A 56,141-nucleotide genomic window follows, 5' to 3' on the forward strand; every position below is an offset into this window, starting at 1 on the left:
AGCAGTTTTTGAATGGATATGAACAAAGAATGGAATTAGATAAAGAAATTTTAAAGGAATTACCTTGGTTTTTAAGAATGCATAATCTTGTGACATTTGCTAAGCTCCTTAGAACCGTAGATTTGGAAGAATCACGGGATTATCCTGAATGGTTGAGCGGGTTACATAAGAAATTACTTGATAAACTAGATGATTATCGAGTTAGTTTTAAGAAATAAGGTATGGCTTGGAGCAATCCAAGCGTCCATGCCAATGAAAATCATCCATTGACATGATGACACATTGATCTAAAAGCAGACATCGAGTTCATTTTTAACTCTAAAATCATCACACTGGTTACGCTTGAAAAAGCAAAAACATTCCAGCTGAAAAATATCTCTTAAATATAGAATAAACACGCATTACCTATCATGCGTGTTTTCCTTCTCTATTTGCAAGGTTTCGTTTGACTCACTATCAAGGATAAATCCAGAATGGAATCCTGGGTAAGAAGAGCTCGAATCTTGCTTGGGACAGACGTTTTTTCTCGGGTTTGGCGATTAATAGTCGTTAGGATGACATCAGCCGAAACCACTAACTCCCCTAACTCATTAACCATAGTTTGTTTAAGGGTAAAACTTGTATTTCCAATTCGTTCAATCCATGTCTTTATAAACAATTTATTTCCTTGGAATACCTCTTGTTTGTAATCCACTCCAATATGTACAACCACGGCTTCAACGCCAGCTGCTTTTACACAAAACGTATACCAATCCTTACGTGCTTGATCTAGGTAATCAAAAAGCTTAACATTGCTAACATGACCTCGATCCGTTTGTGCAACAAACGTAAATTCTGAATAAGTCAATTCAGTCGCCCCCTCTAAAGCCATCTTTAGATGGTATTCGCTATTACCTTCTTAATTCCCTTTAACGGTCTGTCCCCAATCTGTTGTCAATAGTAGAGGGGTTATGCTTTAATAAAATTGAACTATGAAAAAAACTTCACATACTAATTCTAATTCAGCTTATGAAAAATAATCGATTAATAGAAGATTAAAATTCTCGGAGGTTAAAATGCCACCAATCGTATCAGAGGAGTATAAAGAAAAGAAAAAAGAACAGATTTTAAAAAGTGCTCTTTCTTGTTTTGCGGACAAGGGCTTTCAATCTTCCACAATAGATGATATTGTGTCCCATTCTGGTATTAGTAAAGGGGCTATCTACAACTATTTTAAGAGTAAAGACGAAATATATTTAGAAGTATTAAATAGGGCCACCGCAAAAAATATAGAGAATATTAGAGATAACTTCTCAAAACTAAGGTCTACCTTAAGTAAAATTAATTTTATCTTCGATGGTTACCTTAACACAAATCCTTTTGAACATGAGCGCTTCCGCTATATCGTTGTTTTTTATGAATTCACATTACACTGTACAAGAAATGAAAAACTACTAGAATTATTAACGAGAAGAAGAGATACTTTTATTAATTTACTGGTGGATGTTTTGAAAGAAGGCCAGGAAGCTAAAGAGATAAACAATGAAGTAGATCCAGAAATTTTTGCACATCAGTTTTGGACCATTATTGATGGGGTGAGTCTACAGGCTGTTTATAACGATTTCCCGTATTATGACGTGTTAAGAGAGATGAAAGAAGCATATATAGAAAAGTTAAAATTATAGTGATTAAACCTCATCTGCTACTATTTTAACCCCGGAGGTACGTATGCCAATTGTATCAGAAGAACATAAGAATCAGAGAAAAAAACAAATTCTTGATAGTGCCTTGGCTTGCTTTTCGCAAAAGGGATACGATGTAGCCACGATTGACGATATAGTGAAGCATTCCGGAATTAGCAAAGGCTCTATATACAATTACTTTAAAAGTAAGGAAGAAATATATATTGATCTTCTAGAGGTTAGTACGAAAAATATCTATGACGAATTAACCGTTCAAATCAATAAGCTCCATACAGCCATTGACCAAATGAAATTTCTATTTGATTACTTGATAGATCAAGACCCCAGCACAGAGCTACAAAAAGATTACTCATTGGTTAAATTTGAATTCCAATTATCTTCTTCGAGAAATGAAGAGCTTAAGGAAGTTCTTGAGAATAGTCTGAAAGATACTAAGATGAAGATTATTGAAGGGATTTTATCAAAGGGAGTCATTAGTGGCGAATTTAGGAAAGAGTTGAATATAGAGGTATATGCTGAAATGTTTTGGTCATTTGTTGACGGAGCAACATTACAAAATTTACTTTTTCCCAATTATCCTTACCATGAGCTTCTCAAGGAGCAAAAATCAATATTCTTAAAGAAAGTCATTAAACCTTAGCGCGCACTTGACATGTGCGTTTTTTTTTTTATTTCATCATAATCCAAATTAAAAGTCCAGAAGTTAATTGTCGCATAAAGAGTTGCAAATGTTATATAATGTAATAAACTAATCAGTCTATATATATCTGGGTGAGGTGTTATAATTGGAAGAGAATTTTATTAAGCTAAGAGGTTTAAATATATTTACTAGAACCATAGGTGATGGGGAACCCCTTGTTTTTTTACACGGTGGGCCAGGGGGAGAGCATAGATACTTCTTGCCTCACTTAGAGGAGCTATCAAAGGATTTTAAGCTAGTGTTTTATGACCAACGAGGATGCGGCCGTTCTGAAGAATCAACCGACAAAGCCTACTCTATTCAAGAGGAGATTGAAACATTAGAAGAGTTAAGAACTCATTTAGGGATTGAAAAACTAAACTTAGTTGGTGAATCATGGGGCTCAATGCTCGCACTATCCTATGCTTGTGCTTATCCTACACACGTTAATAAACTGTTCCTAACTGCTGCAGTAGGGGCTGTACTAGATGGGTATCTTGGATTTGAACAGGAATTACTTAGTAGATTAAGTGACAAAGATAAGAGTGATTTGGAAAAAGTAATGGAAAGGCTAAGAAACGAGGAAGCAACCGTAGAAGAAGTTTTTAGTATTATTGATCCTTATTATGTTTTCTCTGTTGAAAGTTTACATAAGAAATCAGTCACGAAAGCGAATAACGAGGTTAACATGATTGTTGGTGAAGATATTAAAAAACATTATGATTTATCTAATGAATCTAGGAAGTTAGAACATATACCAATAGTAGTTGCTCAAGGAGAAAACGACATTATTACTCCTGATAAATTACAAGAGGTCCTGATTAAGTATCTCCCTCATACAAAATTAGAGATTATTAAAGAATGTGGTCACTGGTCTGTCATTGAAAAACCAACCGTACTAATGGATTTAATAAAAAGATTCTTCTCAGAATATATTAGTTGAAGATGATTAAAGGAGGACACTGATATGGATCGAAAAAATATTTTGTTAGAACAATTATCAGCAAGTCATAACTCCAATGGTTGGTTTGTGTCTTTTCAATCAGCTATTGAAGGGTTATCTCCAAATAATGCGAACTGGAAGGAATGTGAGGGTACAAATAGTATTTTAGAAATTGTAAATCACTTAAATTTTTGGAATGCCAGATATCTAAATCGATTTTTAGGAATCGAAAATAAGGAAATGACAGTCGAGAATAGGGATACTTTCTTTGGAGAGCTAAGTTGGAAGGATGCAGTAGAAGAATTTAACACATTAATGTGTAAATGGAAGAAGGTGATTGCCGATTGTGAAGACGACAAGTTGGATTCCATCGTACCAGAGCAGTCAGGAACATGGGTATCTACCCTTACACATCTTTGCATTCATAACGCCTATCATATTGGTCAAATCGTTAGCATAAGAAAACAACAAGGATCCTGGGACGAAAAGTTTGGAGTGCATTAAGATTATTATGCTAGAGTCTTTTTCAAAATGAGTTATCCAATATAAACTGACTAGTCATCTTTTTTTTGGAAAGCTAAATAAATATAATAAGGGGAATTTCCAATGGTTGAGATTAAACGTTTAGCAGAATGTACACTAGAAGAGGCTGTAGAGGCGTGGAATTTAGGATTTGAGGGATATTTTTTCGATATGAAAATAACCGTGGATCAATTCGTAAATAGAATGGCATCGGAAGGGATATCTCCGACACTATCTATCGTTGCGTTTGACCATAAACAACCTATTGGGATTGTTAAAAGTGGAATTAGAACGTTGAATGGTAAGAAGGTAGCCTGGAATGGTGGAACGGGTGTTGCCCCTGCATATAGAAGTAAAGGTGTGGGTAAAAAGCTGATAGAAGCTGCCATCAATCTATATAAAAATGAAAAAGTTGATGTTGCGTACTTAGAGGCAATTAGTGAAAATGCGAATGCTATTAAACTTTACGAAAAATTAGGGTATAGCATTATAGATGACCTAGAGTATTTAGAGCTAAAGGGACCTGTTACAGGAAGACAAACTACACCTAAGGATTATCGGATAGAAAATCTTCCTACCCCTTTACTTGAACATATTCCTTTTTATAAACATTTCAACGCATGGCAAACCAATTGGAGAAGTGCTAAAGATAGCCAAGCAATTGTTGCGTATAATTCTGAAGGAACAGAAGTAGGCTATGCTAACTTTAGAAAAAGTTATAATGATCAAGGTGAGCATGTAGGAACCGTATTGTTTCAATGTGAAGCAGATCCGAGGCTAGAAGAAGCATCAAGAATTACACTTGAATTAATCCTGCATGTTTTTGGAGATTTTTCAGATGACATTAGAAGACTAATACCAAATCTTCCAGTCCAAAACAGTAGTATAACGTATGCCGTTTTAAAAGAACTAGGATTTTCTCCAACAGTTACTCAAGTTTTAATGAGAAGAGAAGTATAATAAGACCCTCCCTTAAAATTTAAGGGAGGGTTGCTTATTGATAACTTTTTCAACTTATGGAAGCATTGATAACAAAACTTTTTCCATTTCTTCCTTTGTTAAAATATCTGCAATGATAAATAGTTGATATGCTTCATTTTCAGCCGTTTCTGGTAACATCCATGGCTTAAGTTTTTCAATGGATTGATAGTCTTTTTGAAATATTTTCATAAAGATTTCATGACAGGTATCCTCAGCATCTTGTTTGTTCTGAAGCATATAGTAACAAGTTCTATAAATGTCTTGATGGTATGTAAAAAATAGCTCTTTCTCCGTCACGTTTTTTCCCTCCTTTTGTGCGGCTCTATATATGTAACAATTAAGAAGATGAAAAGGTTCACTTTTTTAGGTCCTTTTCATTTGAATCAGTCTAAAAAAATATTCAACAGCTTTATTTGTAGTACAAAATACTTAGAGTAATTAATTGTTTCTGGTAAAATGTATATGAAATATAAAACTATTCCTTCATTTCTAGCTAAAAGGACTTATAAAAGGGAGAGATAAATTATGGACAGAAAGCAAAATGACACATTATTAAAATCTCTGAACAGCAATGTTAACAGTGTTGTGAATACCTCAATGGTAACCAGAAGTATTCGAATTAAGATCTTATTAGCAGTAATAATTAGTTTACTTATCAGTTCACCGATATCCTCCTTCATCAATTCGTTTGTCAAACAGTATGTAGATGGAAGTTATGGTGTAATGATCAATACGGGAATTACCCTTATTGTGTCAACGTTAATCATTCAATTTTTCATCCGTTTCATCGTTATTAACCCTTTAAATAAAGTTGTTGAGGCAACGCAAAGAGCCGCAGCAGGAGACTTGACGGCTGTTGTAGAGTATCATGCTAAAGATGAAATCGGAAGACTAGCGAATTCGTATAACTCTATGATTGAGAACTTGAGAACACTCATACAAAAGACGAACGAAACCGTCATAAAGGTTGCATCTTCGTCGGAAGAATTAAAATTAGGAGCTGAACAGAATAATAAGGCAATTGAACAAATATCTATTTCTGTTCAAGAAGTAGTTACTGGAGCAGATAACCAGGCAAGTAGCGCATATGAATTAACTCAATCATCAAAAGCAATTTCGGATGAGATGGAACAAACATCTAAGTCTATTCAATCTGTAGCCAATGTTTCAGACAAAGCGAATCGGAAAGCAGATGAAGGAATTAAAATTGTAAATGGCACTGTTCAGCAAATGAGCCTTGTACAAGCTTCTGTCCAGGAGTCATCAAGTCTAATAAATTCACTCGGCGATAAATCAAGTGAAATTGGCCATATTGTTGATGTTATTACTCAGATTGCAGACCAAACGAATTTATTGGCTTTAAATGCAGCGATCGAAGCTGCTAGAGCTGGGGAGCATGGAAAAGGGTTTGCTGTTGTTGCGGACGAAGTTAGAAAACTCGCAGAACAGTCAGGAACCGCAGCAGGCAATATTCAGCAATTAGTTAAAGAAATTCAACTAGAAACAAAGAATGCAGTAGACTCAATGGTGACAGGAACTGAAACGGTTGAAAAAGGAATTGAAATGGTGAATGAAACAGGAGAGTCATTTAAGGATATCGTAAAGCAAATCCAAGAAGTGTCTAACCAAGCGAAAGAAGTAGCGACTACCATCGAAAGAGTAAATCAAAATTCTCATAATATGACGAAGATGATAGAAAATATCGCTGCCATTACGGAGCAGACAAGTGGAAGCACGCAGCATGTTGCTGCTTCTATTGAAGAACAGACAGCGACGATGGAGGAAATAACTTCATCTTCTATTATGCTAAATAAAATGGCTCATGATTTACAGGAAGATCTAAAACACTTTAAAGTGGAATAAATAACAAGCCTTTGGATCCTCATCCAAAGGCTTTTTCTATCCCCTTACCAATCAATCTTCCATAAACAAGCGGGCATAATATAAAGATTCATCATCTAAATCCTTTTCTTTTTGAACTTCTTTTAAAGAGTCTTGTCGTTGATTACCGACAATTTGGAAGGAACCAGAAACATTAGGGACGCTTTTCTCATTTTTATCACCCATAAAACCAACCCTCCCTAAACTTTCGCTTAATGTTGTTATTATTTTTAAATGAACGAGGGTTTATTCTCTTGTGAAATAAAAAAAGCATCAGGTCTATACACCCCAATGCTTTGCTGTTTATTCTTTGATCTTTTGAACTCTACCTACTTGTCCATCTTTTAGCCTTACTTTAATGCCGTGTGGATGAAAAGAGGAGTTCGTTAATATGTCTTGAACCACTCCACTTGTTAGCTTACCGGTTCTTTGGTCAGCTTTCAACACAATATCAACTTGAATTCCAGGTATAACATCTTTTCTATATTGACCGTTCATTAAACACCCATTTTTCTACGTTGGTTACTAACTTTCTTTGTCTGTTGGCTTTTCATTTTCTTCGTTGTTTGATCTAAGTTTGTATTCCCTTTACCACCAGCTGATTGATTTTTTTTATTTTGAAGTTGTTGTTTAATGGCATCTTGCAAACTAATTTTCTTCTTTTCAGAGTTGTTTTCAGTCATTTAAGGATCCTCCTAAATAATGAGTTTGTGTAGTACATATATTCTACCACGTGGAGAGTTATAAAGGTATTTATTATAAAATGGTTTTAAGATAACGATTTATTACAGGATTTTAGACTATAATTTACAGCAAATGTTGATTATTAGCAAATAAATCCGAATATATAATTCTTTTTACCCATTTAATAAAATGCCAAGAAATGGTTGGCTGTGGTACAATATTACTAGATATTTATCAAAAGGGACGGTTGCTAAATGTTTAGTGATTTAATCGTTAATATATCCATCTTAATGTCGTTTACTTTTGTATGGCATCAGCTTTTGAGCCATAATCGTCTTACCTTTTCTTCACCAATAAAGATAAAGTTTTTAGATGGTTTAATAGCAGGTATTCTAGGAATTATCTTAATGCATTACAGCATTCAAGTCAGTGAGATAACGATTCTAGATTTAAGACATATTCCAGTCATTTTAGTAGCTTTTTATGGTGGCTACATCCCCACCATCATTGCGGCTATTGTTATATCCATCGGGAGATTTATGATTGCTGTTAATTTTTCTTCTGTGGTATCCCTTTTTATGATGCTTACCATCGCATTGGGAGCAGGTTTTATTGCACATAGGGTGAAATTTACCTCTTGGAAAAAGTGGATATTACTATTGTTCTATAGTCAATCCATCTTCTCACTAGCCCTGTATATAGTTTCTGACGACTTTTTCCTAGTGTTAAATATTGCGTTCTTCCATATCTTTAGTACGTTTATTGGTGGAGTCTTAATCTTTTATTTTGTTCTATACATTAGAAGAAACAGTGAGCTATATAATAAGTACAAGGAAAGATCAAAACGAGATCCTCTTACAGGGTTATTTAATGTGAGATCCTTTGATTATTTCTATAACACAATGTTAGCAGATACGATTGCCGCAAAAGGGAATTGTGCCATTTGTTTAGTCGATGTTGATCATTTTAAACATATAAATGATACATATGGTCATCCAGCTGGTGACGAAGTGTTAAAGCAATTAGCCAATTTGCTTTCAACGCTTACGAGAGAAGAAGATATTGTCTCTAGGAATGGTGGAGAGGAGTTTTCCGTTCTACTACCAAATTGTCCAACCGATCGAGCTAATGAAATAGCAGAAAGAATTAGACAAGCGGTCGAACAACATACGTTTATACTTTCTGATAAAAGAACGATTCAACTAACGATATCTGTAGGTGTTGCTGCATATCATCAAGCAATTGAAGTACCAGATATGCTTTTTCAAGAAGCGGATGATGCCTTATACAAAGCTAAGCAAAACGGTCGCAATGTCGTTTGTACATTAACAGGCTGTCTAGATGAACATAAGGCTTTTAATTTATAATTTTAAAAAAACGCCTTCTCCCGTGTAATTTAAAGCGGGTTAAGGCGTTCTTTTATGTATGATCATGGTGGAACTCATTTCCTTTACGAAATGGTTATTTTTCCTCTAATGAATCGATAGAGACAAGTTGTTTTTCCTCATGAGAGCCTCTAGCATGGACAGTAGCCATACTGGATGTATCATCTACACTTTCAATCCATACAGGAACGCCATGAAAATGTACCGAAATCTCTTCATCAGACGTAAGTATCTCTTTTACGCGATTTAAGTCCATTAGGATCACCTCAACCGATAAGATTTCCAATTTGGATGAAAGTTATGTATAACTTAGTTAGTTTAGGACTCTACTTATAGTAATTGTGGGCGGAACCTATTAGCTAGTAGCCTGGTTGCTTCTGATGGGTCAATATTATAAACGATTAATTCTTCCTGCCCTTCAACGGCAGTACGTAAAACCTCTCCTTTAGGAGAAATAAGAGAAGTGGTGCTTCCTTGGTTTTCTAACGCGTAGTTTACGCTAGCAAAGTAGATGTTATTTTCTAGGCTTCTACAGACCATGGCACCGTTAAAAAATTCTGGGTTGCTGACATCACCAGTAAACTGTGGGTGAAACACGATTGTCGCTTCTCGCTGGGCTGCCCATCTAACGGTTTCAGGGTATCTCCACCCTTCATGGCATATAACAATTCCAAATTTCACATCTTTAATCTCGAATAGTTTACGGCCTTCACCAGGAACATACCCGAAAAAATCCTCAGTGGGATCAATTTGGTTCTTAATCTGATAATCTAACACCTCACCATGTTCTGAGATGACAAAGGCAACTAAGTGTAGCCCTAACTCGTCCTTCCATTCTATTGGTAATATGACAGCAGTGGCAGTTTCCTTAGCCAGCTTACAGATTTCTTCAATAGCAGTTCTTTGAAACTCATGATTATATTCTTCTACTTCATATCCCACCCCACGAAGACCTGGTACGATAGATTCAGGAAAACAAATAAGATCACAATTCTCTAGAGATGCTTTTACGATCATATCCTTTACGGATTGCAATCCTTCAGCAGCTGATGAAGGAAACTTTGTTTGTGCTAAGCCTATTTTCATTTAAATGACCTCTCTACTAGAAATAGTTACAAAGATAAATTCTTTAACCATTATATAAAGTCCTCTATTATACGTAAAATGGGGCTATAACAGGTCGTTTATTAAAAAAGTCCAAAAAAAATTAAAATTAGTAAAACAGTTTTAAGTAGAACTCAGTCTAATGAGTAGACAATTAGAAAAGCTTGCAGCTAGGGGGGATTAAATTGACGCAGAAAAAACTAGTGAAAGCTGCAAAGAGTGGGGATGATGATGCCTTTTACCAACTCATTCTTCTTAACAAGGAAAAGTTATACCGAATTGCTTACTCTTACTTGAAAAATGAGACGGATGCTCTTGAGGCTATTCAAGAGGTCACCTTTCGCGCATATACAAGGATTCAAAAGTTAAAAGAAGATCAGTTTTTTACTACGTGGTTAGTACGAATCATGATTAATTATTGTATTGATCAATGTAAGAAGAATTCAAGAATGGTTGGTCATGAAATGGATTTGGAAAATGTAAAAGAACTACAAACGGATCGCCCGGTCATTAACTTCAATAAACTTCATATTGAAAGAGCCTTAGAGATGATGGAACCAAAATATAGATCTATTATTGAACTTAAGTATTTTCAAGAATTTACGATTTCAGAAATTGCAGAGATTGTAGAACGTCCAGAAGGAACTATTAAAACATGGTTAAACAAAGGATTAAAAGGTTTGCGATCATTTATTCATGAAGAGGGTGAATAGGTTGAATGAAAAAGAAGAAAAGTTTCTAAACGAAAGGAAAAATCAATTGGATCAAATTGAGATTCCTAGTCGTATAGATGATTATATTTTGAGTGGATTGAGAAAAGGGAAAAAGAATAGAACCTCTAAAACGGGATATTGGAAAAAAGCGTCCCTTTTAGTAGCTTGTCTTTTACTGTTTCTCGTTGGATCGATACGGTTTTCTCCAACAGTTGCGGCTCAAATGGGGAAGGTGCCAATTTTTGAGGGACTCGTAAAATTAATCACAATGGATAAGGGACTAAAGCTTGCTTTAGAGAACGATTTTATTAGACCTATTGGTGTTTTCGATGAGCACGATGGAATAAAGTTCACCATAGATGCTTTAATGGCAGATGAATCAAGGATTCTATTGTTTTATACAATGGAGAACGATGGTAGTGTAAAAGAGGATGTATTTATAAATGGAATTGAATTTACTGATGAAAATGATCATCCTTTAAGAAATTATGGAGTTAGCTACGGCTCTTCTAATTTTGAAAGTACATGGGTTAGTGAAGAGGGAGTCATTGATATATCTATGCAAGAAGGAGCTTCATTCCCAGAAACTATTTATGCAAAGGTAAAGTTAGCACGAGCAGCGGGTGAAGAATCCACTTCAGATCAAAGGCACTCTGCTGAAGTCATTTCAACTTGGAATATGAAGGTACCCATCGATAAAAATCTTTTTACAGGGCTAAAAGAAGTACACGAACTGAATGAAACGGTTGAGATTGGTGGCCAGAAATTCACGTTTAAAGAGATGGTCATTCACCCAACTAGAATAGGTTTAGAAGTCGAGTATGACCCAGACAATACAAAGAAAATCTTTCAGTTTGATGACATTATGCTAGTCGACGAAAAAGGAGAGTCTTTTGGAACGATTAATAACGGTGTCAGTGCGAGTCACATAGACGAAAATCGAGTCATTCTTTATTTCCAAAGTAACTATTTTTCGAAACCTGAAAATATCTATATTAAGGGAACTAGCGTGAGGGCTTTAGAAAAGAAAAGCTTACATGTGGAAGTAGATCTTGAACAAGGGAAGCTACTAAATCTTCCGGACGAAAGGCTGACATTTAAAGGGGTGAGGAAAAGTACTGAAGGGCTGGTTCTAGATTTCAACCTTAAGATTACTGACCCTAGCGACAAAGATAGACACTTTGATCTATTTTCGTCTACTTATAAGGACGCTTCTCAAAAGGAGTATTTCTCTAATTCGAGCGGAAGCTCTTCCGATGGTGATACTCAATATCAGCAATATTACATTGAGGATAGACCTTATGAAAGTCCGCTAATACTTACGATTAATGACTATCCTTCTAGAATAACAGGGAGTTTTAACATCAAGGTGAAATAGACTAAAAGTTTCTTGTGAAATTCTAGCTTCAATTCTATGGAGCTAGAATTTTTTTGACTTTTTCTATTAGATAATTGACATTGATAATCAATATCAATTATATTTAACTTATTACAAAGTCCGTTAAATAGACAATTATATAGCCAGTCTTGAAAGGATGAGATAGATGTATCATCAAAATTTTATTATCCTTAAAAACTTTCACTATCAAGTGGAGTGCTATTGTCCTTGTTCTGAGCATGCCCAGTTTTTAGAATTTGAGAAAGGGGATACTTTAACCATAACGAGTGAGAAAAAGTATTTGGATGGGATGGGTTGGTTCTTTTTAGTTGAATGGAATCATAATCATCGTTATTTTATGTCGATTAAAGAAATTGAAGCTATATACAACGACTTAAAAATGTGTTCGTTTATGGACTTAGAATTAAGAACAAATTATTTCAATTTTAAAGTGAATCAATCACTCGATAAAGGAGACCGAGAGCAGTTTCTATTCTTTTCTGAGCAGCTAAGCGAGCTGAAAAATCTCAGAAAAGCATATGCCTTAACTCGTTAGTTCGTACAAGATAGGCCATGAAAAAAAGAAGTCCCGTCATAAGGACTTCTTCCGTCTCCATTATAAAGTGTATTATCTAAACCCCTTTAAATGCTTCGCGGTAGATATCAGCTAGCTCGCTCACAAGTGGTAACTTAGGGTTAGCCGTTGTACATTGATCTTCAAAAGCACGTTCAGCTAAGAAATCAACTTTGCTTTCAAAGCTTAGTTTATCAACTCCATTTGCTTCAATACTCATTGGAATCTCAAGCTCTTTGGCTAACTTAATAATTGCTTGGATGAGGCTTTCCACCCCTTCTTCCGTTGTTCTTGCTGGTAAGCCTAATGTTCTTGCAATCTCCGCATATCTTTCATCAGCAATGAATTTTTCATACTTAGGGAATGCAGTAAATTTCTTTGGCTTCGTCGCATTATAACGAATGACATGTGGCATTAAAATTGTATTAGATCGTCCATGAGCGATATGGAATTCGGCACCTAGTTTGTGGGCTAAGCTATGGTTAATTCCTAAGAATGCATTCGCAAATGCCATTCCAGCAATGGTTGATGCGTTATGCATTTTTTCACGAGCTAACTCATCGCTTCCATTACGGTATGCTCTCGGTAAATATTCAAACACGAGCTGTATTGCTTTCATGGCAAGTCCGTCTGTATAATCATTTGCCATAACCGATACATACGCTTCAAGGGCATGTGTTAAGACGTCCATACCGGTGTCAGCAGTGATGTGCTTAGGTACTGTCATGACAAATTGTGGATCAATAATTGCTACATCCGGTGTTAATTCGTAATCCGCTAATGGATATTTTATATTTGCCTTCTTATCTGTAATAACAGAGAATGACGTAACTTCAGAACCAGTACCAGAAGTAGTTGGGATGGCTACGAACTGTGCTCTGCCTCCAAGCTTAGGATACTTGACAATACGCTTACGAATATCTAAGAACTTCTGTTTTAATCCGTGGAATTCTGTTTCAGGGTGTTCATAGAACAACCACATTCCTTTTGCAGCATCCATAGCAGAACCACCACCAAGTGCTATGATGACATCTGGTTGGAAGTTCGCCATCATCTCTGCACCTTTCATCACTGTTTCAATAGATGGATCTGGCTCAACATCAGAAAAGATCTCACAGTGAACGTAATCTGGTCGTTTGCGCAAGTAGTATAACACCTTATCTACATAACCTAGCTTAACCATTCCAGGGTCTGTAACAATAAGTGCTTTTGAGATATTCGGCATTTTTGCTAGATATTGAGTAGAGTTTTTCTCGAAATAAATTTTAGGTGGAACCTTGAACCATTGCATATTTACATTCCTTTTCGCCATCTTTTTAATGTTTACTAAATGAATGGCACCAACATTCGTAGATACAGAGTTTCCACCGAATGTTCCACATCCTAAAGTTAATGAAGGCATATAAGCATTATAAATATCTCCAATAGCACCTTGAGAAGAAGGGGCATTTACAATAATACGGCCTGCTTTCATTCTTTTACCGAACTCATTCATCACTTCATCATTTGAGGTATGAATAACTGCAGAGTGACCTAATCCACCGAATTCAAGCATCTCCTCTGCTCTTTGTAAGCCCTCTTCGGTGCTATTCACTTTATAACAAGCAAGAACAGGACTTAACTTTTCCCTTGAAAGCGGATATTGTGGCCCAACTCCTTTTAGTTCAGCTATTAAAATCTTTGTATCAGCCGGTACTACTACCTCCGCCATCTCGGCAATTTTAAACGCAGGCATCCCAACAATATCAGCATTCACTGCACAGGATTTTTCGTTAATGACGAGCTTTTCGACTTTTTGTTTTTCTTCTTCATTTAGGAAGTAGCATCCATTTGAAATCAGCTCTTTTTTCACTTCTGCGTAAATTTCTTTATCAATAATGACAGCTTGCTCTGATGCACAGATCATTCCATTATCAAATGTTTTCGATAAAATTAAATCATTCACAGACCGCTTAATATTGGCTGTTTTTTCAATATAGCATGGGACATTGCCAGGTCCCACACCAAGGGCAGGTTTCCCAGAGCTGTAAGCAGATTTCACCATACCAGCTCCACCAGTAGCAAGGATGAGTGCAATATTAGGGTGATTCATTAATGCCTGTGTAGCTTCTAATGATGGTTTTTCAATCCATTGGATACAGTGTTCCGGTGCACCCGCTAGGATAGCTGCGTCCCGAAGGATTCTAGCGGCTTCACTGCTACTTTTTTGAGCAGAAGGATGAAAAGCAAAAATAATCGGGTTGCGTGTCTTTATGGAAATTAAAGCTTTAAACATCGTAGTTGAAGTTGGGTTCGTAACAGGAGTTACCCCCGCAATCACACCAACTGGCTCCGCAATCTCATATATTCCTTCATGTTCGTTTTCATGGATGATTCCAACCGTTTTATTGTATTTAATATTGTGGTAAACGTATTCTGTGGCAAACATGTTTTTAATAATTTTATCTTCATACACACCACGTTTTGTTTCTTCAACAGCAAGCTTGGCTAGCGGCATGTGTTGATCTAACCCTGCGAGTGCCATTTGTTTTACAACTGAATCAATCATTTCTTGAGTAAAGCCTTGAAATTCTTTTAGAGCCTTTTGTCCATTTTCAACTAACTGATCAATTGTTTTTTCAACTGTTTGAGTATTGGTTAATTTTGTTGCAACGGCCATTTGTAGCCCCTCCAATATTGTGAAATATTTCACAAGATAATTTAAAAAATTTTACTCGCAAACAGGGTTTCTAGGGATCTTTTCAAAGGATATATCTGTGTACATTTTTGAGCAACGTTTAACAATAATCACAAAATTAACTGTCCATATAAAGCTTGGAATGGTTTCATCATCTTTAAACATCATTGATTCAAACTCATCACCAATTAGGTCTTCAAAGGCTTCTTGTGTAAAGATTTCCGTATCGGTAGAAAAACTTCTCCATTCACAAAGCATCATCTTAATCACCCCTAAAGTTTCTATGTTGTCTTGATGATTTAAGAATACCATACATATAGAATAATAGTTTGTGAAATATTGAACAATATATGAACCTTCTTATTCTGTTATTATATATGGTGTTTTGTTGTTTTAATTTTCTAAAAAGTAAACGTTTTCATTCGTAATAATTATATTGCTATAATTATTTATGTGAAGGGTATAACAACAAGAGGTTAGTTATAATCATGAAATTTAACTTCTAATTATTTATACAGTAGATAGCTATTCTTAACTTTTATAAGGAAGATTTTGCGAATAAAACCCAGTAATTCATTACTTTTTAGCTTGATAGCTATATATTCTCATACACTTATAGATATGGTATATTAGAACCGTCACGTTATAGTTAGGAGGTAGTTTCTTTGGGAACACAAAATTAAAAACTAGAGAAAAAGTTAAGTTAGCTAACGTAACAAAACAATATGATTTTGTTGGTTTATGGCTAACAAATCTGCTTCAAACTACCACTACTATAAGAATGACGCGGTTAAACGAATCAATTTTTATCATTAAAATGTAGATGTCCTAATTATGGATGTACTTAATAAATATAACGATGACCACATAGATATATATGATAATAGGGAAGACTTATAGGTTAGACCAGGATGTAAGTTTTCATTCTTATTAGAGCCACGGCAAGAAAATATTCTGTTTTATTAATATAGGAGGTGTATGCCTTACTCTGTAAGGCTACTTATTGGACATATTAAACTTGGTACTTGTTGCAATTTTAATTGGATTAACAGCATTTTTCGTAGCAACTGAGTTTGCTATCGTAAAAGTTAGGAACTCGAGGATCGATCAACTGCTTGAAGAAGATAGAAGAGGAGCAAAAGCGGCTAAACATGTAACGACCCATTTGGATGAGTATTTATCCGCTTGCCAATTGGGGATTACGATTACAGCGTTAGGTCTAGGGTGGTTAGGTGAACCCACTGTTGAGAGACTTTTGCATCCAGTATTCGAGCACTTTGAATTAAGCGAATCTCTAACACATGTTTTTTCATTTGGAATTGCATTTGCAGCGATTACCTTTTTGCACGTTGTAGTAGGAGAACTTGCTCCTAAAACGGTTGCTATTCAAAAAGCAGAAGAAGTAACATTGCTATTTTCTAAGCCAATTATTTGGTTTTATCGATTGATGTATCCTTTTATTTGGTTACTTAATGGATCTGCACGTATATTAGTAGGTTTTTTTGGACTAAGACCAGCATCAGAGCATGAAAATTCCCATTCTGAAGAAGAGCTACGACTAATTCTTTCTGAGAGCTATGAGAGTGGAGAAATTAATCAGTCTGAGCTAACATATGTGAATAATATTTTTGAGTTTGACAACCGAATTGCGAAGGAAATTATGGTCCCTCGTACTGAAATTGTCAGCTTTTCAGTTGACAATTCAATAGATGAAATTTTTGAAATAATTAAAGAAGAGAAATACACTCGTTACCCAGTGGTTAACGGAGATAAAGATAATATAGAAGGTGTAGTTAATATTAAAGAAATATTAACAGCGTCCATTAACAATAAAAATATATTAAGTGCTGAGGATCCACTTGCACCTTTTATTAGACCGGTAATTAGGGTAATTGAAACAATTCCTATTCATGACTTACTGCTAAAAATGCAAAAGGAACGTTCTCACATGGCTATCCTAATAGATGAGTATGGCGGAACAGCAGGTCTTGTAACAGTTGAAGATATTCTTGAAGAAATTGTTGGAGAAATTAGAGACGAATTTGATACAGACGAAGTGAATGAAATTCGTAAACTATCTGAGGATCACTATATCATGAGTGGGAAAGTACTCATTGAAGATGTGAATGATCTTCTTGGAACGGAATTGTCTGAAGAGGATGTTGATACCTTTGCAGGGTGGTTCTTATCACAGAAATTTGATGTAAAGCCAGGGGATGAAATCCTCGAAGAAGGCTTTTCGTTCTTAGTTAAAGAAGTAGATGGACACCATATTTCATATATTGAAGTTAAGAAAGTAAGTTAAAAGCTAAATTCGCAAAATAAAAAGAACCATCTTTTCCTTCTCGGTTAAGGTGGTTCTTGTGTTTTGTTCGGTATAAATGATCCTTTTTTGTCTTCGTCTTTCTTGTACTCATATCTGCAAATGCGAATGGACTTCTGTTCTGGTCAGGATTTCTTTTCCCTTCACGTGCTAGCTTTTCACGTAGTTTCTTTGCCTTTGTTTTAGCCAAAGAGATCACTCCTTCATGTTTATTTCTAAATTAGTATACAGTATATGTGTATGAAATATAAATAGGTCTATTTAGGAGACCAACAAAAAAGCACTTGTTTAACAACAAGTACTCGATTAGAGTTATTTCTTTTCGTCGATCAACATGATCTTATATACAAAAGCTAATTCAGCTTCTTTAATTCCTTCAGGTAGTTCTCCATTCTCGGATCCAATGGTTCTTAGTGAGTTTTGAGTTGTTCCAGTCCATGCAGCTAGGTAGACTGGTTTATCTTTTTCTAATGTTATTTTATCATTGATTAGCTTTGATAGACCTGTAAGTGTCATCTCATGTTCTCTTGCAGTTGAAGCTATACCGCCAGGCATTCCAACAAGAAGTGTTGAAACTTTGTTTTCCGTACCACTATCTTGTATTCCGAAAGATATAATCTCATCATCAAAATGAGATTTCACCTCACCATGTGAACCTAACCCTTCCTCGAGAAGTTCCCCATTTTCATAAATTTCAAGTTCGTAAATAAGGTCATCATTTTCTTTTAAGGTTCCATCCATTACAAAGTATTCAATAAATTGAACATTTGTTTTGGAGATTAACACCTTTTCTTTTTCACTGAGCGTATAAGGTTTAATTGTAATCTCTGTCTCCGCAGGTTTTGCTTCTTCTTGCTCGGCCTGTGAACATGAGGTAAGTAATAGGATGAGCGAAACCACAAGAGCCGATGCTTTCAATAATTTCATTTTTTCACTCCCAATAAGCTTTTGTTCTAAGCTATTATCAAAATACTTGTAACATGTCAGTAATAGCCAATACAATTAATATTCTATAGTTATCCTTAATTTTCCTACCGTATATCTACTTTAATCATTTTATGATTCCTAATTAAAAAGAGAGCTTCTTTTAGCTCTCCCATAAAGTCTTATATAAGAAGTTTTAATTTTCCCCAATCATTTCAGTAATGTCCCCTGAAAGTTGGATATCCTTAGGAACGCGAATATACAGTATATCTCTACCTAGTACACGAGCTACATCATAAAAATTTTCCCCTGTAAATTGCTTAGTGGTAAATTCATTCGTAAACTTTCCTAGATTCAGTTCAACAAACTCTGGAGGAATGACTTGTAGAATATTTTCATGTAACTCCACTGTGGGAACCTTTGTTTTTTCAGTAAAATCAACATCCCCAATAATGGTTCGAGATTTATAATTAACCACTTCGATTTTCCCGTCATTCGTTTCTTTTCTTTCTGTTATAATCATCGAAACATTATGTGTATTAGGTGTATGAACCTTTAGTTGATCCCCGTTATAAGAAAAGCTCCATTCAGTTTCTAAATATAGCCCTTCTGCTAATTTATCTATATTACCTTCATAAGCGAAACTATATAAAGTATTAGCTGCCTTTTGAGCCTTTAGGATGTCTTTCTTTGTTTTATATTCTTCTTCTGAGTGTTCGTTTAAGGTCGGATTTACATATGCATAAAAGATAACAAAAGAAAAGAGAAGTACGGCTCCATAGCCAATTAAACCCCATACAAGTAATTTTCTTTCAAAGAACCATCTTGTTATCCCTTTATTCCTTAGTAAAGCAATGATACCAATTATTGAGAGAGCAAAAATTCCTAGTATTATTAAACTCATATTCTAACCTCCAATCGATTTGATAAAGAGGTAGCAGCTAAGAATAGGACAGTGACGGTTACAAAAATTTTCACCGAAAATAATAATAGTGAAGTCTCCCCTACAAAAAAGGTTGATATTTTTACGAAAAGGGATGGTTCATTTAAGTTCCGTAATCCTACAAAAAGCGATCCGAAGAATAAGGTGGGTAGAAAAATCATAAATAGTTTATTTATCTGTACAAGAACTCCCACAAAGTACCCAATCGAACTAAAAAGTAAAATATACAAGATGGCTGCCCATATCCCTATTAAGAGGTCTCCTGGTTTTTGGAAGCTTGACATCAAATAGTCTGTTCCATATATAAAAAACAGCATAACCTTTAACAGAATACTAGAAAGGAGTGCGGTCACACCACCTACAATACTTGTAGTCATTAGAAAGCCGATATTAGATAGATTGCTGCTTAGCCTATTTGTTACAAAAGCAAAATCATCATATCTATATGCCTTGGTTGTGATCAATAAGGATATAATAAATCCCCATATCATCGTAAAACCAATAATTAAGTCACCTGAGAACAGCTTTACTGTCAGAGATATACTTTCGTTTCCTGTTCCAGTCATTCCAACACCACCAAAAAAGGAAAAAAGGATGGCAATTACGTGGGCTAGAAATAAGGAACTGAAGACACCTATATATGCTTTAAGCTTATAGCTATACTGTTTTTTTACAATATCTAAGGTGTTAACCTCTACTAAAGACATCATCAATCCCTCCTTTCGTGCTGCTTGTTAAATAAATACATAGATCATTTGCTGATACAGGGTTCAGTTCAACACCATCATGCTCTATTTGATGAAGCGTGGATTCTGTATAATCGTTCTTCACAACTATATAAACATAATCAGGATCTATATTTTTGTAATGAATGATGTCTCTGTCCTTCGTCCATTGATGCACAAGATTGGATTTTCCGCTAAGTCCGATTGCGTATTCCTTCATGTCTTCAACAGATGAGTGGAGGCAAAGTTCGCCTTCTTTGATGAGTAAAATATCTTCTAACAAATCTTCCATTTCGTTCAGGTGATGGCTAGATAAAATAATTGTTCGTGGAAAATCAATATAATCTTTTAGTAATGCTCGGTAAAAATCTTTTCTTACAGCTGCATCCATGCCAGTTGTTGGTTCATCAAATATCGTTAAAGGACATCTCGCTGATAATCCGATAATCATATTAAAGGTGCTTTTCATTCCTTTGGATAGATCTGTATACCTTTGTGTTGATTGAAATGAGAAATATGAGAATAACCTCACAGCAAGCTCATCATCCCAATTTGGGTAGAAGCTGCTGGCTGTTTTTAATAGATCCATTAATGTTAACGAGGTGGGAAAGTTCATGTAATCATCTGTGTAGATTAAATTGCCTGAAACCTTAAGATTATTAAAAGGTTTTTCTGAGAATACCTTTATATCACCAGAAGTTTCACGTAGGAATCCAGCCATGATCTTCAAAAGTGTTGTTTTTCCAGCACCATTACGACCTATTAATCCCGTTATTTTATTTTCATGAATCGTAAAAGATAGCTGATTAAGCGCTTTTGTCCTTCCATATACCTTTGTTAAGTTATTACACGCTACTACACTCACTCGTCATCATCCCTTTCCTTAGCGGATTTAATCATGGATATTAACTCATCTTCACTTACATTCAAGTTCTTTGCTTCCAAAACCAGTTCACTTACTAGTTTTACTAATGTGTTATTTTTGCGCTTCGTCACAATGGTCGCCTGAGCATTCTCGGATACAAACATACCGAGTCCCCGTTTTTTATATAGAATATCTTCATCGGCTAAAATATTTAATCCTTTGGCTGCGGTAGCTGGATTAATGTTAAACATCTCTGCTAACTGGTACTGGGAGTACATTTTTTCATTAGATTTGATACTTTCGTTTAATATTTGCGTTTCAAGCCACTCTGCAATTTGTACGTATATGGGCTTTGAACTATCTGGATTAAGAATCAAATAGCATGCCTCCCCTTCTTCTGATATAGTGCATTACTGTTGTAATGTACTATATATGATTTTCCAACTTTATGCAATAGTAATTAACCAAATTAAGGTATTAGCCTAAAAGTAGGGTGTTTTGATTGAATTTTCAATCTTTATGTAATACCTTTTTAGAAAGGAGGTTTTTAACTTGCTATTAGAAACAATTCCAAATTTTAAATTTGAAGATATTGAAGGCAACGAAGTATCGTTAAAGGATTTTGTAGGAAAAAAAACGCTAATCTTTATGTGGGCTTCCTGGTGAAGATGTAGAAAACAGTTGCCAGTTTGGCACGAATTTTATCAAAAACATAAAGGTAATTCCTTTGAAATTTTATCGGTGGCTGTAGATTTAAGAGGGGCCGAAGTAGTTAAAGAGTATACAGAAGGCCAGGAGTTTACGACAGTTATCGATTCAGAAAATTTATTAGCGAACTACTTTGGATTTAAGATTGTTCCTAATGGAATTTTTATTGATGAGGAAGGAACAATCCGCTTGGTAAAAGAGGGCTTCCATGTGGATAAAGAGGAACACACATCGGCAATTGAGAGCCTTATTAAAGGTGAAGCTGAAACAGTGGAGCTTAAAGATACTTATTATAATCATCAAAATAAAAACAGCATGGAAATCCAGCTGTCGCAAACGAAGTTTAAATTGGCACAAGAATACACGAAGTCCAACCGTAAGGAAGAGGCATTAAAAGAATTAGATGAAGCATTAGCGTTAGATCCGGAGAATTTCCTAATTCGAAAACAACGATGGTATATTCGCCACCCAGAAAAATTCTCACCAACGATTGATGTTGAGTGGCAGCAAGAACAATTGAAAATGGAAAAAGAGCAAGAGGCAAAACAGAATATGGACGATTGTGGTCCCGATGGGTGCAAGATTCCAGGGACATAGGTAGAAAAAGCCTTCGTTACCTTTCTTTGTAGCAGTAACGAAGGCTTTTTTACTTAATTTTAATTATTGATATGAAGCTTTCGGTACTCGTCCTCGAGAATACTCATTAGGATTGAATCATGATATTGATGATTATAATATAGTGCCTCGCGCTGAACGCCTTCTTGTTTGAATCCCAATTTCTCATAGACACTTGCAGCTCGTTCGTTAAAAGCAAATACGTTCAATTCAACTCGGTGTAAGTTTAAAATACCAAACCCGTAGTCTAACATAAGCTTCATAGCTTCTTGCCCGTATCCTTTACCTTGATGCTGATCTTGGTTAATCGCAATACGAATATTCGCGCTTCTGTTCATCCCATCAATACTTTGAAGTGCTATATCCCCAATAACCTCGTCTGTTTCTCTTAAAGCAATTAAGAGAAGGACAGAAGTAGAATCAGAAGCTTTCCCTTCAATATAACGGTGTATTTGTTCTTTTGTGAATACTTTTTGAGTCCCCGTTAGCATGCGGGTTTGAGGATGATAGAGTGTCTCAAAATAAAGCTCTGTATCATCAAGACTTAAAGGTCTTAGATAGACTCTGTTTCCTTCTAAAAATCTAACAGGTTTTGATTCTAGCATAAAAAATAACCCTCCATTCCGTTATAATTAACTATATCAAACAAGCTAAAACTGTATAAGTAGGCAGATAGAAAAAATTTTACAGGACAGTTTAAGGAGTTCTGACAGGAGCGGGAGAAAAGGGATGGGTAGAGTCAGAAGAAGAGTCAAGTTCTGACAGGAGCGGGAGAAAAGGGATGGGTAGAGTCAGAAGAAGAGTCAAGTTCTGACAGGAGCGGAAGAAAAAGGTTGGATAGAGTCAGAAGAAGAGTCAAGTTCTGACAGGAGCGGGAGAAAATGGTCTTCTGTCAAGAAAGTGGACACTAAAAAATGACTATAAATAAATTCAGAATTACTACCGCACTTCGTTTGGTCGGGCCTTAAAAGAAATCAATCCAAGACCATGATTGATTTCTTTTAAGGCCAAATGAGATTTTATGAGGCCTGTAGCCGTAAAATGGATTGTCCCTTTTGCTCAAATTGACTAGGGGAACAATAACCTAATGTTGAATGCCTTCTTTTTACATTATAGAAACCATTAATATAATTGTTGATTGCCTTCACTGCTTCAGCTCTTGTTGTAAAACGTCTTCGATAAATAAGCTCTTTTTTAATGGTTGCGTGAAAGGATTCGATACAGGCATTATCGTATGGATCTCCTTTTTTACTCATACTTATCTGCATTTTGTACTCGTTTAATCTATCAATATAGTCAATTGAACAATACTGAGAACCCCGATCAGAATGGTGAATAACGCCTTCACCAGGCTGCCTTATGATAAGAGCCATATTTAATGCTTGTAGGCACAACTCTTTCTTCATATGCGGCTCAACACTCCAGCCTATAATTTTCCTGGAGTAAAGATCCATAACCGATGCTAAATACAACCAACCCTCAAGCGTCCAGATATAGGTAATATCGGTTACCCATACTTGGTTTGCTTCTTCCACACTAAATTGGCGATTGACGAGGTTAGGGTAGATATGTAAGTCATGTTCAGAGTCGGTAGTAACGACATATTTATCTTTTGGAGTAGCCATTAATCCCATTTCTTTCATGATCCGAGCGACTGTTTTTTGAGACACTGAATAACCCCACTCCACCAAATCTGCGTGCACTCTTGGACTTCCGTAGGTACCAAGGCTCTCATGAAATGATTTACTAATCTTTTGTTGAAGTTCAATACGATAGGCTTCTCTTTCCGATAGTGGTTGCGTTTGTAGCTTCATCCACTTATAGTACCCACTTGATGACACACCAAGTACTTTGCACATCTTCACAACAGCGTGTTCATCCGTGTGAGCCTCAATAAACGAATAGATTATGCTTGGTTTTTCGTGAAGATGTGCATGGCCTTTTTTAGGATTTCATTTTCTTCTCTCAACTGTTCCATTTCTTTTTCATATTGTTTTTTTAACTTTTCAAGCTCAGTAGGAGTCATGTAATTCTCATTGGTTTTCCCTGCATTTATTTTATTCCTATAGGCACTCACCCACCGACTGATAGATTTGGAAGAGATCTCAAGCTCGTAAGCAACTTCGCTAGCCTTTCTACCCTCTTCAACAACTAACTTTGCCACATACTCCTTATACTCCTGGGGATAATGTTTAGCCATATGAACACGTCCTTTTAAATGATGATTGTATTATAAACTAAATCTCATTTTTCTGTGTCCACTTTTAAGACTAACTTTAAAAAGGATTGGGCAGAGTCAGAAGAAGAGTAAAGTTCTGACAGGAGCGGGAGAAAAAGGTTGGGTAGAGTCAGAAGAAGAGTCAAGTTCTGACAGGAACGGGAGAAAAGGGATGGGTAGAGTCAGAAGAAGGGCTAAGTTCTGACAGGAGCGGGAGAAAAAGGTTGGGTAGAGTCAGAAGAAGAGCTAAGTTCTGACAGGAGCGGGAGAAAAAGGTTGGGTAGAGTCAGAAGAAGAGTAAAGTTCTGACAGGAGCGGGAGAAAAGGATTGGTCAGAGTCAGAAGAAGAGTCAAGTTCTGACAGGAGCGGGAGAAAAAGGTTGGATAGAGTCAGAAGAAGAGTCAAGTTCTGACAGGAGCGGGAGGAAAAGGTTGGGCAGAGTCAGAAGAAAAGTCAAGTTCTGACAGGAGCGGGAGAAAAAAGGTTCGGTCTGTCAGAAGTACATTCACCTTGACACAAATAACCTCTTAATAATCCATAATTGAATTATTAACGAAAAACAGCCTACCAAACACTTTGTAATTTGGTAGGCTATTTCAGTTCTGAATCAAACGCAACTTTACAATAGAGATGGCCTCTCCTGAAACATCAACATCACTAATACAACCTCTTCGTATAGCTCTCTTCAAGAAGTTCTACCATGCTTTCTTCATCTACGTCGGGTAGATTTACATGTTCTGCGAGCATTTTTGGCATGTTAGGGAGAGTTTCTTTTGATAGCCAAGAATCAGGTTGCCAAAGGTGAGATCTCTTAAATGCTTTAGCACAATGTACGAAACATTCCTCTACTTTTACAACGATCCCAAGGAGAGGATCCTTTCCAAATGCCTGCATTTTGTGCAAAATCTCTTCGTCACGAACAACCCATGCCTCACCGTTAATCCTTAACGTTTCTTCCAATCCTGGAATGAGAAAAAGGAGCCCGACTCTTTTGTTTGATAGGATATTCCTTAACGAATCCATTCTTCGATTTCCGGGGCGTTCAGGTATGACAAGATGTTTTTGATCGAGTACGTGGACAAACCCCGGAGCATCTCCACGTGGGGATGTATCGCAATTCCCTTCCGCATCTGCTGTAGACAGCATTAAAAAAGGAGATTTGCTTATAAACTCCATACAATTATGATCAAGGTAAGATATCGTTTTATTTTGTACGGTTTTACTTGGAAAACCAAGTAACGTGCGCAATTCCTCTTCAGTTTGAATGACATCAGTAAATGGTTGATTCATGTTACCCTCCCAAAAAATGTATTAATAATAGGTAACCACTCTAATCGTAAAATTCCACAGGTATGGATAAAACTCCTTTATATTTCTATAACTCAATCCTCACCTACTTTTAATTACTCTCGTTTTGGGTAATACATGAAGTAACGTTTTAAAAGCGTAAAAGGGGAGGATGAAGCGATGGATGTTCAAAAGGCAATGCTTATATATAACGGAAAAGCTGGCCAGAAAGATGTTTATGATTCTTTAAAAAAGTGTGTCCCAGTGCTAGCGTCCCATATTGATCAATTAATCATTATGAAAACAAAGAGATCTTTGCATGCTAAAGAAATCTGTGAGAAGTATGGGGATCAAGTAGAGTTAGTCATCATTCTTGGTGGAGATGGCACTGTGCACGAGTGTATAAATGGGTTAAGTAGATTGGAGAAACGGCCAGTTGTGGCAATCCTCCCAGGCGGTACCTGTAATGATTTTTCAAGAAGCTTGCAGATAAGCCAAGACATTCAGGAAGCCGTAGAACAACTAGTGAAAGGAGAAATGGTCTCCGTTGACGCAGTTAAAGTAAATGAGGACTATTTTATTAATTTCTGGGGTATTGGACTGGTTACAGAAACTTCAAACCATATTAGAGAATCCGAAAAAGCGATTCTGGGTAGAGTAAGTTATTTCCTTAGTGCTCTTAGGACAATGAAGGATTTAAAACCGTTCAAATACAGATTGCAACGAGATCATGAAATGGAAGAGGGCAAGGCAGTCATGATTTTAGTCACAAATGGAAGCTATATCGGCACCAACCCTCTACCTTTTATAGATATTTCTGTTAACGACGGTTACGCTGAGATAGTTGTTGTAAATGAAGCCAATGTAACATTACTGAAAGATATTTTTGAAATCGGTGTACTGGAGGAAAAGAATAAGGATCAACATATCCAACTATTTAGAGCGAAAGAGATTTACATTGAGACTGAAGATGAACTTGATGTGGATATGGATGGCGAGGTCTATTTGAATACACCTTGCAAGCTTGAAATACTACATCATCACTTTAGAATGTTGAAGCCGAGTCAAACATAAAGAGTCCGTGCGTTATATCACGGACTCTTTTATAAATATTCGATATGATAATTTTATTCTCCAAGGTAGGCAGTAAGCATCCAAACATGTGTATCAATTTTTTCAATTAGTCCTACTGCTAAATCGTTAGTGATCACATCATTTTGGCCTTCTGCTAGTTCAGCTAATTGGACGAGATCTTCTTTTATGTGCTTATAGTCATTTACAAGTGCAGCCACCATTTCGCTAGCAGTTGCTTCGTTATTCGTCTCAATTAATGTAGCAGTCTCTAAATATTCCTTCATGGTTGCAACGGGCTCTCCACCAATTGCAAGTAGACGCTCAGCGAGCCCGTCCACAACTAAACCAGCCTCATTATATAATTCCTCAAATTTCTCATGAAGTGTAAAGAATAAAGGTCCTTTTACATACCAGTGAAAACGATGTAGTTTTGTGTATAAAACGTTCCAATTCGCTATTTGTAAATTTAAAGAAGATTGTAAGTTCATCTTTATTCCTCCTCATTACTTGGTAATATAATTATAACAAATTTAATATTAAAATCAATATTAAATTATAATTATTATAAATAAAATATTTTTACTGTGCATATGTTAGAAAGGAAAGTGCTAGCACGAATTAATCATGTAAGAATAATTGATCAACCTCACTGCTAGTACTAAAATCATCCAATCGTGTTAAAATAAAATAGATGGTTGTCTAACCGTATAGAATAGAAAGTCTACTCATAGGTATGGTAGGAGTACGGTAAAGTAGCCTCTGGTCGGATTTTAATTTAAAAATTTGTAGGATTTGTCATGAGGTGTTTTATTTTGTTGTTGTTTCTTTATTTCCTTCTAGGTGGGGTTATTAGTGTTATGTCCGGTTTTTTTGGGGTCGGTGGTGGGTTTGTTCTTACACCGATTTTACTATTATTAGGCTACTCACCGATTGAAGCCATCACAACAAGTTTATTTTTCACCATTGGAACATCGGTTTCTGGGATGGTTGCGCATATTCGCTTGAAAAATATTCAGTGGAAAACAGGGATGATTCTTGGTTTAAGTGGGGTAGTAGCAACACAAGTTGCTCGACCTTTTGTGTTATATTTGGAACGAAATGGCTTTGATGAAGTGGTTATTCCTTTGTTCTATATCTTTTTACTTTCGTACTTCGCCATATCCATGTTTCTTCAAGGGAAAAAGCCTTCTTTAACAGGTGTTGGAAAAAGCAATTCAGTGAATGGTGTCATGTATAAGATGGTATTGATCGGCTTTCTCGGAGGGTTCATTTCAACCACTCTAGGAGTGGGTGGCGGTTTTATCATGGTTCCTCTTTGTATATCGGTTTTAGGGATTTTGCCTAAAAAAGCTGTAGGCACTAGTCTATTCGCTGTCCTAATGATTGTTACGGTTGGCTTTACATCGTATGCATTTACGATATCAATCGATTATAGTGTGGGCATTATTTTAATTCTCGGCGGTCTTATTGGTTCTCAGTTCGGTGCAAAGTTCACTACCTTTTTCAAAAATAAAGAAATTAGTCTACTCCTCAGCATGCTATATATAGCGACTTTGGGTAGCGTTATTTTAAAATTAGCGCATTTAAGCCTGATTGGATTAATTCTTTTAACCGTGTTTGTCATCTACTTTTTCACAAGATCTTTAATGAGGTTTAGGGTACAAAGAAAGAGTATGAATCCTGCTAGTTAATATAGAAAGAGCCTATCGAATGGAACGATAGGCTCTTTTGCCTTACATTTGTTCTGGAACCTTCATTCCTAGCATCTTCATTCCCTCGGTTAAAACTAATGTAACAGCTTTTAGTAAGGAAATTTTGGCTTGGAAATCATCCGTTTGTTCAAGAATTCTTACTTGACCATAATATTTATTAAACGTTTGAGCAAGGTCGATTAAATATTTTGCTAATATAGAGGGGGAAAGGGTCTCGAATGATTTTGAAATCTTCGCTTCAAATTCATTTACGAGCTTTACTACTTCCCAGCTATATAGATCACTCAAGCCATCCTTTAAATCATCAGCTACACTGCCTTCCGCTTTCCGTAAAATAGAATGAGCTCTTGCGTTTGTATATTGAAGATATGGACCTGTTTCACCTTCAAACGTAAGCATATCCTCTAATGAAAACTCGATATTATTTGTGCGATCATTCTTCAAATCATGAAAGATAATGGCTCCAACGCCAACTGCATGTGCAATGCTTTCCTTATTCTCCAAGTTTGGATTTTTTGCCTCAATATTCTTTTGAGCAAGCTCCATAGCTTCCTTTAGAACATCTTCAAGAAGGATAACTCTTCCTTTTCGTGTAGACATCTTTTTCCCATTTTTCATATACAAGCCAAAAGGGACGTGGATCATCTGATCTGACCAATCAGAGCCTAATTTTTTTAGAACGCCTTTTACTTGTTGAAAGTGAACGCCTTGTTCTTGACCGACGATGTATAGAGATTTATCAAATTGATAGTTCTCGTAGCGATAATAGGCAGCAGCAAGATCACGAGTGGCATAAAGAGACGCACCATCAGATTTCTTGATAAGACATGGAGGCAGGTTGTTTTCATCTAGACGCACCACATAGGCACCTTCTGATTCCTCTAATAGGTGATGAGCCTCCAACTTCTCAATTACTTTTTCCATTTTATCATTGTAAAAAGCCTCTCCATTGAAGGAATTAAATTCTATTCCAAGAAGGTCATAAATGCGCTGGAATTCTTTTAGGGACTCTTCTCTAAACCATTTCCAAAGTTCTGTCGCTTCTTCATTTCCTTCCTCAAGAGCTTTGAACCATTGACGTGCCTCTACTTCAAGTTGAGGGTCTGATTCTACTTCTTCATGAAAATGAACATATAATTTTAGTAATTCTTCAATGGGGCTTTGGGCCACCTTATCTGCGTCTCCCCACTTTTTATACGCTGTAATCAGCTTTCCGAATTGCGTTCCCCAGTCACCTAGGTGATTTACTCTAATCGTGTTGTACCCACATTTCTCTGCGATATTTGCTAAAGCATTCCCAATTACGGTCGAACGCAGATGGCCCATGGAGAAGGGCTTAGCGATATTAGGTGAAGAGAAGTCAAGGACAATGTTTTTCCCAGTGCCATTAGTAGAATTTCCATAAGAATCTTGGTTCTTAATTACGGCATTTAGAATATCCTTGCTTGCCTCTGCTTTTGAGAAAAAAACATTAACATATGGTCCTACAGCTTCGGCTTTCTCGATTAATCCACCTGTGATTTTCTCTGATAACTCTTGTGCAATTAGTGTGGGGGATTTACGCAGCTCCTTTGCAAGCGTAAAACAAGGAAATGCTAAGTCTCCATGAGTTTGATTTTTTGGTACCTCGATAATCGACATAATTTGTTCCCTGGTAAGGGTGTGTAAGTGCTCTGATAATATCTCTGAGAAAGTTGATTTAAAATTAATCATAATTGTTTCTCCTTTGTCCTTTTTTAGCGTGGTTTAGAGAATAAAAAAAGCCCGCCTCTATTATTAAATAGAGACGAGCTATTGCCCGCGGTACCACTCTGATTGTCCGTATGGACCTCCTTGAAAGCATAACGACGCTTAAATCTCGGCACGACCTAATAAGCTTCAGTCCTGCATCTCGGAAGTGCGCTTCATAAAAGGATTTCAACAGGCTTCCACCAAGTGAAAAATGATCATTTTCACATCCCTGTCTCGCTTCAGAAACTTGCCTTTTACTACTCTCTTCTTCATTGATTTTCCATATATGATTAATCGTTATTATACACAAGGTAACATTTTTTACAAGTCCTAATTATTATCTGAACCAAACATATAGGTCTTGTGGTGATAGCGTATGCTAAAGATGAGGCCCATCGCAAACATATTTCCCATTAACGAGCTCCCACCGTAGCTAATGAACGGAAGAGGGATTCCGGTGATGGGGAGAACTTGAATCGTCATCCCGACATTTTGGAATACATGGAATGTGATCATACAAATAACCCCAGCACAAATATATGTATTGAAAGGATCCTTTGTGTCCAAAGCTGTTTTTGTAAGATGGTAAATTAGGATGAAAAATAGACCTATTACGATACTTGCACCAGCAAAGCCGTATTCCTCGCCTATTACGCTAAAAATAAAATCGGTATGGCTCTCAGGGATATAAACCACTCTCTCTCCAAAGCCTTTTCCCGTCAATAGACCTGAACCGATAGCCTGAAGGGATTTGTGTAAGTGGTATCCCCAGTCACCTTGAAAGCTTTCCGGGTCAAGCCAGGAATAAATCCGATTAAACTGATAGGTATCAATGCCTAAATATTTTTCCAAAACCTCAGGAATCCAAAGAACCATATAAATAACGGTTGCAGCGAGTGCAGCCCCTGCTGTGAGGATAGGAATGATAATTTTCCACGATATTCCTGATACCAAAAGGAGCCCGAAAAATATTGCCATAATGACCAATGCTGTACCTAAATCTTGGACAATAATGAGTCCCAAAGGAGGAAGGGTTGTAATTCCTAGTTTTATAAATAAGACAAAGTCTGTTTTAAGTTCTTTCGTTATGTATTTTTCATGATGAGAAGCAATAATGCTGCTTAATGCTAAAATTAAGAAAATTTTCATGAATTCTGAGGGCTGGACAGATCCTAATCCTGGTAAAACAAACCAGCTTTTCGCACCATTTCGAATCGGTGCTATTGATTCAGGTGCAACAATCAGTGCCCCTAGAAGGAGTAGACCAAAACCATATAAATACCAGCTTAACTTACGATATTGGTAACTATCAAAGTACATGACAACAGCAACGATGACTGCACCGATAAAATAGTAAATGATTTGCCTAAGAAAATAATTTTCATTGTACTGCTCAGTTGTTTGGGCACTATAAATTGCTAGACAGCTAATGATACAGAACAAAAGCAAAATAAAGCTTAAGGTCCAATCAAATTTTTCAACTGGTCTTTTTTGTTTTTCCAAGTTCCACCACCTGCCCTTCAACTCTCAAACTGATTATCTAGCAAACTCATTAGGTCTCATGTTATTAAACCAAAATTTTCCTCACTATTAGTATATTAAAGTAAACTTGCTCACGAACATAGTAATTTATTTTTTTAAAAAAAAATGATGACTCAGTATTATGACGTATTGAAGGGTCATATGGTTTCTTAGTAGGTTAAATTTGTTATGGAAGTTCGGACAGAGGAATCAGTAAAAGGTGAAGTACAGTCCGAAGCTGAGCCAAGTTCGGACAAAGGATGATGTAAAAGGCGAAGTACAGTCCGAAGGCGAGCCAAGTTCGAACAGAGGAAGCAGTAACAAGTAAAGTACTGTCAGAATGGGAATCAAGTCATGTGCATAAGCAGAATAAACAAAAAAATCACGAAAGACCAAAGTCCTCCGTGATTACGTTACATCAATTTATTCAAAAACATCGTCGCGATCCCAAAATAGGTTACGAGTGAGAAAATATCATTCAAAGTTGTAATGAGTGGACCCGATGCGATTGCAGGGTCAACATTAAAACGGTATAGAATTAACGGAATGACGGTTCCAGCCAATGTACCAATAATAAGGGTTAATAATAGCGAACTACCTACAACGAGTCCTAACACAAAACTACCTTGCCATACTAGAGCAATGATAGAAATTAATATTCCACACGTTAAACCAATAATAATTCCTACACTTAATTCCCTTAAGACCAGTTTTGTAACAACCTTTTTATCGATATCATGGGACACAAGCCCTCTAACAACTACGGCAAGCGACTGTGTTCCGGTGTTTCCGGTCATACCAGCAATCATGGGCATGAAGAATGCCAGAGCAACGACTTTTTCTAGGGTTTCCTCATAGGTGCTAATAATACTCCCTGATACCAGCCCGATAAATAACAGCAATATGAGCCAGGGGAGACGTCTGTAGGCAGCGACAAAGGATTTCGTTTCAAAATCAATAGATTTCCCTGTTGCGGATAATTTTTCAATATCTTCATTTGCTTCTTGGATGACGACGTCAATAATATCATCGACGGTAATAATTCCAATCAGTGTGTGTTTTTCATCTACTACAGGGACAGCGAGAAAGTCATAACGCTCAATAATACGAGCGACCTCTTCTTGGTCTGTGTCTACTAACACGGATATTACCCGCTCGTACATAATATCCCGAATCACCTCATGAGCATCAGCCATAAGGATGTCCCGGTATGAAACAACACCGACAAGTTTTTGATGTTGGTCAACTACGTATAAGTAGTTAATGGTTTCTGCGAACTCAGCAAACGTTTTGAGCTTGTCTACAGCTTCTCGGACTGTGTAGTTGTCTCTTATCCAAACGAATCGGTTGGTCAATAGCCTACCGGCAGTCTCAGGAGGGTAGTTCATAATATCTTGGACGATTTTAGACTCTTCTTTTTTCATCCCAGATAATAAGCTCGCTATCTTCTCTGGGGAAAGGTCATCTAGCAATGATGCTAAATCATCATTATCCATAAGGTCTAGGACCTTCCCTGTTTTTTCAATCCCTAATCTATTTAATACATCTATTTGTTCTTCCTTCTGTAGCTCTTGAATGAGATCGGCAAGAAGATCGGTATTTAAAAACAGTAAAAAACGTTTTTTATGTTTTTCCGGTAATTCTTCGTAGATTTTAGCAATATCATATGGTTGTAGCTCATCCGTGATGATTTCAAATTCTTTTTTCCGATTTTCCTTTAGAGATTTTATGATATAAAGGGTGATTTGATCTTCCGTCATATTTTTGATCATTTCTTACCCTCCTTTGTTAAATAGGAATGTTCAGTACATAATAAACCATGATTATTATAAAGAATATTCGGGTGGATGGAAATGGTTAAAAATAGACATGTTTCGGAATGATTATTTCTTTATTACAAAGAAACAATTTTTAAGATATTTTTTGATGTTTTTGTTACAATAAGACATATGTTTTTGGGCGTTAGAACCACCTCGTTACCATGAGTTGAGTAAGTATGAAAGCTCTTTTCAGCGCTAAAAGTAGCATTAATCCTTATTTCCATTGGGATAGGACATGTACGAAACCCACATCATATGAAAATAGCCTTAAGGTAAGGTACTTTTCGTAAACTTTGTTGCTATTTAAGTACTCTTCACACTGCTTTTAAACGGATTATGGTGCTGTTTTCTTTATTTTTTGGAAGAAAGATTCCACGAGGCAGCATAGAATCCGTGTTGGAGACCATATACCAATAGCAACAATCTATGCGAAAACAGCCTAAGGTAAAAAGCTAAAAGTCTTATGTTCGGAGGTTTTTGCTCTTGAAAATGAATAATAATGGTGTTCGAGATCTTATTTATGTTTACTTCAATGAAAATGATCAATATGTTCTATCGTACGGAATTGAGTTTGCTGAGTTTGCTAGCGCGTTATCAGACCTGTTTAACAACATTCTTCTTTTGAAGCACCAGTTTGATGGTGGTGATTTTAACATACATACATTGTTAGAGTATGTACCAAATGATCGGTTAAACAAGCTTTTTGAGGAGCCTGTCTATAATTATGGTGACTTTTGCTGGGTGGATTTTGAGGAAATAGACGGAGTTGACGAATTGCCTCCACAAACGCTTGCAGAGTTGCTATATTTAGGGCATATTAAGGATCACTTAAAAACGCCCTTTTACAACCATCTACGAAATCGTTTTGTCTACTTAGCTCACGACGACGGATGGTGGAACAAGGTATATTATCGAAATACGATGGACTTCTATCGAATGTTAGGTGATGTACTGGCGGATAAGCTTAGTGATCTTAAGCCTGAGAAGAATCTTATTGGCTTAAGGAAAAAGAAAGCGTATCCTTCTGTAAACAAAGATGTGTTATTAAATTTAAAGACGCTGATGAAAGAAGGGATTTTACTCTCCTTAAAAGATGTCGAACAATCTCGGGCGAGAATTGAAATCCCCATCTGGGTGATTGGTGACTTTAACAATATGGATGACATGTACGAAGAATATGAAAGAATCGCAAAACAAAAATGCGATATCAAAATCGTTTTCGATAAGAAAACTAAAGAGTGGAAAGCATATTCATCTCTTTAAAAAAGTCTATGGGAAATGCTTAAAGAAAAAAGCCAAGAAACCTATTTTAATGGATTCTTGGCTTTTATAAATTCTTCAATTTTTTTACGGTTGCTACTAGTAAAGGTATCGTTAAAGCAATCATAAGCAATAGAGTGATCACGCATATGTAAAATAGCAAGTTAGGTGTATGTCCAAATTCATTAAACCAAAATAAAGAACCCGCTACCAATCCTATTAAAAATAATTCAAACATGAAAGCAACGCTAAAAAATAGAATGTAGGAGAATATAATCCCTGTATGTGAAATATGTTTTAACGTTAATCCTTCCCAACAGAAATCGGCGATTTTGTTCATTTCAACCACTCCATCAACTTCTAAAAGTTCATTTCTAATAGAAATGCTTTTATACATAGTATGTCCAATTGAGGAGGAAAATAACTTATCTTCTAAGGGTCTGGGAAGTAGCACTTGAAAAAATTGTAGAAATTTATCAAAAAATGGTTGCTATCTTCACGTATTGATAGTGTATAATCGGAACTGACGGAAAAATTCATACATATGAACAGAATAAGGTGTCTTTATTAAAGTTTGATTCATTTGAACTTTATGAGACTTAATAGGGAAGTTGGTGAAAAACCAACGCGGTCCCGCCACTGTAAATGGGAGCAAGCTGACGTATACCACTGTACAATCGTATGGGAAGGTGCCAACTTGCAATGACCATGAGCCAGGAGACCTGCCTTCATTCTAGTGCACCAGAAAAACCTACGAGGATAGGGAGGTGTGTGGCAGTCTTTAATTACTATGTTTTTAATAGTATTAATTCTTATCCATACACATCTCCATGCCTATTGGAGATGTTTTTTTATGGCTTTTTTCTAATAAAAAAGCCATTGGTTACACTCATCTGTATGAGCTTATCTACATAAAACAGGGGGCTTTATAAATGAAAAAGTTATACTCATTATTATTTTTAATGCTGCTTTCAGTTGGAATTCTAGCTGGTTGTGGGGAAGAAGAAACAGCGCCGGTTGAAGAAAAAGATGCTGGTGAACAGGTTGAAAAGGTAGAAGAACCTGCTTTTCCTGTAACCATTAAAGATGCAATTGACGAAGACGTAGTGATTGAAGCGAAGCCAGAAAAGATTGTTTCACTTATTCCTAGTAACACTGAAATTGCTTTTGAATTAGGGTTGGCAGAAGAAATAGTTGGAGTCTCTGACTATGATAATTACCCTGAAGAAACAGCAAATAAAGAAAAAATCGGCGGAATGGAAATGAACGTCGAAAAAATCATTTCTTTAGCACCTGATTTGGTGTTAGCACATGCTTCAAGTGCACACAACTCAACAGAAGGTCTTCAGCAATTAAGAGACTCTGGTATTGCTGTGCTTGTTGTAAATGATGCACAAAACTTTGATCAAGTATTTGAATCAATCGAGATGATTGGAAAAGCAACTGGTGAACAAGAATCTGCTACTACCTTGGTTGCAAACATTAAAGAAAAACTTGAAGAAATAAAAACAAAAGCTGCTGAAGTGACTGAAAAAAAATCAGTATTTATTGAAGTATCACCAGCTCCAGAGATTTATAGTCCAGCGAAAAACACATTCATGGACGAAATGTTAACAATTATCAACGCTGATAATGTTCTTAATGATCAAGAAGGCTGGGTACAAGTGGACCAAGAGGCAATTATTGAGCGTAACCCAGATGTAATTGTTACAACATATGGTTATTATTCAGAAGATCCTGTTGGCCAAGTAACAACTAGAGAAGGTTGGCAAAATGTAAGTGCTGTTGTGAATAGTCAAGTAGTTGATATTCACTCTGATTTAGTTAGCCGTACTGGCCCAAGGCTTATTGAGGGAGTAGAGGAACTTGCAAAGGCTGTTTACCCGGATGTATTTAACCAATAATAAATTCATCGCCTATTTACTGGCTCTAGCATTCCTAGTAGCTTCATTGCTACTAGGGATTTCAATCGGTACAGTGCCAGTTCCGATTATGAGTATTATAAAAATAATAGGATCTGAGCTATTCCCATTTATAGCTTTAGATGGTATTGATCCTATGCATATAAATATCGTTCAAAATATACGTTTACCTCGAGTTATTTTAGCAGGTCTTGTAGGGGCGGCACTCGCAATTGCGGGTGCGGCCTTTCAAGGTCTCTTAAGAAATCCTTTAGCAGATCCTTACACATTAGGTGTATCATCAGGTGCGTCTGTAGGGGCTGTACTGACCCTGTTTTTTCAAATTTCTATCCCTTTTATTGGCTCCTATACATTACCATTATTAAGTATCCTATTTTCCTTTATTACGATTTTTCTTGTATTAGCATTTGCTCAAAAAATTGAGCGGTCCATGAAAGTGGAAACGATTATTCTAACTGGCATTATCTTTAGTTCTTTTTTAGGAGCACTTATTTCTCTAATGATTGCCCTAACAGGTGAAGAGTTAAGACAAATTATCGGATGGCTATTAGGTAGCGTGTCGATGAGAGGATGGGCTTATATTAAAATCATCCTACCTTTCTTTATCATGGGATCCATCATCCTCCTATTGAACGGAAAAGAACTAAATGCCATGTCATTTGGCGAAGATCGAGCCCATCATTTAGGGGTTAATGTTCAACGAAGAAAATTAACGATATTAACAGCAGGTTCGATATTAACCGGAGCTGCTGTAGCGGTATCCGGAACGATTGGATTTGTAGGGCTAGTGATTCCTCACCTTACGAGATTATTATGGGGCCCAGACCATAAACATTTGCTTCCTCTTTCCATCTTAACCGGAAGCAGCTTTTTAATATTAGCCGATCTTGTTGCTAGGACGGTTATCTCCCCGACGGAGCTTCCTATTGGTGTAATCACGGCATTGGTCGGCGCACCGGTATTTGCTGTTATACTTATAAAAAGAAGAACGTAAGAGGTTCAAAGAATATCATAGACAAACTGAAAGAAGTGACGAACATGCTACATGTAAAACATTTATCTGGAGGATATACAGGCGAGTCGATTTTAAAGGATATTTCCTTTGAAGTTGAAAAAGGAGAGCTGTTTGGCATTTTAGGTCCAAATGGTAGTGGAAAAACAACCCTTCTAAAAATGATAAGTGGCATTTTAGCATATAAGCATGGTTCTATTTCTATAAATAGTAAGACTCTTTCTGAATACACACCGAAAGAACTTGCGAAAATTGTTGCTGTCCTCCCGCAGCATTCTTCACAAGCTTTCTCTTATACCGTGAAGGAAACCGTTTCACTTGGACGTTATGCACATCAAAAAGGATGGTTTCAAACTTGGAGTGATGAGGATGAAAACACCGTACAAAGAGTAATGGCCCAAACAGGAGTGGCGGAATTTCAAGATAAGAACATTCAAGAATTATCTGGTGGGGAGCGTCAAAGAGTATATCTAGCACAAGCACTTGCACAGGAGCCTGAAATTTTACTTTTAGACGAGCCTACCAACCATTTAGATCTTTCCTATCAAAAGGAACTTTTAGACCTTCTGAAAAAGTGGACGAAAGAACGAGGTTTAACAGTCATTTCTATTTTCCATGATTTAAATTTGGCAGGTCTTTACTGTGATCGCTTGCTTCTGCTCGAGAGGGGTACAATTAATATTAACCACACGCCTAACGAGGTCTTAAAGGAAGAGCGAATCAACAAAGTATACGACACAGAAATAGAAAAGCAACCTCATCCGAAGGTGCCAGCCCCTCAAATGGTCCTTATGCCAGAGTGGCAAAAGCATGCAGAGGTATCTTCCATCTCCATTAACCCAGAGTTGCTGGAATTTTCTGATGAAAAAATTGTTCTTCAATCACCCATTCCTTTAAGAACTATGTCTTCTGGAGTAGTTGGTTCGGGAACTGGTTGGCATCAAACGTTTGTCAATCGCCATGTGGGAATGGATTATAATTGTAGTGATCATCGAGTAGAGATGGTGGAGTATTTAAGGAATCACGGATTTGAACCATCTGAAACAGTGGGAATGATGACTGCTGTGATGCTAGCAGATGTATCATATAAGCTTTATAAAGAAGATGATTTTTCCGTCATGGTAGTGGTAACAGCTGGAGTGGGGAATGCCATTGATGCTTCTAAAGGTGGCATGCATGCCTTTTCGCTAAAGCCTGGTACCATAAATACATGGCTATTTGTGAATGGCCAATTAACAGAAGAAGCTTTTATCCAGAGCATTATGACGGCTACTGAAGCGAAAGTAAAGGTCATGCAGGACCAACAGGTGTTGGATTCTGTAACGAAGACGATAGCAACGGGCACGTCAACGGATAGTATTCTCATCGCTTCCACACAAAAAGGAAGATTACTTGATTATGCTGGCCCCATTACCGCACTAGGACAGTTAATAGGAAAAGGAATCTACGAGTGCACAACAGAGGCCATTGTAAAATACCGTAAAAGGAAGCAAGGATTATGATCTCACACTTATTAGCTATCACATTGGCATACTTTTTAGACTTAATCATCGGGGATCCACCCAAATACCCTCACCCTGTCAGATGGATAGGGAGTCTAATTTCAAACCTTACAAGTAGGTTAAATACAGGAGAATCTCGAAGAATAAAAGGAGTGCTTATGCTCCTTTTTGTTTTACTAATGGTCTTTACCATTACGGGCTTCATCGTATGGATTTCATACGAGGTACATATGGTGTTAGGTATAATGGTAGAAGCTTTTATAATTGCTACCACCATCGCACAAAAGAGTTTAAAAGAAGCAGCATTGGAAGTGTATTACCCACTTAAGAATGGGGATATAACAGAGGCAAGGGAAAAGCTCTCCTACATCGTCGGGCGGGACACAGACCATCTAGAAGAAGGAGAAATTGTTAGAGGGACCGTTGAGACCGTTGCAGAAAATACGAGCGATGGAGTAACAGCTCCTCTTTTTTGGGCGTTGATAGGTGGCGCACCACTGGCCATGGTGTATCGGGCTATAAATACATGTGATTCTATGGTTGGCTATAAAAATGAAAAGTATCTTGAATTTGGCTGGGCTTCTGCTAGATTGGATGACCTTGTAAACTGGATTCCTAGCAGACTTACAGGTTTTATCATGTTAGTTGGGCATCGACCAGATAGAATAAGTTCCAAGAAGGCATGGGAAATCCTGTTCCGTGATGCCAGAAGACATCCTAGTCCGAATAGTGGCTGGGGCGAAGCAGCCGTAGCAGCATTATTAGGTATACAACTGGGCGGCATTAATTATTATAAAGGACTTATTTCGAATCGAGCTAAAATGGGTGACCCACTCGTTCCATTGGAGAAAAGTCATATTATTAAAACTAATAGCATTTTAGGAAGAACGGCTTTTCTATTTTTACTAGCATTGTGGATAGGAGGAATCATCATTGAAATGGCCTTCTCATGGATCTAACCCTCAATATTTATATCAAGAATTGGGTTTGAGTTTACCACTTGATTACATAGATTTTAGTGCCAATATTAACCCTCTAGGTCCTCCTCAAGTCTTAAAGGAGAAGTGGGCTGACTTTTATAACGAAATTAATGATTACCCAGATCCATATGGGGTGAGGTTAAAGCAATTAATTGCTAAGAAAGAGAATGTTCATGAAGATACTATTTTACTTGGAAATGGCGGCGCAGAGCTCATTACTCTTATAGGCAGGTTGTTATATGGCAAAGATGTGCTAATTGTTTCCCCTACTTTTTCAGAGTATGAAAAGGCTTGTCGTGTAAATAAGTGTACTGTTCATTATCATCTTCTTCAGGAACCGAACTGGGGTTTGAGTGTCTCTGACTTAAACTTAGAAAAAATGAATGCAGTGTTTTTGTGCCATCCTAACAACCCCACAGGCGTACAATACTCGTATTCTACCATTCTTGCTGTACTTGAAAAATGCGAGCAAAACGGTGCTTACTTAGTTATAGATGAAGCTTTTTATGATTTCTTAGAGGACTATATACCGCTTACCCCGTTGTTGCAAAGGTATCCCAATTTAATCCTATTACGATCGATGACCAAAATGTACAGCATACCTGGGATTAGACTAGGATATGTGTTGGCAAACTGGACTGTCATTAAAAAGCTAGCAGGTTATCAACCACATTGGAGTGTGAATTCTCTAGCTATGATGGTAGGGGAGGAATGTCTACGTGAAGAATCATTTACTTTACATACACAGACATATATTTCTCAGGAGAGAAAAGTGTTATTTAGCTTTTTTGAAAAAGCAGGATTTGAATACTCTCCTTCAAGGGTGAATTTCTATCTAGTACGTGATTCATCATTAACCGACCAATTACCTTTATTCTATTTTTTATTAAAAAAAGGAATTGTTCCAAGACATACTTTTAATTTTCCTAATTTAGAAGGCAGATGGCTTCGCTTTGCCGTTAAAAGTAAAGAAGAAAACGCTAGACTCATGGAGGTGTTGAGTGAGTGGAGACAGCAGAACTAATCTTTGTTTCTGGCGGTGTACGAAGTGGAAAGAGTTCGTTTGGAGAGAGGTTAGCAATTGAGAAGGCTGAAAAAATAGGTGGAGCCCTTCACTATATTGCCACGGGAAGTAACTCCGATGCTGAAATGAAAGAGCGGATTATGAAGCACCAGCAAGACCGAATGGAAAGTCATGCTAACTGGAAAACTTGGGAGAAGGAAACAAGCGTTCATGAACTTGCCAGTTGTTTTAAACAAGGTGATGTCCTCCTGCTAGATTGTCTAACCACACTTCTAAACAATGAATTTTTTTCTGGTGAATACGAGTCGCAAGAAAGAAAAATCTATGAGCGGATTTGTAAGGGAATTGAACACCTTTCAGAAAGCTGTAGTACCTTAATTGTTGTCAGTAACGAGGTTCTTAATGAGCCGCTATTAGATAATACGCTCGTTTATACCTATTGTCGATTAATTGGACACCTTCACCAACGGTTGGTAGAAAAAGCGACGGAAGCTTATTTGGTTGAAGCAGGTATCCCAAAGCAAATGAAGAAGGGAGGGTAGCACATGAAGGGTGTCATGATTCAAGGAACTGCCTCAGACGTGGGCAAGAGTTTGGTAGTAACCGCTCTTTGTCGGATTCTTGCCAATGAGGGAATAAACGTAGCCCCGTTTAAATCTCAAAATATGTCTAATAACTCTTACGTAACGATCGATGGAAGTGAGATTGGGCGAGCCCAAGGAATTCAGGCAGAGGCAGCTAAAACAGAAGCAACGGTTTGGATGAACCCGATTTTATTAAAACCCCGATCTGATATGCAGTCAGAAGTAGTTTTACTAGGAAAAGCAACAGAGACATTATCCGGAAGAGGGTATCGAGAAACTTTTTACGAAAAAGGAATAGAGGTTATTCAAACAGCTCTCGAAAGGATAGAAAAAGAGTTTGATGTGGTTGTTATTGAAGGGGCAGGTAGCCCGGTTGAAATCAATCTAAAGGATAGAGAATTAGTCAATATGAAAGTTGCTGAGTTGGCGGATGTGCCGGTTATTTTGGTAGCAGACATTGACCGAGGTGGTGTATTCGCAACGATTGTAGGGACCCTTGAGCTTTTCACTCCTGAGGAGAGACAAAGAGTCAAAGGAGTCATCATTAACAAATTCCGCGGGGATATCGGGTTGTTTGAAGATGGAGTTAAGTGGCTAGAGGAGAAGACGGGTATCCCTGTGCTCGGTGTATTGCCCTATATTCATAACCATATGATTGATGGAGAGGATTCTTTGTCAATTGGTAGTCAATTTTCTAAGGAGCAGAATGGAAACATGGATATTGCGGTCATTCATCTACCTTATATTTCTAATTATAGTGATGTAGAGCCTTTTACTTTTGAAGAAGATGTCTCGATCAGGTTTGTTAAACACCCTTCTCAATTTGGTAGTCCAGATGCTGTAATCATACCCGGAACAAAAAGCACCATAAGTGATTTAAACTTTTTAAGAGATACAAAGCTTGATAAGTTAATCGAGAATCATGTAAGAAATGGTGGTCATATTGTTGGGATTTGTGGCGGCTATCAAATGTTGGGAACAACGATTACCGATTTAGCTGGTTCGGATACAGGTGTCCCTTTTACAAAGGTAAACGGGTTGGGTTTCATTCCTGCTGAAACCAATTTTTATCATGAAAAGAAGACCGTTCGTGTGAAAGGAAACTATCACCCAAGCACAGAATTAACAGGAAGTACTTCTGTAAAAGGTTATGAAATTCATTTAGGACAAACTGAGCAAGAGCAGGGATTCTTCTTACAACTAGAGAATGGTAAGGAAGAAGGATATTACGGCGAGGATGGAAAAATTATCGGAACTTACCTTCACCATTTGTTTCATAATGACGAGTGGCGGAATATATGGTTAAATGAACTTCGCAAAAAGAAGAACCTTCCATTGAAAAGTATCGTCCATGTAGAAAACCAAAAGGACGAGAAGTATGACCTATTGGCATCTCAAATAAAAGCTCATCTTAATTGGGTAAAAGTTAAAGACATTATAGACGGTGATTCTCTATGATTTTTCTAAAAGGATTAGTAATTAATCTACAATTCTTTACGATGATTCCCATTCATAGAGAAATGCCAATGGATCACCTCCATTTACGAGCAGCAGTAAGAACGTTCCCTATTTTAGGGTTATTACAAGGGGTTCTATATGCAGGACTACTGTATTTACTCATTGAATGGACTTCTTTTTCTCCGCTTGCAAGTTCTTTTATGCTTTGGCTATTTATGATCGTCTTAACAGGCGCTATCCATCTAGACGGGTGGATGGATTCAAGCGATGCGTTCTTTTCTTATCGTGATAAAGAAAAGCGGCTGGAGATCATGAAAGATCCTAGGGTAGGAGCTTTTGGAGTTATATCGATCATCATTTTATTAAGCTGTCGATTTCTATTTATTTATGAGATTACGGTTTCTATAACAAACCTATCTTATTTACTTATTGGAATTATCCCTTTATTAAGTAAAGGAATAATGGGAGCTGTTTTAGTTACAGTGAAATCTGCAAAGGATGAAGGATTAGCCTTGCTGTTTCAAAAAGCCGCTGATTCCAATGTGCTATTCATTTATCCGGTTTATTTTCTGCTAATCCTGGGACTGATCTCCTTAGTGAGTATGGAGGCACTAATTTTAACACTTTTACTATTGGTTGTTTCCTTTGCCTGCTATTTTTTTAGCCGAAGAAAATCAGTAAAGTGGTTTGGTGGGATCACTGGGGATGTAGTTGGAGCAACAGTAGAAGGGACTGAACTAGTGCTATGGATGACCGTGTGGTTATTACATTATTTCGTCATGGGGTAACCGAAGAAAATAAACGGAAAGCATACCTCGGCTGGAATGATTCCCCTCTATGTGGAGAAGAGAAAAAGAGATTAGCAAGCCTTCACTTAACAGAGGAGTATGATTTATTTTTCTCAAGTGATTTAGAAAGGTGTTTAGCGACTTTAAGGCTTTTGGAGCCTAAGGTAGATCCAATCATTGTCCCGGAGTTTAGAGAGATGTGCTTTGGGGAGTTTGAGGGAAAAACTTATCATGATTTAAAAGAAAATGTTCAATACAAGAGTTGGCTCGAGGATTGGCTTTCATATTCTCCACCTGGTGGCGAATCGTATGAGGCGTTTTCCGCAAGGATTATATCGGGGTGGAACCGAATATTAGATATTTTGCTAGAAAAACAGGCTCGCGGAGCGTTTATCATGACTCATGGTGGCGTCATAAAATATTTACTAACAAGGTTTGCTCCTGAAGAGAAGAACTTCTGGGAGTGGAGCACCCCACATGGAAATGGCTTTGAATTAACGTTTGATTTAAGTGGGATTAGGAGGGGAGATCGATGCACTTTGTTACGGGTGGTGCCTTTAACGGAAAAAGAGACTGGGTAACAAAACAGTACCCGGAAGCCCATTGGGTGTCCGCCTACAAGGGTGAGACATTCGTTGACCTTTCTAATTTAGAACATTTCGAGTGTGTTGTATTTGAAGGCATTGAGCAATGGATCAAGAATGATGCTACGGGGCTTAATCGCAGAACAGCATTAGATAAATGGCGTGAAATTATTGAACAATGGATAGACTGGGAACATAAAAAACAAAATCGCCAAGTAATTATTATTGGTACAGATATAAGCAAAGGAATTGTGCCAATTAGCAAAGAGGATCGGTTGTGGCGTGATATAACAGGTTGGGTATATCAAGTATTAGCTTTAAACTCTAGTCGAGTAGATGCAATTTGGTATGGAATAAATACGACCATTAAGGGGGATTTAAAATGAGAATTTATACTAGAACAGGTGATAAAGGGCAAACAAGTATTATAGGTGGAAGAGTTGATAAAGACGATGTGCGCGTGGAAGCCTACGGGACAGTAGACGAAGTGAATTGTTTTGTTGGTCAAGCGATGACAGAACTAGATGGTGAACTTTTTAAAGATGTGTTAGATGATTTAGAAAAAATTCAGCACGAGCTTTTTGATTGTGGTGGAGACTTAGCTACGGTAACTGATAAAAGAGAACCGAAACTGAAAGAAGAGTCTATTGAGTACTTAGAAACGAAAATAGATGAATTTATTAAAGAGGCTCCTGAATTAGAGCGATTTATTTTACCAGGAGGATCGAAGCCTTCCGCATCTATTCATATTGCAAGAACGGTAACAAGAAGAGCAGAGAGATTAGTGGTAAGCTTACGCAAAGTTGATCCAGAAACACCGAAAGTGTGCTTACAATACTTAAACAGACTTTCAGATTATTTCTTCGCCCTTGCTAGAGTAGTGAATTTCCGCTTGAATGTAAAAGATGTTGAGTATGTAAGAAGCGCGAAGGTTTTTAGAGAAGGGAAGCGCAAGGAGGATAAATAATGGCTGGAAGGAAGATTAGCTGGCTAGCACTTCTAATTGCCCTTTCAGTTGTAGGGTCAATGTTAAAAATTCCTGCGGTTGTAGGCAGTATTGCCCTTGATGCCTTTCCTGCGTTAATTGCTGCGAGTTTATTTGGTGGGGGTTTGGGTGCAGTTGTGGCTGGAATAGGTCATCTAGTGTCAGCTCTTGTGGGAGGGCTCCCGCTCGGGCCTTTCCATATCCTTATCGCACTTGAAATGAGCCTACTTGTCTGGATTTACGGTAGGTTATACCAACAAGGAAAAAAGGTGTTGGCAGGATCGTTATTTGTTTTAGGAAACACATTTGCTGCTCCACTGCCGTTCATATTTTTCATAAGTAAAGCCTTCTATATGGGGATTGTTCCCTCCCTTTTAGTTGGGTCCTTACTTAATATTGGTTTAGCCCTTCTTTTGGCACCAAGACTTATGACTGTTTCACGTCAATTTCAGCAGGGAGAAGCTAGGAAATGAGAAATGTAACAGTGGTTCCTTTTAGTGAGAAAGAGGAGTTGGTATTGGCTACCGATAATAGCGGTGGAATTGGCTTAAAAGAGGGGGACTTCGTGAAAGTTCCCTATGATGTGGTTGGCTATTATTCTCTTAGAGTAGCAATAATGGAATGTTTAGCGGCTGGTGCGACTCCGATCTCGGTTGTCATTCATAACTTTTCAGGGGACGAGAGTTGGGGGGCGCTTGTAAAAGGAGTCAAACAAGGACTAGAAGAAGTCAGTATGCTTAAAATTCCAATTACCGGAAGTTCAGAGAGTAATTTTTCTCTCATGCAATCTGCTGTTGGGATGATTGTGGTTGGGAAAAGAGAAGTTAAAAAGCGTGTTAGACCAATCTTCGATCAAGTAAATCTAGCAGTCATAGGAATGCCGTTAGTAGGAAATGAAGTTGTGACTATGGGGGAACGGGTTGCACCTCTTTCACTTTTTAAAGAGCTTTCTAGTATGGAAGGTGTGACGGTTTGGCCTGTAGGATCAAAAGGGATTTTGCTTGAGGTTAAACAAATGTTTCCTGAGGTAGAGATATGTGAGATTGTTGCCGAGCTAGATGTTGCGAAATCCGCTGGACCTTCAACTTGTTTTATTATTGCTTATGATCATAGTGTGGAAGACGAGGTTAAGAAGTGTGCGGGTTATTTTTACCACGAGATTCATCCCGCATAGATTGGAGAAGGAATAATGTTATATTTATATGTTACTAGACACGGTGAAACAGAATGGAATGTACAGAAAAGGATGCAAGGGCATCTAGACTCCAATTTAACGGCAGAGGGTCTCCTTCATGCCGAATTACTTGGTAAAAGGTTAGCTTCTGTAGAATTTGAAGCCGTGATTTCAAGTCCAAGTGTTAGAACGATGCAAACGTCTGAAAAAATTATAGGAGATCGAACTCTCCCATTAAAGAAAGATGAGCGTTTGAAGGAAATCCACTTGGCTACTTGGGAAGGGAAGACTCATGATGAAATAAAAGCAATGGCCCCCAATGATTTTGATAACTTTTGGAATAACCCACTGGAATTTAGAAATGATCCAGGAGAAAGCTTTTATGATGTAAAGTCACGAGTGGAAACGGTAATTAAAGATATCGAGAAAACCTATCAGTCTGGGAATGTACTCGTCGTTAGTCATGCTGTTGTGATTAAAACATTACTGATGATTTGTAAAAATAATACGTTGGATACTCTTTGGGATCCACCTTTTATTAATGGAACAAGCCTGTCAATTATTAAAATTCAAAATGGAAAAATGGACCTTATTCTTGAAGGAGATACATCCCATAAAGACGAGGTACTTGGACATGCTGATTAAGCGGATTACTTGTACTGTTGATAAGAGTCAGAAAGAACATTTCCACAAAGCTCAGATTGACTGGGGAAAATTAAGTGCTGTTCCCGGTTTTGTTTGTCAGATTGGCGGATGGAAAGTGGATAAGGCTCATATTATTGCTCTATGGGAAAATAAAGATGCTTATCGTCATTTTATGGATGCTATTCATGATGAAATTTTTCATGATTCTAAGCAAGAGAAAACATATCGTTCGATAGAAGTTAGTATATTGGATGAAGAGTTGAACTTCTCACAGGCGATACGAGCACTTCAAGAAGAGGGTATTACAATTGTTCATGAGTGGACAGTGAAAGGTGAAAATCAGAGCATCTCCCTATAAAAAGGGGGATTTTTTTATTTTGTGGCTTGGATTTGGTATATTTGGGGGAGTAATTTATTAATTTTGGTATTAATACGTTAACTTCATCTAGGTATGTGATGTCACTAATGGAGTTTACATGATCAGATTTATCAGCATATGTATCACTACGGGAGTTTTCGCAATCAGTGGTATGCGTCAATTTTAAGATTTATGAGACTTTTTTTAAAGGTATGCGGCTTTTTAGAGAGCTACGCGGCAATTTGCCCACGTTACGCGTCATTTTGAAGATTTTATGCCGGGCATGGGGCAGGTTTATTACTATAACTTTCGTAAGGGGTTTAAAAAATGGCTTGGTTCTACTTATTGTTAGCTGGTCTAAGTGAAATAGGCTGGGCATTCGGCCTGAAATATTCAAAGGGATTTACAGAGGTAATTCCTACTATTATTACAATCATTCTCATACTGGTTAGCTTTACGCTTTTTTCAAAATCAATAAAAACCATTCCAATTGGGACGGCGTATGCCATCTTTACCGGGATAGGGGCAGCAGGAACGGCGATTGTCGGGATGGTTTTTCTAAATGAAAGCGGAGGGTGGCTAAAAGTTTTATTCCTAAGTTTGTTGTTAGGTGGAATTATTGGCTTGAAGATGACCACCCCGGATGAAGAGACTGAAAGAGTAGGGGAGAATTAAAGTGGCGTGGATCTATTTAATCATTGCAGGAATTGGTGAAATTGGGTTTGTCATTTTTATGAAGCTATCGGAGGGATTTACTCGCCACCGGTATACCGCGCTCTCTGTTGTTTCAGGCGGGCTTAGCTTTTACTTTCTTTCAAAAGCCCTATTAGAAATCCCCATTGGAACAGGGTATGGAATTTGGACCGGAATTGGAGCTGCCGGAAGTGTACTATTGGGGATGCTTTTTTTCGGGGAATCAAGGGATCGCAAAAGAGTCTTTTTTATTGGGATGATTATTGCGGGTGCTATTGGGTTGAAGGTGATTGGATAAGCTAGTACCAATTTTGTTGATTTTTTTAGTGTAAGTAGGTATTAAGATTGGTTGTTAATGCACGTTTTTAAAAATTTATACTAAAGGGGGAACTAATATTTAATGTTAGTTCCTATTTTTATGATTTCTCAGACATTAAGTCAACAGGTCCCATTGCGAATGCCAAATTTTACATATATATTTAAAGTATTATAGCTACTTGGGGATGCATGATGTGGACAATCAGATTGTTACATTAAAGGAACGACCGTTTGATCCATGGATACGGGTACACTGTAAGACAGGTGCTGAAATGGAGAAAATGGCAGAAGCATCTATGGTCATAGAGGCATCGGTTTCAGAGTGGAAAAGCTGGATCAGCTTGAAGTTACCTATTTCTGCTCAGTACCTTTTAGGGTGGGCTAGTTCCACTAAAGGTGGATATTGAGAACAATAAGGCTGTTTATGTTGAACCTAATGTCTGGATTCAGCATCAATTATAATACATAAGAGAAGGTGTGAAATGATGGAACTTAAAATGGGTTATGTGATTTTGTATGTAGATGACTTAGTAAAAACTAAACATTTTTACGGTGATCTACTTGGGTTAGAGCTTAGAGGAGAATATGGGTCATACATAGAATACAACACAGGGTCCACGATTCTTTCGATGAACACTCGAGCAGGTGGAAGAGAGGTAACGAACCTACCCATTCCCGATGGGCTACGAAAGGAACAAACTTTTGAACTTGGGTTTGTTACAAAAGATGTTCCAGGTGTGGTCGAAAAGCTCCGAGTGGCGGGAGTATCTATATTAATGGAGCCAATGGAAAAACCTTGGGGACAAACCGTAGCGTATGTAGAGGACCCGGATGGACATTATATTGAAATTTGTACTCCGATGGGATGATATTTCAAAAGGGAACACCCCACATTTTTGTGGGGTGTTATTTCTAACTATAGGCACCTTCGCATGTATTAGCGATTGGCTCATAATAACAATGTAATTTATATCGTCCTGTGAAGGGTTGATTGTACCATGTAGGGGGACATTCACCAAACGGATTAAAATACCAAAGAGCATACTTAGAAGGATGTTCTCTCCAGTATTTTAAGGTTTGTTCGGCTAATCTTCTTTCTACAGCTCTTGCTGGATTATAAAAAAGGTTGCCTTTTTGTACGGCTTCAAAAGAGTAATTTCCTCCTTGAACTTGGTAAATCACGTCTCGTATGGACCTTAGATCTTTAAAATCCAAACAATTGGCCCTAAGTCGGTTTACGATAACATTACCTACCATGAGCATCCCTAGTTTTCCTTCGCCCTCAGCTTCCGCTCGCATCATCCTAGCAATCAAGTCAATGTCGCTGTTGTTGTATTTTACTCTAGCCACCTTTAATCACCTCTAAAAGAATTGTATGGGAAAAGGTATACAAAAATGTTTGTCTGTATAATTTTTATCCAACTTATTCATCTCCTTTGGATGTCTATAGAGAATTAAAAGGACATGCCCATGTTGGATAATTGATACTGGACAATCTAACATGTAAAATAAAAAAGCAAAATTAATTAGAATCGAGGGAATTATATATGATTCAACGTACTGTACTTGTGAAATTTGCGGAAACCACGACACAAGAGCAACTAGTTGAGGTTGTTAACCGTTTTAAAGCACTAGAAACCGTCTTAACAGGAATAGTTGAAATTCAAGCAGGGCTAAATATAGCTGAAAAAAGTAAGGAGTTCCAAGTGATCCTTATGGTTCGCTTTGAGGATCAGGCTGCATTAGATGCTTATACGGTAAATGAAGATCATCAGGCTGTTGCAGCATTTATTCGAGAGGTTGGGCGTGTGGACAGTATCGGAGTAGATATTGAACTATAATAGACACCATACAAAAGACATTGACTTGTTTCAATGTCTTTTTAATATGATGCCATTTGGTAAAGACCCTCTACGAAAACACATAGTTCCCCTAAAGAAGACCATACTATTCATTGTGAGGTGATAAGTAGGTTGATTTTAAAAACAATCATTTCTTTAAGTGTTTTATTCAATTGGGGTTATATGACTGTAAACAATGAGGTTAATGTTCCACCGCCAAAAGTTATTAAGACAGTATATACAAATATACCTGAAGATAATAACTGGGTTACCATACCGAAGGGTACGAAAGAAATCACTATTTCTGTAGAAGCCAAGAACACAGAAACGGTGCTGTTTTGGCTTATTCCCACAGGAACTGAGACTTGGTGGGAGCGACGACTCATTGGGTACGATATAAATGAAAATAAAGAAAACAAGTTTAATGAAACGCAAAAGTTCTCTTTAACTTGGAAAATAGACAGACCTTTTCTTCACGATCATTTGATAGTGGAACTTGTAGGCATGCATGAAGTTACCGGAGGGGGAAGTATCAATATTAGTATGGAATAGTAAAGAATCTAAACTGTTCTCTAAAACTCCCCTTCTTAATCACCTAGGATCTTAACGGATTTTTCTTAAGATAAAAAATGACTGCCAATATGACTAGAAGTAACGGAATAAATTTTGCCCAGGGAAAAGGTGGGTAGCCACTAAATAACCAAGCAACAGGGTAGATTAAAATGGCACTAACCAATATGCCAATCCATGATTTCTTTATCCATGCATATATCAATATAATAATTGAAGCAATTAACAAAGGGTAAAACAAATTCAATGAACCTAGTAATAGACCCATAAATTCTTCCATTAAATAACCTCCTAATTTAGACCTTGGTTTTATTTTACCATAAAATTACATATGAAGTGTCACCAAAGAGTCAACAAGGTTGTTTAACCAGACAAATTTCAAAGAAGACCAAATCATACACGATTTGGTCTTTCATTTTTTCTGGTTTTTCAACTAATAAATAGCACAGGGAATATGGTAAAAGATGATATTAAATAAGCTCGAATAGTTAAACATTTAGGTATTCGTATTTTTAACTGTTTTTATAGTAAAAAGGAGAAATTGAAAGAAAACCAAAGAATGATAGTAATATAAACGCTTTCATAATAGTTGTGAATTTACCCAGATGTGATATGATTTTTATGTTTTCGACGGCCCGGACTTTGATGAGAGTTCAAAGTCAACAAAAATAGATTAGAAGAGGTGTTGTTTGTTTGAGAGTTACTACAATTAAAGAACAGTGGTTCGGTAACGTTAGAGGCGATGTTCTAGCGGGTATCGTTGTGGCCCTTGCGCTTATTCCTGAGGCAATTGCTTTTTCCATTATCGCAGGAGTTGACCCGATGGTGGGTCTATATGCTTCATTCTGTATCGCAGTTACGATTGCAATCGTTGGTGGAAGACCAGGGATGATTTCTGCTGCGACTGGCGCGATGGCGTTATTAATGATCACATTGGTAAAAGATCATGGTCTCCAGTATTTATTTGCTGCGACTATTTTAACTGGGGTTTTTCAGATTTTATTTGGTGTGTTTAAATTAGCCAGATATATGAAATTTATACCTAGATCCGTTATGATTGGGTTTGTAAATGCGTTAGCCATCCTTATTTTTATGGCTCAATTAGAACAGTTTGTTGATGCAACTTGGGTTATGTATACAATGGTTGCTGGAGCATTAGCTATTATCTACATTTTCCCGAGAATAACTAAAGCTGTTCCTTCTCCTTTAGTTGCGATTATCGTGATTTCGATTATTGCTATTGCTACTAAAAGTGATGTTAGAACAGTAGGAGATATGGGGGCAATCACGTCCGCATTACCTGCATTCTTTATCCCGAATGTTCCTTTAAATTTTGAAACATTACAAATCATCTTTCCTTATGCGTTTGGGTTAGCGATCGTTGGTTTACTTGAATCGTTATTAACAGCATCAATTGTTGATGATATGACAGATACATCAAGTGATAAAAACAGAGAAAGCCGCGGGCAAGGAATTGCGAACATCGTTGCTGGATGCTTCGGTGGTATGGCTGGTTGTGCGATGATTGGTCAATCTGTTATTAACGTTAAATCTGGTGGTAGAGGCCGACTTTCTGCACTAGTTGCCGGGGTATTCTTAATGTTCCTAATTTTAGTACTAGGAAAAGTGGTAGTACAAATCCCAATGGCTGCTTTAGTTGGGGTTATGATCATGGTTTCAATCGGTACTTTCGATTGGTCGTCCATTAAAGGTCTTTCAAAAGCACCTATTACAGACTCCATTGTAATGGTCACAACCGTAGTTACAGTTGTGTTTACTCATAACCTTGCTATCGGTGTATTTGCCGGAATCATTTTAAGTGCAATTTTCTTTGTTGCTAAAATTTCTAAAGTTCACATTACTTCAAAACTTGAAAAAGACATTAAAACATATAAAGTAACAGGTCAAATTTTCTTCGCGTCAGTTGACGAAATTATTGCTGCTTTCGATTTTAATGAAGATGCAAAAGAAGTAGAAATTGATTTAAGTCAGGCGCATGTTTGGGATGATTCAGCTGTTGCAGCTATTGATAAAATTGTTATAAAACTAAGAGATAATGGTGTTGTAGTTCGACTTGTCGGATTAAATGCACCAAGTTCAAACTTAATAGATCGTTTAGCAGTTCACCGTAAGCCAGGTGCTAGATTATCTGGTCATTGATAAATTGAGCCTCCAATTCTGGGGGCTTTTTATTTTGCCCAAATTTGAATAATCACATGAAGAAACAGTAAAAAATAAACGTACTAACTGACCAAGAAAGGGGATATGATGAAAAAGTTTAAAATAATTTCCACACTAATTATGGTGTTTACTATAGCGAGTAGTCAAACGAATGTTGGACATGCGATATCGGCGAAGGGCGCAATCCTGATGGAACAAGAGTCAGGACGGGTTTTATACGAAAGAAATGCTCATACGCAAATGAGAATTGCAAGCATTACAAAAATCATGACAGCCATACTCGCGATTGAGTCAGGAAAACTCGAGGAAGAAGTGGAAATAAGTGAAAGAGCAGCCCGTACCGAAGGCTCATCTCTTTATATAAAACCAGGGGATAAAGTAAAACTCATTGAACTGACTTATGGCTTAATGCTACGTTCAGGGAATGATTCAGCCGTTGCCATTGCTGAACATGTTAGCGGAAGTGTTGAGGACTTTGTAAAGATAATGAACAAAAAAGCAAAAGAAATAGGGATGAAAAATACAATATTTGCGAATCCTCACGGTTTAGACGATCATGAAAATCACTATTCCACCGCTTATGACATGGCTCTTCTTACTCAATACGCTATGAAAAATGAGACATTTGCAAAAGTAACGGGAACTAAGCAATACAAATGTGAGTCTTTAAACTCTACCTGGAATAACAAACATAGACTTGTAACAGGTCTTTATAAATATACCACTGGTGGTAAAACCGGCTATACAAGAAGGGCGAAACGAACACTGGTATCAACAGCTGAAAAAGATGGTTTAAAACTAATCGTGGTAACGATTAATGACAGAAATGATTGGAAAGACCACATGAGTTTATTTAATCAAGGATTTAGCACATACGAATCAGTAAAAATAATTGATCATAACGACGAGATTAATGTAGATAGTTCGCTTGTAGGAAACGTTTATACAAAAGAGGACTTTATTTTCCCTTTGAAGGGTGAAGAGAGGGAAGGTATAAGTCTGAAGGTTGTTCCAAAAAAAGGGAAGGACACTAACAAACCAGTTGGAAAAGTGGAAGTATATCTAAAAGACGAACTAATTGGTGAATTAGACTTCTACGTAAAACAACCTTTTAAAGAGGAGCCTGAAGAAAAAGGACTCTGGGATAAGATTAAAAGTATTTTTTAAAGTAAGATAGGCTGCTTGTCAGTCTATCTTTTTTAGGTAAGTAAAAAAGAGAATGTAAATACCTAAATAATTGAGTTCTTCAACAAAATTCATTAGAATTAATGTAATAATTAGAGTGAGTTGGTGAGCAAGTGGAGAATTATCGTTCAATTTTTCAAACTTTAAATAGACGTTTTGGATTATTAAATAAAAACTGCTGCCAAGTAGGTGGGGCTGAATTATCTTTAATTCAAAGTCATATTTTATTCGAAATCGATCACGACAAACAGCCATTAATGAACCAGGTAGCAGAGAGACTAGGCATAGATATGTCAACCTTTAGTAGACAAATTCAAACCTTAATAAAAATGGGATTAGTAACAAAAAGTCAACATTCAGAAGATAAACGAGCTTTCATTCTATCATTAACAACTGAAGGGAAATACGTAGCTACTGCTATAAGCACAGATATGAATCAATATCTTGAGGAAGTTTTCTCCCATATGAGTGAGTTTGAAAAGGAAGTTGTTATAAAGTCTGTCAAACTTTTAAATGAAAGCATGGCCAAGTCGACTGTTTGCTGTAAACCAATGTATTAAGGTTAAAAAACAAGCATGATGAAAAAAATCATGCTTGTTTTTATATTTTTTCCCAGTCACTTAAATACATCATTTCATGCTCTTGGGATGTTTTGTTTAGTTTGCAAATGAATTCTATACTATTTCCATCAGGATCATTAAAGTAGACCATTGCGTGGCCATCTCTTGGCATGACAATCGGTTCTATCGGTGCAAAACCAAAATCTTCCCTTAGCTCAATTCCTAGGGAAAGTAAATGTGTTTTCGCATTTTTTAAATCCTCCAATGAAACTTCAAAGGCAATATGTCTCAAGGAAGGGTGATACGGTGTCTTAACAGCCTGCTCATTCTCCCATAGACCAATCCAACTTCTACCCGGATCTATCCAAAAGAAAGCAACCTTATCATGTTCTTGAGGCTCCCTCGTAAGTGTTAGGCCTAACTTTTTATAAAAAGAGATGGAAGCCTGTAAATTGCTAACTGGTAAATGCGCCTCGTATAAACCTTTTATCATTGAAATTCCCCTAACTTAATTTGGTATCTTGAATATACATTTTTTATCCATTTGAGAAATTCTTCAAAAGTCTACTTTTGGACTCATACTTTTGGATGAGGGTAATTAGAATTTAAGACAATATAGCTTTATTGAGCCAACCTAAGGGAGCCTTTCAGTTAGGGAGTCAAACTCTATAAGTTTGTTATATTACAATGTTCTTAAATTTGTTAAAGATTTCTTTTTCCACCATATGTTAATAGATTATAATGGTTTTTATAAATGTCTGTCTCTTACGCTAATCCTTTTGAGGCAAGTTAACCCTTTGACAATATCGACAAGACGTTTTGGTTGTTGGGGTAAAGGCAAATCCAC

66 protein-coding genes, 1 pseudogene, 1 riboswitch and 1 other annotated feature (1 of these 69 only partly in view) are annotated in these 56,141 nt (G+C 37.0%); of the genes and pseudogenes, 41 read left to right on the forward strand and 26 right to left on the reverse strand.

Features of this window, described 5'->3' with window-relative positions:
• Nucleotides 1-218: the 3' portion of a hypothetical protein gene (locus tag ACFYKX_RS20220; protein WP_389363046.1), read on the forward strand. Its footprint begins 103 nt before the window's first position; 218 of the gene's 321 nt are visible here — the last part of the coding sequence; its start codon lies off the left edge, out of view; it ends in the stop codon at nucleotides 216-218.
• A 209-nt stretch (nucleotides 219-427) separates the two neighbouring features.
• Here ACFYKX_RS20220 and ACFYKX_RS20225 read toward each other — a convergent pair whose 3' ends face one another.
• The gene (locus ACFYKX_RS20225) at nucleotides 428-847 is read right to left on the reverse strand and encodes an acyl-CoA thioesterase (protein WP_389363048.1); all 420 of its coding nucleotides are present in this window, start codon (nucleotides 845-847) and stop codon (nucleotides 428-430) included.
• A 208-nt stretch (nucleotides 848-1,055) separates the two neighbouring features.
• Here ACFYKX_RS20225 and ACFYKX_RS20230 point away from each other — a divergent pair, with 208 nt between their 5' ends.
• The 5 genes from ACFYKX_RS20230 (at nucleotide 1,056) to ACFYKX_RS20250 (ending at nucleotide 4,786) form a co-directional block, all read left to right on the forward strand.
• Complete coding sequence (locus tag ACFYKX_RS20230) at nucleotides 1,056-1,664, forward strand: TetR/AcrR family transcriptional regulator (RefSeq protein WP_389363050.1); 609 nt, start codon at nucleotides 1,056-1,058, stop codon at nucleotides 1,662-1,664.
• A 43-nt stretch (nucleotides 1,665-1,707) separates the two neighbouring features.
• On the forward strand, nucleotides 1,708-2,322 hold the full coding sequence (locus ACFYKX_RS20235; protein ID WP_389363052.1) for a TetR/AcrR family transcriptional regulator: 615 nt from the start codon (nucleotides 1,708-1,710) through the stop codon (nucleotides 2,320-2,322).
• Nucleotides 2,323-2,467: 145 nt separating this feature from the next.
• Complete coding sequence (locus ACFYKX_RS20240; RefSeq protein WP_389363054.1) at nucleotides 2,468-3,304, forward strand: alpha/beta fold hydrolase; 837 nt, start codon at nucleotides 2,468-2,470, stop codon at nucleotides 3,302-3,304.
• Nucleotides 3,305-3,328: 24 nt separating this feature from the next.
• Complete coding sequence (locus ACFYKX_RS20245; protein ID WP_389363056.1) at nucleotides 3,329-3,808, forward strand: DinB family protein; 480 nt, start codon at nucleotides 3,329-3,331, stop codon at nucleotides 3,806-3,808.
• Nucleotides 3,809-3,910: 102 nt separating this feature from the next.
• Entirely contained in the window at nucleotides 3,911-4,786 is an 876-nt protein-coding gene (locus tag ACFYKX_RS20250; RefSeq protein ID WP_389363058.1) for a GNAT family N-acetyltransferase, read from the forward strand.
• Between the two features lie 54 nt (nucleotides 4,787-4,840).
• Here the strand turns inward: ACFYKX_RS20250 and ACFYKX_RS20255 are convergent, their stop codons facing one another.
• The gene (locus ACFYKX_RS20255) at nucleotides 4,841-5,104 is read right to left on the reverse strand and encodes a sigma factor (RefSeq protein ID WP_389363060.1); all 264 of its coding nucleotides are present in this window, start codon (nucleotides 5,102-5,104) and stop codon (nucleotides 4,841-4,843) included.
• Nucleotides 5,105-5,332: 228 nt separating this feature from the next.
• On the opposite strand from ACFYKX_RS20255, the gene ACFYKX_RS20260 reads away from it, so the two are divergent.
• The gene (locus ACFYKX_RS20260; protein ID WP_389363061.1) at nucleotides 5,333-6,670 is read left to right on the forward strand and encodes a methyl-accepting chemotaxis protein; all 1,338 of its coding nucleotides are present in this window, start codon (nucleotides 5,333-5,335) and stop codon (nucleotides 6,668-6,670) included.
• A 51-nt stretch (nucleotides 6,671-6,721) separates the two neighbouring features.
• Here the strand turns inward: ACFYKX_RS20260 and ACFYKX_RS20265 are convergent, their stop codons facing one another.
• From ACFYKX_RS20265 to ACFYKX_RS20275, 3 genes are all read right to left on the reverse strand, one after another.
• Entirely contained in the window at nucleotides 6,722-6,874 is a 153-nt protein-coding gene (locus tag ACFYKX_RS20265; protein ID WP_389363063.1) for a hypothetical protein, read from the reverse strand.
• Nucleotides 6,875-6,991: 117 nt separating this feature from the next.
• Nucleotides 6,992-7,186, reverse strand: coding sequence for a YwbE family protein (locus ACFYKX_RS20270; RefSeq protein ID WP_389363065.1), 195 nt, complete (start codon nucleotides 7,184-7,186; stop codon nucleotides 6,992-6,994).
• Complete coding sequence (locus ACFYKX_RS20275; protein WP_389363067.1) at nucleotides 7,186-7,371, reverse strand: hypothetical protein; 186 nt, start codon at nucleotides 7,369-7,371, stop codon at nucleotides 7,186-7,188. The genes ACFYKX_RS20270 and ACFYKX_RS20275 overlap by 1 nt, the downstream gene beginning before the upstream one ends.
• Nucleotides 7,372-7,626: 255 nt before the next feature.
• On the opposite strand from ACFYKX_RS20275, the gene ACFYKX_RS20280 reads away from it, so the two are divergent.
• Nucleotides 7,627-8,739 (forward strand): GGDEF domain-containing protein, encoded by a 1,113-nt coding sequence (locus tag ACFYKX_RS20280; RefSeq protein ID WP_389363069.1) that lies wholly within the window; start codon nucleotides 7,627-7,629, stop codon nucleotides 8,737-8,739.
• Nucleotides 8,740-8,833: 94 nt separating this feature from the next.
• Here the strand turns inward: ACFYKX_RS20280 and ACFYKX_RS20285 are convergent, their stop codons facing one another.
• Nucleotides 8,834-9,013, reverse strand: coding sequence for an H-type small acid-soluble spore protein (locus tag ACFYKX_RS20285; protein ID WP_389363071.1), 180 nt, complete (start codon nucleotides 9,011-9,013; stop codon nucleotides 8,834-8,836).
• Between the two features lie 74 nt (nucleotides 9,014-9,087).
• Nucleotides 9,088-9,843: a carbon-nitrogen hydrolase family protein gene (locus tag ACFYKX_RS20290; protein ID WP_389363073.1), complete on the reverse strand. Its 756-nt coding sequence runs from the start codon at nucleotides 9,841-9,843 to the stop codon at nucleotides 9,088-9,090.
• A gap of 203 nt (nucleotides 9,844-10,046) precedes the next feature.
• On the opposite strand from ACFYKX_RS20290, the gene ACFYKX_RS20295 reads away from it, so the two are divergent.
• From ACFYKX_RS20295 to ACFYKX_RS20305, 3 genes are all read left to right on the forward strand, one after another.
• Nucleotides 10,047-10,574 (forward strand): sigma-70 family RNA polymerase sigma factor, encoded by a 528-nt coding sequence (locus ACFYKX_RS20295; RefSeq protein ID WP_389363075.1) that lies wholly within the window; start codon nucleotides 10,047-10,049, stop codon nucleotides 10,572-10,574.
• 1 nt (nucleotide 10,575) lies between these two features.
• A complete protein-coding gene (locus ACFYKX_RS20300; protein ID WP_389363077.1) occupies nucleotides 10,576-11,952 on the forward strand; it encodes a DUF4179 domain-containing protein in 1,377 nt (458 codons plus the stop codon).
• 166 nt (nucleotides 11,953-12,118) lie between these two features.
• A complete protein-coding gene (locus ACFYKX_RS20305; protein ID WP_389363079.1) occupies nucleotides 12,119-12,508 on the forward strand; it encodes a hypothetical protein in 390 nt (129 codons plus the stop codon).
• A 76-nt stretch (nucleotides 12,509-12,584) separates the two neighbouring features.
• On the opposite strand, the gene adhE is transcribed toward ACFYKX_RS20305, so the two are convergent.
• Both adhE and ACFYKX_RS20315 read right to left on the reverse strand, forming a co-directional pair.
• A complete protein-coding gene (adhE, locus tag ACFYKX_RS20310; RefSeq protein ID WP_389363081.1) occupies nucleotides 12,585-15,185 on the reverse strand; it encodes a bifunctional acetaldehyde-CoA/alcohol dehydrogenase in 2,601 nt (866 codons plus the stop codon).
• A 51-nt stretch (nucleotides 15,186-15,236) separates the two neighbouring features.
• A complete protein-coding gene (locus ACFYKX_RS20315) occupies nucleotides 15,237-15,464 on the reverse strand; it encodes a hypothetical protein (RefSeq protein WP_389363083.1) in 228 nt (75 codons plus the stop codon).
• Between the two features lie 742 nt (nucleotides 15,465-16,206).
• On the opposite strand from ACFYKX_RS20315, the gene ACFYKX_RS20320 reads away from it, so the two are divergent.
• Complete coding sequence (locus tag ACFYKX_RS20320; protein ID WP_389363085.1) at nucleotides 16,207-17,508, forward strand: hemolysin family protein; 1,302 nt, start codon at nucleotides 16,207-16,209, stop codon at nucleotides 17,506-17,508.
• Here ACFYKX_RS20320 and ACFYKX_RS20325 read toward each other — a convergent pair.
• The 6 genes from ACFYKX_RS20325 to ACFYKX_RS20350 form a co-directional block, all read right to left on the reverse strand.
• Nucleotides 17,492-17,716, reverse strand: coding sequence for a hypothetical protein (locus ACFYKX_RS20325; protein WP_389363087.1), 225 nt, complete (start codon nucleotides 17,714-17,716; stop codon nucleotides 17,492-17,494). The two genes, ACFYKX_RS20320 and ACFYKX_RS20325, sit on opposite strands and share 17 nt — an antisense overlap.
• Before the next feature lie 122 nt (nucleotides 17,717-17,838).
• The gene (locus tag ACFYKX_RS20330; RefSeq protein ID WP_389363089.1) at nucleotides 17,839-18,453 is read right to left on the reverse strand and encodes a hypothetical protein; all 615 of its coding nucleotides are present in this window, start codon (nucleotides 18,451-18,453) and stop codon (nucleotides 17,839-17,841) included.
• Nucleotides 18,454-18,646: 193 nt separating this feature from the next.
• Entirely contained in the window at nucleotides 18,647-19,354 is a 708-nt protein-coding gene (locus ACFYKX_RS20335; protein ID WP_389363091.1) for a hypothetical protein, read from the reverse strand.
• Entirely contained in the window at nucleotides 19,351-20,103 is a 753-nt protein-coding gene (locus tag ACFYKX_RS20340; protein ID WP_389363093.1) for a hypothetical protein, read from the reverse strand. Before ACFYKX_RS20340 ends, ACFYKX_RS20335 begins: the two co-directional genes overlap by 4 nt.
• The gene (locus ACFYKX_RS20345) at nucleotides 20,081-20,983 is read right to left on the reverse strand and encodes an ABC transporter ATP-binding protein (RefSeq protein ID WP_389363095.1); all 903 of its coding nucleotides are present in this window, start codon (nucleotides 20,981-20,983) and stop codon (nucleotides 20,081-20,083) included. Before ACFYKX_RS20345 ends, ACFYKX_RS20340 begins: the two co-directional genes overlap by 23 nt.
• Nucleotides 20,980-21,360: a GntR family transcriptional regulator gene (locus ACFYKX_RS20350; RefSeq protein ID WP_389363097.1), complete on the reverse strand. Its 381-nt coding sequence runs from the start codon at nucleotides 21,358-21,360 to the stop codon at nucleotides 20,980-20,982. Before ACFYKX_RS20350 ends, ACFYKX_RS20345 begins: the two co-directional genes overlap by 4 nt.
• 175 nt (nucleotides 21,361-21,535) lie before the next feature.
• Here ACFYKX_RS20350 and ACFYKX_RS20355 point away from each other — a divergent pair, with 175 nt between their 5' ends.
• Both ACFYKX_RS20355 and ACFYKX_RS20360 read left to right on the forward strand, forming a co-directional pair.
• Entirely contained in the window at nucleotides 21,536-21,649 is a 114-nt protein-coding gene (locus ACFYKX_RS20355; protein WP_389363099.1) for a TlpA family protein disulfide reductase, read from the forward strand.
• A 15-nt stretch (nucleotides 21,650-21,664) separates the two neighbouring features.
• Nucleotides 21,665-22,288: a thioredoxin family protein gene (locus ACFYKX_RS20360; RefSeq protein ID WP_389363101.1), complete on the forward strand. Its 624-nt coding sequence runs from the start codon at nucleotides 21,665-21,667 to the stop codon at nucleotides 22,286-22,288.
• Nucleotides 22,289-22,347: 59 nt separating this feature from the next.
• Here the strand turns inward: ACFYKX_RS20360 and ACFYKX_RS20365 are convergent, their stop codons facing one another.
• The 3 genes and pseudogenes from ACFYKX_RS20365 to ACFYKX_RS20380 all read right to left on the reverse strand — a co-directional run bounded on the left by ACFYKX_RS20365 (nucleotide 22,348) and on the right by ACFYKX_RS20380 (nucleotide 25,815).
• The gene (locus ACFYKX_RS20365; RefSeq protein WP_389363103.1) at nucleotides 22,348-22,911 is read right to left on the reverse strand and encodes a GNAT family N-acetyltransferase; all 564 of its coding nucleotides are present in this window, start codon (nucleotides 22,909-22,911) and stop codon (nucleotides 22,348-22,350) included.
• A 414-nt stretch (nucleotides 22,912-23,325) separates the two neighbouring features.
• A pseudogene (locus ACFYKX_RS20370) lies at nucleotides 23,326-24,506 on the reverse strand (IS3 family transposase).
• Nucleotides 24,507-25,182: 676 nt separating this feature from the next.
• A complete protein-coding gene (locus ACFYKX_RS20380; RefSeq protein ID WP_389363107.1) occupies nucleotides 25,183-25,815 on the reverse strand; it encodes a pyridoxamine 5'-phosphate oxidase family protein in 633 nt (210 codons plus the stop codon).
• A 177-nt stretch (nucleotides 25,816-25,992) separates the two neighbouring features.
• On the opposite strand from ACFYKX_RS20380, the gene ACFYKX_RS20385 reads away from it, so the two are divergent.
• Nucleotides 25,993-26,886: a YegS/Rv2252/BmrU family lipid kinase gene (locus ACFYKX_RS20385; protein WP_389363109.1), complete on the forward strand. Its 894-nt coding sequence runs from the start codon at nucleotides 25,993-25,995 to the stop codon at nucleotides 26,884-26,886.
• Nucleotides 26,887-26,939: 53 nt separating this feature from the next.
• Here the strand turns inward: ACFYKX_RS20385 and ACFYKX_RS20390 are convergent, their stop codons facing one another.
• Nucleotides 26,940-27,374 carry a Dps family protein gene (locus tag ACFYKX_RS20390; RefSeq protein WP_389363110.1) on the reverse strand — a complete coding sequence of 145 codons (435 nt, stop codon included), beginning with the start codon at nucleotides 27,372-27,374 and terminating at the stop codon, nucleotides 26,940-26,942.
• A 309-nt stretch (nucleotides 27,375-27,683) separates the two neighbouring features.
• On the opposite strand from ACFYKX_RS20390, the gene ACFYKX_RS20395 reads away from it, so the two are divergent.
• Complete coding sequence (locus ACFYKX_RS20395; RefSeq protein WP_389363112.1) at nucleotides 27,684-28,577, forward strand: sulfite exporter TauE/SafE family protein; 894 nt, start codon at nucleotides 27,684-27,686, stop codon at nucleotides 28,575-28,577.
• Between the two features lie 42 nt (nucleotides 28,578-28,619).
• Here the strand turns inward: ACFYKX_RS20395 and argS are convergent, their stop codons facing one another.
• The 3 genes from argS to mgtE all read right to left on the reverse strand — a co-directional run bounded on the left by argS (nucleotide 28,620) and on the right by mgtE (nucleotide 33,622).
• Entirely contained in the window at nucleotides 28,620-30,308 is a 1,689-nt protein-coding gene (gene argS / locus ACFYKX_RS20400) for an arginine--tRNA ligase (RefSeq protein ID WP_389363223.1), read from the reverse strand.
• 69 nt (nucleotides 30,309-30,377) lie between these two features.
• Nucleotides 30,378-30,611: a binding site (T-box leader), on the reverse strand.
• Nucleotides 30,612-30,659: 48 nt separating this feature from the next.
• Nucleotides 30,660-31,832, reverse strand: a complete 1,173-nt coding sequence (locus ACFYKX_RS20405) for an FtsW/RodA/SpoVE family cell cycle protein (RefSeq protein ID WP_389363114.1) — start codon at nucleotides 31,830-31,832, stop codon at nucleotides 30,660-30,662.
• 431 nt (nucleotides 31,833-32,263) lie between these two features.
• Complete coding sequence (gene mgtE, locus ACFYKX_RS20410; protein ID WP_389363116.1) at nucleotides 32,264-33,622, reverse strand: magnesium transporter; 1,359 nt, start codon at nucleotides 33,620-33,622, stop codon at nucleotides 32,264-32,266.
• Nucleotides 33,623-34,159: 537 nt separating this feature from the next.
• On the opposite strand from mgtE, the gene ACFYKX_RS20415 reads away from it, so the two are divergent.
• Nucleotides 34,160-34,933 (forward strand): hypothetical protein, encoded by a 774-nt coding sequence (locus tag ACFYKX_RS20415; protein WP_389363225.1) that lies wholly within the window; start codon nucleotides 34,160-34,162, stop codon nucleotides 34,931-34,933.
• Nucleotides 34,934-34,997: 64 nt separating this feature from the next.
• Here the strand turns inward: ACFYKX_RS20415 and ACFYKX_RS20420 are convergent, their stop codons facing one another.
• A complete protein-coding gene (locus tag ACFYKX_RS20420) occupies nucleotides 34,998-35,270 on the reverse strand; it encodes a hypothetical protein (protein WP_389363118.1) in 273 nt (90 codons plus the stop codon).
• A gap of 199 nt (nucleotides 35,271-35,469) precedes the next feature.
• Nucleotides 35,470-35,675, forward strand: a riboswitch (cobalamin riboswitch).
• Between the two features lie 187 nt (nucleotides 35,676-35,862).
• Here ACFYKX_RS20420 and ACFYKX_RS20425 point away from each other — a divergent pair.
• From ACFYKX_RS20425 to ACFYKX_RS20515, 19 genes are all read left to right on the forward strand, one after another.
• Nucleotides 35,863-36,834: an ABC transporter substrate-binding protein gene (locus tag ACFYKX_RS20425; protein WP_389363120.1), complete on the forward strand. Its 972-nt coding sequence runs from the start codon at nucleotides 35,863-35,865 to the stop codon at nucleotides 36,832-36,834.
• A complete protein-coding gene (locus ACFYKX_RS20430; protein WP_389363227.1) occupies nucleotides 36,818-37,846 on the forward strand; it encodes a FecCD family ABC transporter permease in 1,029 nt (342 codons plus the stop codon). The genes ACFYKX_RS20425 and ACFYKX_RS20430 overlap by 17 nt, the downstream gene beginning before the upstream one ends.
• Nucleotides 37,847-37,890: 44 nt before the next feature.
• Nucleotides 37,891-39,366: a heme ABC transporter ATP-binding protein gene (locus ACFYKX_RS20435; protein WP_389363122.1), complete on the forward strand. Its 1,476-nt coding sequence runs from the start codon at nucleotides 37,891-37,893 to the stop codon at nucleotides 39,364-39,366.
• A complete protein-coding gene (gene cbiB, locus ACFYKX_RS20440) occupies nucleotides 39,360-40,325 on the forward strand; it encodes an adenosylcobinamide-phosphate synthase CbiB (protein WP_389363229.1) in 966 nt (321 codons plus the stop codon). The genes ACFYKX_RS20435 and cbiB overlap by 7 nt, the downstream gene beginning before the upstream one ends.
• Nucleotides 40,300-41,370 carry a threonine-phosphate decarboxylase CobD gene (cobD, locus tag ACFYKX_RS20445; RefSeq protein WP_389363124.1) on the forward strand — a complete coding sequence of 357 codons (1,071 nt, stop codon included), beginning with the start codon at nucleotides 40,300-40,302 and terminating at the stop codon, nucleotides 41,368-41,370. The genes cbiB and cobD overlap by 26 nt, the downstream gene beginning before the upstream one ends.
• Nucleotides 41,352-41,912, forward strand: coding sequence for a bifunctional adenosylcobinamide kinase/adenosylcobinamide-phosphate guanylyltransferase (locus tag ACFYKX_RS20450; RefSeq protein WP_389363126.1), 561 nt, complete (start codon nucleotides 41,352-41,354; stop codon nucleotides 41,910-41,912). The genes cobD and ACFYKX_RS20450 overlap by 19 nt, the downstream gene beginning before the upstream one ends.
• Before the next feature lie 3 nt (nucleotides 41,913-41,915).
• Nucleotides 41,916-43,412 (forward strand): cobyric acid synthase, encoded by a 1,497-nt coding sequence (locus ACFYKX_RS20455; RefSeq protein ID WP_389363128.1) that lies wholly within the window; start codon nucleotides 41,916-41,918, stop codon nucleotides 43,410-43,412.
• Nucleotides 43,409-44,200 carry an adenosylcobinamide-GDP ribazoletransferase gene (gene cobS, locus ACFYKX_RS20460; protein WP_389363130.1) on the forward strand — a complete coding sequence of 264 codons (792 nt, stop codon included), beginning with the start codon at nucleotides 43,409-43,411 and terminating at the stop codon, nucleotides 44,198-44,200. The genes ACFYKX_RS20455 and cobS overlap by 4 nt, the downstream gene beginning before the upstream one ends.
• Nucleotides 44,170-44,781 carry a histidine phosphatase family protein gene (locus ACFYKX_RS20465; RefSeq protein ID WP_389363132.1) on the forward strand — a complete coding sequence of 204 codons (612 nt, stop codon included), beginning with the start codon at nucleotides 44,170-44,172 and terminating at the stop codon, nucleotides 44,779-44,781. Before cobS ends, ACFYKX_RS20465 begins: the two co-directional genes overlap by 31 nt.
• Nucleotides 44,733-45,170 carry a bifunctional adenosylcobinamide kinase/adenosylcobinamide-phosphate guanylyltransferase gene (locus tag ACFYKX_RS20470; RefSeq protein WP_389363134.1) on the forward strand — a complete coding sequence of 146 codons (438 nt, stop codon included), beginning with the start codon at nucleotides 44,733-44,735 and terminating at the stop codon, nucleotides 45,168-45,170. Before ACFYKX_RS20465 ends, ACFYKX_RS20470 begins: the two co-directional genes overlap by 49 nt.
• Entirely contained in the window at nucleotides 45,167-45,751 is a 585-nt protein-coding gene (locus ACFYKX_RS20475) for a cob(I)yrinic acid a,c-diamide adenosyltransferase (protein ID WP_389363135.1), read from the forward strand. Before ACFYKX_RS20470 ends, ACFYKX_RS20475 begins: the two co-directional genes overlap by 4 nt.
• Nucleotides 45,751-46,242 (forward strand): ECF transporter S component, encoded by a 492-nt coding sequence (locus ACFYKX_RS20480; RefSeq protein ID WP_389363137.1) that lies wholly within the window; start codon nucleotides 45,751-45,753, stop codon nucleotides 46,240-46,242. The genes ACFYKX_RS20475 and ACFYKX_RS20480 overlap by 1 nt, the downstream gene beginning before the upstream one ends.
• Nucleotides 46,239-46,943 carry an ATP-binding protein gene (locus ACFYKX_RS20485; RefSeq protein WP_389363139.1) on the forward strand — a complete coding sequence of 235 codons (705 nt, stop codon included), beginning with the start codon at nucleotides 46,239-46,241 and terminating at the stop codon, nucleotides 46,941-46,943. Before ACFYKX_RS20480 ends, ACFYKX_RS20485 begins: the two co-directional genes overlap by 4 nt.
• 15 nt (nucleotides 46,944-46,958) lie before the next feature.
• Nucleotides 46,959-47,588, forward strand: coding sequence for a histidine phosphatase family protein (locus ACFYKX_RS20490; protein WP_389363141.1), 630 nt, complete (start codon nucleotides 46,959-46,961; stop codon nucleotides 47,586-47,588).
• Nucleotides 47,578-47,946 carry a DUF4937 domain-containing protein gene (locus tag ACFYKX_RS20495; protein ID WP_389363143.1) on the forward strand — a complete coding sequence of 123 codons (369 nt, stop codon included), beginning with the start codon at nucleotides 47,578-47,580 and terminating at the stop codon, nucleotides 47,944-47,946. The genes ACFYKX_RS20490 and ACFYKX_RS20495 overlap by 11 nt, the downstream gene beginning before the upstream one ends.
• Nucleotides 47,947-48,273: 327 nt before the next feature.
• Nucleotides 48,274-48,621, forward strand: coding sequence for a DMT family transporter (locus ACFYKX_RS20500; RefSeq protein WP_389363145.1), 348 nt, complete (start codon nucleotides 48,274-48,276; stop codon nucleotides 48,619-48,621).
• A 1-nt stretch (nucleotide 48,622) separates the two neighbouring features.
• Complete coding sequence (locus tag ACFYKX_RS20505) at nucleotides 48,623-48,937, forward strand: DMT family transporter (RefSeq protein WP_389363147.1); 315 nt, start codon at nucleotides 48,623-48,625, stop codon at nucleotides 48,935-48,937.
• 214 nt (nucleotides 48,938-49,151) lie between these two features.
• Nucleotides 49,152-49,364 carry a hypothetical protein gene (locus ACFYKX_RS20510; RefSeq protein ID WP_389363148.1) on the forward strand — a complete coding sequence of 71 codons (213 nt, stop codon included), beginning with the start codon at nucleotides 49,152-49,154 and terminating at the stop codon, nucleotides 49,362-49,364.
• Nucleotides 49,365-49,442: 78 nt separating this feature from the next.
• Nucleotides 49,443-49,826, forward strand: a complete 384-nt coding sequence (locus ACFYKX_RS20515) for a VOC family protein (RefSeq protein WP_389363231.1) — start codon at nucleotides 49,443-49,445, stop codon at nucleotides 49,824-49,826.
• Between the two features lie 43 nt (nucleotides 49,827-49,869).
• Here the strand turns inward: ACFYKX_RS20515 and ACFYKX_RS20520 are convergent, their stop codons facing one another.
• Nucleotides 49,870-50,307: a cell wall hydrolase gene (locus ACFYKX_RS20520; protein WP_389363150.1), complete on the reverse strand. Its 438-nt coding sequence runs from the start codon at nucleotides 50,305-50,307 to the stop codon at nucleotides 49,870-49,872.
• Nucleotides 50,308-50,504: 197 nt separating this feature from the next.
• Between ACFYKX_RS20520 and ACFYKX_RS20525 the strand changes: the two genes are divergently transcribed.
• Both ACFYKX_RS20525 and ACFYKX_RS20530 read left to right on the forward strand, forming a co-directional pair.
• Nucleotides 50,505-50,798 carry a Dabb family protein gene (locus ACFYKX_RS20525; protein WP_389363152.1) on the forward strand — a complete coding sequence of 98 codons (294 nt, stop codon included), beginning with the start codon at nucleotides 50,505-50,507 and terminating at the stop codon, nucleotides 50,796-50,798.
• Nucleotides 50,799-50,930: 132 nt separating this feature from the next.
• Nucleotides 50,931-51,350 carry a hypothetical protein gene (locus ACFYKX_RS20530; RefSeq protein ID WP_389363154.1) on the forward strand — a complete coding sequence of 140 codons (420 nt, stop codon included), beginning with the start codon at nucleotides 50,931-50,933 and terminating at the stop codon, nucleotides 51,348-51,350.
• A gap of 43 nt (nucleotides 51,351-51,393) precedes the next feature.
• Here the strand turns inward: ACFYKX_RS20530 and ACFYKX_RS20535 are convergent, their stop codons facing one another.
• Complete coding sequence (locus ACFYKX_RS20535) at nucleotides 51,394-51,648, reverse strand: hypothetical protein (protein WP_389363155.1); 255 nt, start codon at nucleotides 51,646-51,648, stop codon at nucleotides 51,394-51,396.
• 413 nt (nucleotides 51,649-52,061) lie between these two features.
• Between ACFYKX_RS20535 and ACFYKX_RS20540 the strand changes: the two genes are divergently transcribed.
• The 3 genes from ACFYKX_RS20540 (at nucleotide 52,062) to ACFYKX_RS20550 (ending at nucleotide 55,294) form a co-directional block, all read left to right on the forward strand.
• Entirely contained in the window at nucleotides 52,062-53,528 is a 1,467-nt protein-coding gene (locus ACFYKX_RS20540; protein WP_389363157.1) for a SulP family inorganic anion transporter, read from the forward strand.
• A gap of 108 nt (nucleotides 53,529-53,636) precedes the next feature.
• Nucleotides 53,637-54,716 (forward strand): D-alanyl-D-alanine carboxypeptidase family protein, encoded by a 1,080-nt coding sequence (locus ACFYKX_RS20545; protein ID WP_389363233.1) that lies wholly within the window; start codon nucleotides 53,637-53,639, stop codon nucleotides 54,714-54,716.
• A gap of 131 nt (nucleotides 54,717-54,847) precedes the next feature.
• A complete protein-coding gene (locus ACFYKX_RS20550; RefSeq protein ID WP_389363159.1) occupies nucleotides 54,848-55,294 on the forward strand; it encodes a MarR family winged helix-turn-helix transcriptional regulator in 447 nt (148 codons plus the stop codon).
• 40 nt (nucleotides 55,295-55,334) lie between these two features.
• Here the strand turns inward: ACFYKX_RS20550 and ACFYKX_RS20555 are convergent, their stop codons facing one another.
• The gene (locus ACFYKX_RS20555; RefSeq protein WP_389363161.1) at nucleotides 55,335-55,787 is read right to left on the reverse strand and encodes a VOC family protein; all 453 of its coding nucleotides are present in this window, start codon (nucleotides 55,785-55,787) and stop codon (nucleotides 55,335-55,337) included.
• Nucleotides 55,788-56,141: the final 354 nt, after the last annotated feature.

The organism is Cytobacillus spartinae (genome assembly GCF_042865285.1).
Taxonomy (GTDB): Bacteria; Bacillota; Bacilli; order Bacillales; family Cytobacillaceae; genus Robertmurraya_A; species Robertmurraya_A spartinae.

Bases quoted from the DNA above. Each gene is read 5' to 3' on its own strand.
- ACFYKX_RS20305 (WP_389363079.1), top strand. From the start codon at position 12,119: ATGTATCATCAAAATTTTATTATCCTTAAAAACTTTCACTATCAAGTG.
- cobS (WP_389363130.1), top strand. From the start codon at position 43,409: ATGATTTTTCTAAAAGGATTAGTAATTAATCTACAATTCTTTACGATG.
- ACFYKX_RS20280 (WP_389363069.1), top strand. From the start codon at position 7,627: ATGTTTAGTGATTTAATCGTTAATATATCCATCTTAATGTCGTTTACT.
- ACFYKX_RS20250 (WP_389363058.1), top strand. From the start codon at position 3,911: ATGGTTGAGATTAAACGTTTAGCAGAATGTACACTAGAAGAGGCTGTA.
- ACFYKX_RS20285 (WP_389363071.1), bottom strand. From the start codon at position 9,013: ATGGACTTAAATCGCGTAAAAGAGATACTTACGTCTGATGAAGAGATT.
- ACFYKX_RS20365 (WP_389363103.1), bottom strand. From the start codon at position 22,911: ATGCTAGAATCAAAACCTGTTAGATTTTTAGAAGGAAACAGAGTCTAT.
- ACFYKX_RS20235 (WP_389363052.1), top strand. From the start codon at position 1,708: ATGCCAATTGTATCAGAAGAACATAAGAATCAGAGAAAAAAACAAATT.
- ACFYKX_RS20395 (WP_389363112.1), top strand. From the start codon at position 27,684: ATGAGGTGTTTTATTTTGTTGTTGTTTCTTTATTTCCTTCTAGGTGGG.
- mgtE (WP_389363116.1), bottom strand. From the start codon at position 33,622: ATGATCAAAAATATGACGGAAGATCAAATCACCCTTTATATCATAAAA.
- ACFYKX_RS20455 (WP_389363128.1), top strand. From the start codon at position 41,916: ATGAAGGGTGTCATGATTCAAGGAACTGCCTCAGACGTGGGCAAGAGT.
- ACFYKX_RS20480 (WP_389363137.1), top strand. From the start codon at position 45,751: ATGGCTGGAAGGAAGATTAGCTGGCTAGCACTTCTAATTGCCCTTTCA.
- ACFYKX_RS20265 (WP_389363063.1), bottom strand. From the start codon at position 6,874: ATGGGTGATAAAAATGAGAAAAGCGTCCCTAATGTTTCTGGTTCCTTC.
- ACFYKX_RS20470 (WP_389363134.1), top strand. From the start codon at position 44,733: ATGCACTTTGTTACGGGTGGTGCCTTTAACGGAAAAAGAGACTGGGTA.
- ACFYKX_RS20315 (WP_389363083.1), bottom strand. From the start codon at position 15,464: ATGATGCTTTGTGAATGGAGAAGTTTTTCTACCGATACGGAAATCTTT.
- ACFYKX_RS20555 (WP_389363161.1), bottom strand. From the start codon at position 55,787: ATGATAAAAGGTTTATACGAGGCGCATTTACCAGTTAGCAATTTACAG.
- ACFYKX_RS20430 (WP_389363227.1), top strand. From the start codon at position 36,818: ATGTATTTAACCAATAATAAATTCATCGCCTATTTACTGGCTCTAGCA.
- ACFYKX_RS20425 (WP_389363120.1), top strand. From the start codon at position 35,863: ATGAAAAAGTTATACTCATTATTATTTTTAATGCTGCTTTCAGTTGGA.
- ACFYKX_RS20335 (WP_389363091.1), bottom strand. From the start codon at position 19,354: ATGAGTTTAATAATACTAGGAATTTTTGCTCTCTCAATAATTGGTATC.
- ACFYKX_RS20330 (WP_389363089.1), bottom strand. From the start codon at position 18,453: ATGAAATTATTGAAAGCATCGGCTCTTGTGGTTTCGCTCATCCTATTA.
- ACFYKX_RS20485 (WP_389363139.1), top strand. From the start codon at position 46,239: ATGAGAAATGTAACAGTGGTTCCTTTTAGTGAGAAAGAGGAGTTGGTA.
- ACFYKX_RS20275 (WP_389363067.1), bottom strand. From the start codon at position 7,371: ATGACTGAAAACAACTCTGAAAAGAAGAAAATTAGTTTGCAAGATGCC.
- ACFYKX_RS20420 (WP_389363118.1), bottom strand. From the start codon at position 35,270: ATGAACAAAATCGCCGATTTCTGTTGGGAAGGATTAACGTTAAAACAT.
- ACFYKX_RS20260 (WP_389363061.1), top strand. From the start codon at position 5,333: ATGGACAGAAAGCAAAATGACACATTATTAAAATCTCTGAACAGCAAT.
- ACFYKX_RS20545 (WP_389363233.1), top strand. From the start codon at position 53,637: ATGAAAAAGTTTAAAATAATTTCCACACTAATTATGGTGTTTACTATA.
- ACFYKX_RS20385 (WP_389363109.1), top strand. From the start codon at position 25,993: ATGGATGTTCAAAAGGCAATGCTTATATATAACGGAAAAGCTGGCCAG.
- ACFYKX_RS20290 (WP_389363073.1), bottom strand. From the start codon at position 9,843: ATGAAAATAGGCTTAGCACAAACAAAGTTTCCTTCATCAGCTGCTGAA.
- ACFYKX_RS20490 (WP_389363141.1), top strand. From the start codon at position 46,959: ATGTTATATTTATATGTTACTAGACACGGTGAAACAGAATGGAATGTA.
- ACFYKX_RS20525 (WP_389363152.1), top strand. From the start codon at position 50,505: ATGATTCAACGTACTGTACTTGTGAAATTTGCGGAAACCACGACACAA.
- ACFYKX_RS20435 (WP_389363122.1), top strand. From the start codon at position 37,891: ATGCTACATGTAAAACATTTATCTGGAGGATATACAGGCGAGTCGATT.
- ACFYKX_RS20475 (WP_389363135.1), top strand. From the start codon at position 45,167: ATGAGAATTTATACTAGAACAGGTGATAAAGGGCAAACAAGTATTATA.
- ACFYKX_RS20380 (WP_389363107.1), bottom strand. From the start codon at position 25,815: ATGAATCAACCATTTACTGATGTCATTCAAACTGAAGAGGAATTGCGC.
- ACFYKX_RS20390 (WP_389363110.1), bottom strand. From the start codon at position 27,374: ATGAACTTACAATCTTCTTTAAATTTACAAATAGCGAATTGGAACGTT.
- ACFYKX_RS20245 (WP_389363056.1), top strand. From the start codon at position 3,329: ATGGATCGAAAAAATATTTTGTTAGAACAATTATCAGCAAGTCATAAC.
- ACFYKX_RS20340 (WP_389363093.1), bottom strand. From the start codon at position 20,103: ATGATGTCTTTAGTAGAGGTTAACACCTTAGATATTGTAAAAAAACAG.
- ACFYKX_RS20500 (WP_389363145.1), top strand. From the start codon at position 48,274: ATGGCTTGGTTCTACTTATTGTTAGCTGGTCTAAGTGAAATAGGCTGG.
- ACFYKX_RS20495 (WP_389363143.1), top strand. From the start codon at position 47,578: ATGCTGATTAAGCGGATTACTTGTACTGTTGATAAGAGTCAGAAAGAA.
- adhE (WP_389363081.1), bottom strand. From the start codon at position 15,185: ATGGCCGTTGCAACAAAATTAACCAATACTCAAACAGTTGAAAAAACA.
- ACFYKX_RS20535 (WP_389363155.1), bottom strand. From the start codon at position 51,648: ATGGAAGAATTTATGGGTCTATTACTAGGTTCATTGAATTTGTTTTAC.
- ACFYKX_RS20415 (WP_389363225.1), top strand. From the start codon at position 34,160: ATGAATAATAATGGTGTTCGAGATCTTATTTATGTTTACTTCAATGAA.
- ACFYKX_RS20270 (WP_389363065.1), bottom strand. From the start codon at position 7,186: ATGAACGGTCAATATAGAAAAGATGTTATACCTGGAATTCAAGTTGAT.
- ACFYKX_RS20230 (WP_389363050.1), top strand. From the start codon at position 1,056: ATGCCACCAATCGTATCAGAGGAGTATAAAGAAAAGAAAAAAGAACAG.
- ACFYKX_RS20515 (WP_389363231.1), top strand. From the start codon at position 49,443: ATGGAACTTAAAATGGGTTATGTGATTTTGTATGTAGATGACTTAGTA.